Raw genomic sequence first — 43,776 nt, forward strand, 5'->3', positions numbered from 1 at the left:
GTCCATGTTCACCAGGACGCGGCCGTCCTCCCAGAGGTACCAGGTGGCCGCGGTCACCGGCTGGCCGTCGCGCAGTGTGGCGATGACGGCGGGATTCGGCTTGGACAGCATGGCGACGGCGGGCTCGGGCAGCGGCGGCTTCGACATGGCTCCCACTCTACGTACCCGCCGGTCCCGCCGCTGGTCATGCGGCGGGCGGGGCTCCCCGGCGTCGTGGGCCGGGGAGCCCGTCGCGTGCCGGTCAGGCGCGCACGCTCCACCGCTGGTTGGTGCCGCCGTGGCAGTCCCAGAGGTTGATCCTGGTCCCGTTGGCGGTGCCGTAGCCGGCCGCGTCCAGGCAGCGCCCGGACTGGACCCCACTGATCGTGCCGTCGGCGTTGAGGTTCCACTGCTGGTTGGGCTGGCCGTTGCAGTCCCAGATGATCACGCTGGTGCCGTTGGCGGTGCCCCGCCCGTTGGCGTCCAGGCACTTGTTGCCGAGCACCTGCAACTGCTTGGCCGAGGTGTACGTCCAGCGCTGCATGGTGCCGCCCCAGCAGTCGTACAACTGCACGGCGGTGCCGTTCGTGGTGCTGCCGTTCGGCACGTCCAGGCACCGGCCCGAGCCGACGCCGACCAGTTGCACGTTCTGGTAGGTGCCCCCGCCGCTGCCGGGGGTGCCGATGCTGCCGGACACCGACTGCAACGCGCGGTACCAGACGGCGGCCATCTTGTCGTAGCCGGTGGCGGTCGGGTGGATGCCGTCGATCAGGTCGGCGGTGGTCAGCGCCGAGTGCTGGTCGACCAGGTGGACGCGCTTGCCGGCGTTCACCTTCGACTGCACGATGCCCGGGATGGCGGCGTTGAACGTGCGCACCGCCGCCTCCTGGCCGGAGTTCGCCAGCGGGATGATCTGCGCGACGAACACGTCCGCGTTCGGCGCCGTGTTGGTGATGCGGTCGATCAGCGACGACAGCCGGTTCGGCGCGGTCGAGACGTTGTAGTTCTGCAGGATGTCGTTGGTGCCGATGTGCAGCAGCACGGTGCGTGGCTGGTAGGAGTTCAGCCAGCCGGTGATGTTGGCGTCGATCTGGTCGATGCGCCAGCCGGGGTGGCCCTCGTGGTCGTGGTCGCCGAGGTTGCCCGGCCCGTTGAACTGGGAGCCGACCAGGTCGACCCGGTAGCCGCCGGCCGCCATCCGCTGCCACAGGCCGATCCGGTAGCCGCCCGGCACCTGGGTGCCCTCGGTGATGGAGTCACCGAGTGGCATCACCCGGGTGCCGCCGTTGGACTCGGCGCCCGCCGGGCCGGCGGGCGTGAGCACGCCGGCGGCCAGCAGGGCGAGCGCGGCGCCCGCGGTGAGCCATCTTCTCGCTCGGGTACGCATGACTGTTCCTCTCACGGGCTGGTGCAGGTCAGGGACGGGGTGGAGGGCGAGCCGTTCGCCACGAAGCCGAACGTGGTCGAGCCGGACGCCGGCACCGAGCCGTTGTATTCCGCGTTGCGGACGGTCGCAGTGGAGCCGCTGGTGCTCAGCGTGCCGCTCCAGACCTGGCTGATGCTCTGGCCGCCGGCGAGGTTCCACCGCACCGACCAGCCGTTGAGCGCCGCGGCGCCGGCGGTGACCGTCACCTCGGCCTGGAACCCGCCGGACCAGGAGTTTGTGGTGCGGTAGGTCGCGGTGCAGGCGCCACCGGACGGCGGCGGCGTGGTGGGCGGCGGGGTCGTGGGCGGCGTGGTGGTCGGCGGGGGATCGATCGGCGGCGGCGTGGTGGTCGGCGGGTTCGTGGGCGGGGGAGTGCTCCCGGCGGGGGTGAACCGCCAGTGGTCGATGTTGAACAGCGAGCCGCTGCCGCCGGTGAACCGCAGGTACAGGTCGTGGGTGCCGGTGGCGCCGCTGACCGCGCAGGTCGTGTCGGCCCAGGTCTGCCAGCCGCCGGTGCCGGAGACCCGGCAGGTGCCCACCACCGGGCCGCCGGTGCCGTCCAGGCGCAGCTCGATGGTGCCGCCACTGCCGGCCGAGGCCACCCGCGCGGTGAACGAGGCCGCGCCGGTGCCGAAGGCGACGCCCTTGACCTTGATGTAGTCACCGTTGTCGACGAAGCCGACGTTCATCCCCCCGCCGCTGGCCGGCTCGGTCTCGATCCCCTGCCCCCAGGCGATCGTCTCCGCCTCCTGCCGGACGTACGGGTTGAGCGTGCCCACCTGAGGTGCGCCGGTGGTGGTCATGTTGATCGTGGGGATCGAGCCGTCCGCGCCGTAGGAGAACTTCTCCACCGCCACCGACCTGGTGAAACCGCCGCCGCCGGGCAGGGCCCCGTTGTGGTAGAAGAGGTAGGAGCCACCCTTGAAGTCGACGATCCCGGGGTGGTTGGTGAAGCTGCTGCCCTGGGTGGGCATGACCGTGCCGCGGTAGGTCCACGGCCCCAGCGGGCCGGGCGCCGTCGAGTAGGCGAGGAACTCCGAGCAGCACTTGGCGGCGAACACGTTGTAGTAGATGTTGTTGCGCTTGTAGACCCAGGGCCCCTCCTCGTAGAGGGTGGGCCGGTTCGCGTCTCCGGTCCGCGTCCCGAAGCCCGCGGTGGTCAGCGGGATCTGCGTCGGGCTGCCCGAGTACGAGGTCATGTCCGAGTTCAGCTTCACGTACCACAGGCGCGGGTTGCCCCAGTACAGGTATGCCTGGCCGTCGTCGTCGATGAACACGGTGGGGTCGATCTCGCCGTTGCTCACCAGCGGGCGCCCGATGGCGTCCCGGAACGGCCCGGTGGGGCTGTCCGCCACCGCCACCCCGATGCCCATCTGGCCGGTCGCCCGCACGACCATCGGCACGTACCAGTAGAACTTGCCGTTGCGGTAGACCGCCTGACCGGCCCACGCGTCCTGCTTGGCCCAGCTGAACGTGGCGAGGTTGAGCGGTGAGCCGTGGTCGGTCCAGTTGACCATGTCGTCGGACGAGTAGACCCGCCACTCCTTCATGGTGAACCAGGTCGAGTTGTCCTCGTCGTGGCCGGTGTAGAGGTAGACGCGGCCGTTGTAGACCAGCGGTGCCGGGTCGGCCGTGTAGATGTTCTGCACGATCGGGTTGTCCGCCCGGGCGGCGGTCGGGCTCAGCTCTCCGGCGATGACCGGGGCCAGCCCCAGCAGGGCGAGCATGGTCACGGCCAGCGCGAGCCATCGTCTGGTCCGGCGGTCGGTTCTCCATAGCGTTGACGTCACAGGTCATCTCCCCGGTTGGCCGCGCCGCGGCGGATGGGTGTGGTAGGTCGGGCCGTCATGCCCGGCTCCATTTCTGGCTGCTGCCGCCCGTGCAGGCGGACAGGACGATCGCGGTGCCGTTGCCGGTCCCGCCGCCGTTCGGGCTCAGGCACAGTCCGGACTGGACGCCGGTGATCGTGCCGTCGGTGTTGACGTTCCACTGCTGGTTGGTGCCGCCGTTGCAGTCCCAGATGATGACCCGGGTGCCGGACGAGGTGCCCTGGCTCTCGGCGTCGAGGCACTTGCTGCCGTACACCTGGAGCTGGCGGCCGGAGGTCGCCGTCCACTGCTGGTTCGCGCCGCCGTTGCACTCCCACAACGTCACCTGCGTGCCGTTGGTCTGGGACTGGTTCGGCACGTCCAGGCAGCGGCTGGAGTTGGGGTTGAGCAGCGCGCCGCTCGTACCCCCGGGGTTGCCGCCCGGGCCGGCGACCACCGACAGGTTGTCGAACTGGGCGGTCCCGCCCTGGCTGGTGCCGAAGCCGACCTGGCCGGTGCCGAACGTGGAGTCGGTGGCCGTGCCGACGGTCGTGCCGTCGATGGTCGCGGTGATGGTGGTGCCGGAGAAGCCGAGCGCGAGGCTGTGCCAGCGGTTGGTGCCCAGCGCGGCGACGTTCCCGCTGCGCAGAGTGACGAGCTGCCCGGCGGTGTTGTTGCGCAGGATGGACCACGCGCCGGAGTCGGTGACCCGCAGGAAGTAGGCGTTGTACCGGCCGATCGGGTCCAGGTTGGTGCTGCCGACGCGCCCCATGATCTGGGCGTAGCCGGCCTGTTCGAGCAGGACGTCGGCGGAGACCGTGTAGTTGCCCCAGCTCAGGTTCCCGCCGTAGGTCGCCGGGTCGGCGAGCGTCTTCCAGGTGATCGGCGCCTGCGCGGACATCTGGCGCAGGCACATGCCGGCCCGCCCGCCGCCGCAGCCGACGGTCTCGAACGCGCCCTGCATGTCCTGGAGGTACTTCGGGAACCGTCCGCTGGCGTAGCCGTCGAAGTCGTCGCGGTACGGCAGGCCCAGCGAGCCCTGCGCCGGGCTGCTGGCGGTGCCCTTGCCCTGCCCGCTGGTGGTGGTGACGGTGTAGAGGTGACCGGGCTGGACGGTGAGCGAGAACGACCCGCCCGACGGGGTGATGTCCGCGCCGCGGACGAAGAAGTCGTTCGGGTTCGTCGAGTTCAGGTTCGTGGCCCAGATGTGCACCTGGCCGGTCGACAGCCCGCCGGTGATGTTCATGGTGACCTGCTGGGCCGCGGTGGCGTCCATGGTCTCGATGACCGTGCTGTAGTCGCCGCTGCTGGTCGACCGCAACGATACGTAGCTGCCGTTGTTGCGGTTGCCGCCCAGGTAGCCCGAGGACGAGTCCAGGTAGCGCCAGCCGGGCGCGGTGAACTGGGTGGTGTGCGCCAGCGCCCAGGTGTTCTTGCCGACCGAGTACCAGCCGGACCACGGCTGGTTGGCCAGGATCAGCCCGACAGTGGACCAGGGCAGGTTCGGCGTGATCGCCGCGATCAGGTCCCAGTTGAGGTAGGCGACCATCCGGCCGTCGATGTAGCCCCGGTTGATGCCGCGGGCGAGGGGCTTGGCGCCGTCGTTGTAGTCCTGCGATCCGCCCTCGCTGTTCCACAGCGTCTTGCCGGTGCTGGTGGCGGTGGACGAGACGGTGCAGGTGGTCTGCGCGCTGAGGTAGCCGCACGGGTAGTGGCCGCTGAGCACGTCGATGCTGTTGCGTAGCGTGGTGTTGCTGGCGACCGCGTTCGCCGGGCCCCAGCTGCCGGGGTAGTCGTCCCCGTAGATGATCTTCACACCGCTGTAGCCGTTGGCGTTCAGCGCCTGGCGCAGGCTGATGGTCCAGTTGGCGTCGGTGCGCTTCTCGTTCTGGGCGGCGGTGATGTAGTCCATGGTGAGGTTGTGCTGCCGCGCGCAGCCCAGCCAGCTCACGAAGTAGTCGATCATGTCCTGGGACATGAAGTTGCCGTTGCCGATCCAGCCGGGAGCGCCCCACGGCAGCGCCGCCAGCTTGATGGCGGGGTTGCGGGCCTTGGCCTGCTCCATGATCCACCACTGGTAGCCGCGGTTGCAGTTCAGGTCGCCCCGCACGTGTGCGTGGCTCGGCTCCGAGCCGCTTGTGGAGTTGGTGTCGCCGCCCATCTCGACCTTGAGGATCTGCAACGCGGCGCCGTAGCCGGGCTTGAACAGGTAGTCCAGGATCTGTCCGCGCTGCGGCTCCGGATAGTCGATCAGCAGCCGGCTGTTGCCGCCGCCGCCGCTGACCGCGCCCACCCCGTCGAACGTCTGGCCGCCGGAGGTGCCGTTGACGGTGATCGTGGTGGCCGCCTGCGCGGGTCCGGCGGTGAGGGTCAGGCCGCCGGCGGCGGCAAGGACGCTGGCGGCCAGCGCCGCCAGCAGTCGGGGGCGACGGCGCCTCCGACTCGGTTCGGACATGACGAGTCCTTTCACGAATGCGGGGTGTGGTCGCTTGCCTCGCCCGCCGGTCAGCGGTAGCCGGCGGCGACGATGTCGGCTTGGACGGCGTTCTCGGTCGCGTCGGACGGATAGCCCGCCACCATGGCGCCCTCGTAGAAGGTGCCGGCGCTGAGGTTCGCGCCGCCGCCGGGCTTGCAGCAGTCGCCGCCGCTGCCCAGGATGATGGCGCCCTGCTTGCGCATCGGGCTGTAGCCGGCCGGCAGCGACCCGTCGTAGAGCGTGGCGAGGCCACCGGACTGGGCGTTGCTCCCCTTGATGGCGAACCGCGAGGTGCCGTTGTTCTTCAGGGTGGCGGTGACGAACCGGTTGGTGAAGGCCCGCTGGTTCGGGTTCCAGGACTGGCTGCCACCCGGGTAGAGACCCCACTCCAGGTCGGCCTGCACCCAGGGGCCGCTGCCGGAGCAGCCGCCGAACCAGCAGCTGGTGCTGAAGTTGATCGCGTCCATCGCCCCGGCCGCGTCGGCGCTGCGGGTGGTCTCGCTGTTGCCGTAGTCGAAACAGCAGCCGCTGTTGACGTGGGTGCCGCTGGTCACCATGTACATGCCCTCGGGGGCCGCGCCGGTGGGGACGCCGGTCAGGTGGCCGTCGCGCCAGTAGCTGTTCCCGGGATTGATGTAGAGCGAGTACGCCCGGGCGCCCCCGACCGTCAACGACTCGCTCGTCGCGTTCGCGGGCCGGCTGGAGGTGGAGCCGGGGACCTGCGCGGAGCCCTGGTACCACAGGTCGTTCCCGCGTCCCGACTGGTCGAACACGGCGGTGATCACGCAGCTCGTACCGGCGCAGAACGCGTCCTGTGCGGCGGCGTCGGCGTAGCCGCCGTTGCCCAGCAGCCCGATGTTGCGGGTGGCGTTGTCGGAGGCGCGGCGAACCTGGTAGAGGTTGCCGCCGTACGCCGAGAACAGCGCCCGGGTGGTGCTGTGCGCGGCCACGCACGGCGTGCCGCCCGCGGCGTAGATGTCGCACGGCCGCCCGCCGGGCGGGGGCGTCGAGGTGGGCGGCGGTGACGACGGCGTGGCCGAGGTGTTCCACCGCTGGTTGGCCTGGCCGTTGCAGGTCCACAGGATGATCCTGGTGCCGTTGGCGGTGCCCGCGTTCGTGGCGTCCAGGCACAGCCCGGACTGCTGGCCGGTGATGGTGCCGGCCGAGGTGACGTTCCACTGCTGGTTGGCCTGGCCGTTGCAGTCCCAGATGATCACGGCCGTGCCCGGGCTGGTGCCCTGGCCGTTGGCGTCCAGGCACTTGCTGCCGTACACCATGAACTGCTTCGCCGACGTGTACGTCCAGTTCTGCGGCGTGCCGCCCGTGCAGTCGTAGAGCTGCACCTGGGTGCCGTTCGTGGTGCTGCCGTTGGGGACGTCGACGCAGCGGCCGGACTGCGCGCCCACGATGGAGCCGGGCCCGGGGGCGGCCACGGCGTTTCGGCTCGAAGTGGCCAGGGCGGCACCGGCGACGACAAGGACGAGAATCAGCGCGGGGATGGTCAGACGGGATGGTCCGGATCGGACGGACCGGGGACGGGGGATCACCATGACGGCTCCTCGGGTACGCAGGGCTCCGCGGTCGTTCGTGCCGGCGCGGTGCCTCACGAGCTATGGATGGCCGCCGGTGCAAGCGCTAACACCTGTGAAGCAAGGGGTCTGACCAGCCTGGTGGTGGTGGCATGTCAGGTGGCAGTGTTAACGCAAACATCGACCAGTGTTAATTAGAGCACACCTCGGCGGGAAGCGGGATCTCGGTTTGCTCCCCGCCCAGCGCCGGGCCGGGGGCGGTCTGCCACCCCCGGCCCGGCGCCCCGAACGGGGTCGGCGGGCCGTCCTGGTCAGGGACTGGTGCAGGTGACACCGCTGGGCGCGGTGGCGCCGTTCCCGGTGGCCGTGAACCCGAACGTCGTGGAGGCGTTCGCGCCCAGGGTCCCGTTGTAGTCCGCGTTGCGGACCGACACCGAGCCGGTGGTGCCCGTGTTGACGCCGCTCCAGAGGCTGCTGATCGCCTGGCCGGAGGCCAGGGTCAGGCGTACGGTCCAGCCGTTGAGCGTCGCGGCGCCGTTGTTGGCCACGGTGACCTCGGCCTGGAAGCCGCCCGGCCAGGTGTTCACCGTCCGGTAGGTCGCCGTGCAGGCACCCGGCTGACTCGGCGGCGGCGTGGTGACCGGCGGAGTCGTGGGCGGCGCGGTGGTGACCGGCGGAGTGGTCGGCGGCGTGGTCGTCGGCGGCGCCGTGGTCGGCGGCGTGGTGGACGCGAACTGGCTGAAGAACCGCCAGATCTCCGCCGACGTCCAGGTCCGGGAGTCGTTCGGGCTCGACGACCCGTCGACCGGGCTGGGGGTGTGGTCGCCGTCGAACGCGGCCCACTGCACGGGGTAGCCCTCACGGCAGCCGGAGTACGCGGTGGTGATGTGCGTGAGGCTGCCCCGGCTCGGCTCGCGCGGGCTCTGCGCGGTGCAGCCGTTGTTGCGGACGAACGTGTCCCGCAGCGACCGGCCCATGGAGATGTTCAGCACGCTGTCGTAGATGCCGTGGATGCCGAAGTAGGCGACCGGCTGGGTGCCGCCGTTGCAGCCGCTGAGGTTGGCGCCGGAGATGACGGTGACCGCGCGGACGACATTCGGCCGGGCGCAGGCCACCGCGTAGCTCATCGCCCCGCCGTAGCTCCAGCCGAGCGCGAACCGTTGGGACGTGTCCACGCAGAGGTCGTTCTCGATCTGCCGGGAGATGTCGTCGAACAGAGTCAGGTCCCGGCCGTTGGTGTTGGCCCAGCCGTTGTCGATGCCCTGCGGCGCGACGAAGATCGTGCTGTTGTTCGACAACGGCAGCAGGCCGTAGTAGCCGGCCGAGGCGACGTTGTTCGCCGAGCCGTTCAACCAGTGGAAACCGAAGATCAGGCGGTACGGGCGGTTGCGGTCGTACCCGTCCGGGATGCGCAGGATGTAGCTGCGGTTCTGGCCGCCGCTGGAGATGGTGCGCGTACCGCTGGACAGCGTGGGCGCCTTGCCGCAGCCGGCTGTCGCCGCGAGCGTGCCGTTCGTCGACGCCTGCGCCGTCTCGCCGAGGCCGCCGTTGAGCGCGCCGCCGGCCGCCGCCGCGAGAAGCACCGCAGCGGCGGCGATGGATGAGAAGAGCCGTGTTCGTTTCGCCATTGACTGACTCCTTGCCCTTGGTGGCGGTGCAGGCCGGGCCGTCCGTCGATGCCGACGTCGCCTGCGAGAAGGGCGCGGAGCCGCGCGTGGGCCGGGGCCGAAGTCGTCCGTGGCCGCCTGCGTCGCGTGCATCGGCGGAGCGGCCCGGACTGGTCACCGACCGGCCGGGCGGCGAGGAGGGTGCCTCGGGACGCCTTGCCGGTTGTGGGGGTGACGGGGAGCGTGCCCTTCGCTCCCGTCCCGGAACATAGCAGGTTATCGATAACACATTCAACAGCTAACGCCGGGACGGGCCGTGCGGACCCGTCCCGGCGCTGGTCGCCGCGGTCTCGGCGGCCGGGCCGTGGGCCCAGCCTGTTAGCGATAACAGATGTCTCGCCGGCCCCGCCTCAGACCGCGCGGGCCAGGACGTCGTGGGCGGCTCGGGCCACGGCGGCGTCGATCATCCGGCCGTCCGCCGCGACGGCGACGCCGTGCCCGTGCCCGGTGACGGCGGCGAGACGCGCCACCACGTCCCGCGCGTCGGCCACCTCCTCGGCGGACGGGGTGAACACGTCGTTGATCACCGCCGCCTGCGCGGGATGGATCGCGGTGCGGGCCCGGAAGCCCTGCCGCAGCAGCATCCGGGTGCTCCGGTCCAGGCGCTCGGCGTCGCGTACCGCCGTCTCGACCGGACCCACCGGCGGCACCAGGCCGGCCGCGGCCGAGTGGAGCACCACAGCCGTGCGCAGCGGCCACAGCTCCTCCCGGTCCGGCCCCGGCCGCAGGCCCAGCTCGGCGGCGAGGTCCGCCTCGCCGAGGCCCAGCCGCAGGACCCGCGGCGCGGCGGCCACCCGGTCCAGGGTGAGCACGCCGCGCGCGGTCTCCAGCAGCGGCAGCACCCGCAGCGTGCCGGGCGGCAGCCCGCACGCCGACTCGGCCCGAGCCAGCGCCTCGGCCACCTCGTCGAGCAACTCCGGCTCGGCCTTGGGCACCACGACGCCGCGCAGCGCCGGGCCGGCCACCGCCGCCACGTCGGCGGTGGCCGAGTCGGCGTTGATCCGCACCCACCACTCACCGTCGCGCCGCGGCGGGTCGGCCAGGAACGCGGCCACGTTGTCCCGGGCCTGCGACTTGGCGGCCGGTGGGACCGCGTCCTCCAGGTCGCAGATCACGGCGTCGGCGTCGGCCGTCGCGGCCTTGGCGAGCTTCCTCGGCTCGTTCCCGGGCGCGTACAGGTAACTGCGCGGCGTACGGGTCACGCCGGCCGGGCCAGGTAACGCCCGCGGGGCGTGCCGACCACGGCGCCCGCCTCCAGGATCCGCTCGCCGCGCAGGAACGTGTCGGTGACCCGGGCGTTCAGCTCGAAGCCCTCGAACGGGGTGTACTCCTGCACCGACTCCGAGTCGGCGGCCCGCACCGTCCAGGTGTGGTCGTCGTCGACCAGGCAGAAGTCGGCGTCGAAGCCCTCGGCGATGTCGCCCTTGGTGCGCAGCCCGAAGCGCCGGGCCGGGTTCCACGCGGTCATCTCGGCGATCCGGTGGTACGGCAGGCCGCGGCGGCGGCCCTCGGAGACGAGGCCGGGCAGCAGGTACTCGGCGCCGCCGAAGCCCGACTTCGCCACGAACACGTCGTCCCGGGGCTCGCCGAACTTCACCTCGTCGCGGCAGCAGGCGTGGTCACTGACCACCCAGTCGATCTTGCCGTCCAGGACGTACTCCCAGAGCGCCTCGACGTCCTCGCGCGGCCGGATCGGCGGGTTCACCTTGGCGCCCAGGTTCGCGGTGTCGATGTCGGCGAGCAGGTGCCCGACGGTGACCTCGCGGCGGAAGTCGATGTGCGGGAACGCCTGCGACATCCGCAGGGCGGCGTCGACCGCCTTGCGGGAGGTCAGGTGCAGCAGGTTGATCGTCGGCAGGCCGGTCTCGTGGGCCAGGTACGACGCGATGCTCACGGCCAGGCCCTCGGAGTGCGGCGGCCGGGAGGCGTGGTACGCGGCCAGCCCGGACAGCGTCCCCTCCTCCTCCACCATCCGGGTGTACGCGTTCATGATCTCGGCGGTCTCGCAGTGCAGCGACAGCGAGATCTCGTCGGCCAGCTCGGGGAACCGCTCCCGGGCCGCCTGCACGCCGCGCATCACGAACTCGAAGTGCGCGTAGTCGTACCGCTCGTTCTCCGGGATCATCAGGAAACTGCTCTGGTCGGACGACCGGCCGTGCAGGCCGTGGCTGCCGTAGAACATGAACACCTTGAACGAGGTGACCCCGTGCCGCTCGACCAGCTCGGGGATCTCGCCGATGTGCTGCTTCGACATCGGCGCGAGGTGGAACGCGTAGTCCACGTGCGACCGCTCGGCGGTGGCGGCGAGCACCTCGGGGAAGAAGTCGGCGTACGCGCCACCCCGGTTCAGGTAGTACTGCCCGGTGCGCATGTAGGTGATGGCTGAGGTCACCCCGCCCTGGGCGCAGGCCCGGCTCTCCGAGGCGGCGTCCTGGTCCAGCGGGTTGTAGATCCCCCAGTGCTGGTGCGCGTCGACCACGCCGGGGAAGGCGAGCCTGCCGCCGCCGTCGACGACGGTCCGGGCCAGCGCCGGGTCGATGCCGGCGGCGACCCGCACGACGCGGCCGTCGCGGATGGCGATGTCCACCTGCCGCGGCTGCGTCCACTCGTGCCGCACCACGCGGACGTTTGTCACGAGGGTGTCAAAGGACGTCATGGGTTACTCCTTGAGGTGGGTGAGCCGGCCTCCAGGCGAGCCAGGGTCCGGGGGATCTCGTCGATCGAGTCGAGGGTGTCGAGGCGCAGCACCAGGTCCTCGACCCGGCGCGCGGCCTCGTCGGTGAGCCGGCCGGCGACGTTCTCCCGGAACTTCACCGCGAGTTCCTCGTCGCTGAGCGGGCGCTGCGGGCCGCCACGGTTGGCCAGCACCTCCTCGGTCCACTCCCGGCCGTCGTCCGTGCGGACCGTCACGATCGCCGGGAACTGGTTGGGAAAGATCGAGTCGCAGCGGTCGTCGGGGAGCACGTCGACGGTCGCCATCAGCGCGCGGCGGCGGGGATCGCGGGCCAGCTCGTCGGTGTAGTCGGTCAGCCCGACGCCGAGCCCGGAGCCGCCGAGCAGGCCCGCCACGACCGCGTACGGCCCGGAGAACTGCGCCTGGTAGCCGGTCTCCGGCGCCCGCTTGACCTCGATCGGCTGGCCGATCGTGCGGATCACCGCGGCGGGTACCCGCAGTTCGATGCGGCTGATCCGGTCCAGCGGCAGGCCGCGCTCGCGCAGCCGCAGCCCGGCGTCGATCGCGGCGTGGGTGAAGTGGTTGGCCGGGTACGGCTTGAAGAAGATCCCCGACACCGACCACTCCTCGCCCAGCCGGTCGGTGACCTGGTCCAGGTCGACCTCGTCGCGCAGGAAGGCGCGGAAGAAGCCGAACCTGCCCTCCAGGACGGTCGGCGGGCCGGTGAAGCCGCGCTTGACGAGTTGCGCGGCGGTGACCGCCGAGTGCGCCGCCCATCCGCAGTGCAGTCGCTTGACGGTGCCGCCGGTGCGGTTGGCCTCGATGATGCCGGCGGAGAAGGAGGCGGTGACGCCGAGGGCGTTGGCGACCCCCTCGGAGCCCAGGCCGAACAGCAGCGCCGCCGAGGCGGCTCCGCCCATCGCCCCGCAGATCGACGTGGCGTGCTGCCCGTGCTCGAAGAAGACCGAGTTGCCCAGCTCGCGGTCGTACCCGGCCATGCCGAGACGGACGGCGACCTCCAGGCCGACCGCGACGGCGGCCGTCAACTGACCGCCGCTGGCCCCCGCCGCCTGGGCGGCGGCCAGCGCGGCCGGCACCACGCCGGCGCTGGGGTGCAGCACCGAGGGCAGGTGCGTGTCGTCGTAGTCGAGCGAGTGGGCGAGCACCCCGTTGGCGAAGGCGGCCTGCGCGGCCGGCACCGCCTCGGGCAGGCCGACGGCGTGCGCCTCGGGCCGGCCGCCCTGGTCGGCCACGAACCCGGCCGCCGCGGTGCTCGTCGGCAGCCGGTACGCGGCGACGCAGAGGCCCAGCACGTCGAGCACGCGCTGGCGGACGCTGTGCCGTACGTCGTCGGGCAGGCCGGTGTGCGTGGTGGCCGCGGCGAACGCGGCGAGCCGCTCGGCCAGCGTGGGCTCAGCCATGCCCGACCACCGCCAGCGGACGCACCGGCGAACCGGTCGCGCCGAACAGCGGCAGCGGCGCCAGGACCAGGGTGAACTCGTGTACTCCGGCGGCGGCCAGCTCCTCCAGCGCCATCGCCTCGATGATGTAGATGCCGCGTTCCACCAGAAGCACCCGGTGCGCCGGCAGAACGCTGTGCGCCGCACCCGGGCGCAGCCGCTCGAAGGCGATGGTGTCGGCCCCGACGGCGTGCACCGCGCGGTCGGCGAGCCACACCGCTCCGGCCTCGCCGACGCCCGGCACCCCGGACTCCAGGCCCATGTAGACGGTGCGGTCCTCGTGCTCGAAGAACCGGCCCCAGCCGCTGCGCACCAGGACGACGTCGCCAGCGCCGACGGGCGTGCCCTGGGCCGCCTCCGTGGCCGCGAGGTCGTCCGGCGTGATCTCGTAGCCGGCCGGGCAGCCGTCGCCGGCGCCGATCGCGCGGGGCACGTCCAGCAGCACGCCACGGCGCACCATCGGGGCGATCGTGTGCGCGCCGAGTTCCACGTACCGGCCGCCCCGGCCCGCCTCGACCGCGTCCGCCCCGCCGTGGAGCAGGCCGCGGTGCGAGACGTGGGCGAGCGCGTCGATGTGCGTGCCGACGTGCGTACCCATGGTGATCATGTCGTTCGCCGCGGAGCCGCCGTCGGACCGGACCATGTCCCCGTGCCGGCGGGGCAGGGAGTGCCAGTAGGCGGGGTGGTTGGGGGACTGCGGCATGCCGACGGAGAGCCGGCGGCCGAGGTCGTAGACGGTCACTCCGCCACGGACGGCCGCGAGCAGCGGATCGGCGACTGTGGCCTGGGTTGGGGGTGTCACGGGTTGTTCCTCACTCTTTTCGGAATCGGTCGACCGACCACGGGGGCGGTCAGGCGACGACCTTGCGCGCGCGCAGCTCGGCCAGGAACTCGGGCGTGCAGCCCAGCTCGGTGCCGAGCAGCTCGTCGGTGTCGGCGCCCAGGGCCCGTCCGGTGAACCGGATCGCGCCGGGCGTGTCCGACATCCGCCACATCACGTTGTGCATGCGCATCGGTCCGAGGTCGTCGTCCTGCACCGTGGTGATCATCTCGGTGGCACGGACGTGCTCGTCCTCCACCAGGTCCCGCGCGTCGTAGACGGGGGCGACGGCCGCGCCCGCCGCGCTGAACTCCCGCAACACCTCGTCGCGGGTACGCTCGGCGATCCATCCGCCCACGTACGCGTCGAGGAGGTCGGCGTGCGCGGCCCGCTCCCGGCCGGAGCGGAACCACGGCTCGTCGATGACCTCGGGGTGACCGACCAGGCGCAGGACCCGCTCGGCGATCGCCTGTGCGCTGGTGGACACGGCGACCCAGCTCCCGTCCCGGGTGCGGTAGGTGTTGCGCGGGGCGTTGTTCGTGGACCTGTTGCCGTGCCGCTGCCCGACGACGCCGAGCTGGTCGTACGCGATCGGCCCGGGGCCGACGGCGGTCATGATGGGTTCCAGCAGGCTCATGTCGACGACCTGGCCCCGGCCACTCCGGGCGTCGCGGGCGTAGAGGGCCATCACCGCGGCCGACGACGCGGCGATGCCGCAGATGCTGTCGGCCAGGCCGAACGCGGGCAGCGTCGGCGGGCCGTCCGCCTCGCCGGTCAGGTGGGCGAAGCCGCTCATCGCCTCGGCCAGCGTGCCGAAGCCGGGGCGGGCGGCGTAGGGGCCGGTCTGGCCGAAGCCGGTGATCCGGACGATCACCAGCCCGGGGTTGACCTCGTGCAACCGGTCCGGGCCGACGCCCCATCGCTCCAGCGTGCCGGGGCGGAAGTTCTCCACCACGACGTCGGCGGTGGCGGCGAGCCGGAGGAAGAGGTCGGCGCCGTCGGGGTCGGAGAGGCTGAGCCCGACGGTCCGCTTGTTGCGCGAGATCTCCTTCCACCACAGCGGCACGCCGTCCTTGGCCTCGCCGTGGCCGCGCATGCTGTCCCCGGCGACGGGGTGCTCGATCTTGACGACGTCGGCGCCGTAGTCGCCGAGCAGTTGGCAGCAGAGCGGCCCGGCCAGAATGGTCGAGACGTCAAGCACCCGGATGCCGTGCAGCGGGCCGTGCCCGTCCGCCCGGTTCTCCCGTTCAGTCACCGCTGGTACCTCCTTACTCGTACGGTCCCGGTCATCCCGTCCACATCCCGCCGTTGACGTCGACCGTGGCGCCGTTGACGTAGCTCGCGCGTTCGCCGAGCAGGAACGCGATCGTCTCGGCGACCTCCGCCGGCTCGGCGGGCCGGCGCAGCGGCACCTGCCCGACCAGGTCCGACAGCTCCCGGGCGGACAGGCGCTCGGTCATCACCGACCGGACCGGTCCGGGCGCCACCGCGTTGGCCCGTACGCCCCGGCCGCCGAACTCCTTGGCGACGTTGCGGGTCAGCGCCAGCACACCGGCCTTCGCCGCCGCGTAGGCCGGCCCGGACATCGCGTTCCCGCCGTGCCGGCCGTTCACCGAGCTCATCAGCACGATCGCGCCGCCACCGGCCGCGAGCATGGCCGGCAGCACCGCCCGGACCACGACGTAGGCGCTGGTCAGGCTGTCGTCCAGCACCTGCCGCCACTGCTCGGGCGAGACGTCCAGCAGCCCGCCGTGCCCGACCGACCCGGCCAGGTGCGCCACCCGGGTCGGCGCCTCGGGGAGCGCGTCCAGGAACCGGCTGACCTGGCGCGGGTCGGCGGCGTCCACGCCGTCGGCCCGGTCCAGCACGTGGACCGTCTCCCCGTCGCGGCGCAGGGCGTCGACCACGGCGGCGCCGATCGCCCCGCGTCCGCCGACCACCAGCGAGGTCATGACCGGCGGGTCCGGGTGTTGACGCCGGCCAGCTCACCGGTGGGGGTGACGCGGCCGGACTCCACCGCGGCCAGCCACTGGTCGGTGGCCCAGAGCAGCGCGTTGGCGCCGCGCGGCAGCAGCAGGTAGCTGATCGCCTCGGCGATGTCCCGCTCCCGCACCCCGGCGGCGTACAGCCGGTCGAGGTGGTGCAGGAACGCCTCCTCCTGCTGGTGCACCGCGTGCACCACCACGGCGATCAGGTCGGCCTCACGGCCGGACAGGTCCGGCGCGGCGGCGGCGAGCAGGGCGTGGTACCGGGCGAAGCCGTCCATCGGCAGCGTGGCCGCCCAGGCCCGCGCGGCGAAGAAGATCGGCCGCCACGCGGCCGCGGCCCCGGCCACCGCCGTCGCCTGCGCCATCTCGTCGGTGGTGAGCCCCGCGGCGTAGCCGCGCTCGACGTGCAGCGTGCCCACCGCCTCCTCGTCGGCGACGAGCAGACCGACCCAGATCAGCTCCCGCTCGCGGGCCGACAGGTGCCGCTCGTCGAGGGTGAACCGGCGGTAGAGCCGGGTGTACGCCTCCAGGAAGCCGGGCTCCGTGCGGGCGTACACCTCGTGGTACGACAGCAGGTAGCCGCGCTCGGCCCGGATCGCGGCGAGCTGATCGGGCTCGCTCATCGCTGCGACGGCCCGAGGCTCGGGGTCAACGAGGCGTCGCGGTCGTAGAAGGCGGGGATGAGACTGCCCAGGTCGTGGCCCGGCAGCGGGTCGCGGTAGTCAGTGCTGCCGAAGTCGTTCTTGCGGATCAGGGAGAGGTTGCCGGTGCGGCTGTAGAGCGGGCCGTGCCAGGTCTGCGGGCTGCGGAAGAAGTAGCCACCGGGCTTGACCACGCCACGGCGTCCCAGCATCAGGTCCCCGGCGATCTTGAAGGACTCCTCGTAGACCGGGTGCTTCTCCTCGTTGATCGCCGTGTATCCGGGCAGCATCCCGACCAGGAAGACGATGCCGGCCTCGTCGCGGCGCAGCCACCGGATCCGCACGTCGGCCGGCTGCGGCTCGTCGCCGCGCCAGCCCATCGACACCCACTCGTCGCGGGTCTCGTGCATCACGGTGAGCGTCCCCGACCCCGGTCCGGCGGCGAATTCCGGCGTGCTGTGCGGGCCGAAGTACAGCACCGTCTCACCGACGCCGGGCACCCAGTCGAGCTCGGTCATCGCCTGGGCGTGCAGGTAGGTGCCCGGGGCGTACGGCTCGTCGTTGACGGTGCCCCGGCCGGCGATCACGAAGATGTCGGCCTGGGCGCTCAGCACGCCCTGCTGCCGGTTGGTGAAGGCGAGCAGCTCGGTGCGGGCGCCGTCCTCCTCGTCGACCGAGAAGGTCTTGCGCAGGCCGCCGCCGTGGCCCGAGCCGAACTGACCGCCCGGGACCGGGGCCCAGGGCAGGTCTTGGGTCGAGATGAAGTCGACGTCAGGGCGATTCCACATGTCAGTCTGCACACCTTTGCCTCGGGGTTCCTGGGTGCCCATCCGAGATAAGGATTGTTCCTGTCAAACGAACGGTGGTTTCCCAGGCGGAACAAGGTGGATACTGTCGTGCCACTGCCCGGCCTGTCAACGGTTCGGGCCAAGTCTCGAAAACGATCAGCGAACTGGAAGGCGGTGGCTGTCATGGGCGACGAGCCGAATCGGATCGACGTGTCGGCGGGCGGTAACGGCGGTGGCGGGGTCGCGGCGCTGGTGCCGCCGGAGAACCCCACGGTGGCGACCGAGCTGCGCGCTCTGCTGCCCGCTGCGGTGGATGTCCGGATCGCGCCGCTGCCGCAGGTCCCGGGCACGTTGAAGGAGCGGCTGCTCGGCTACAACGACGCGCTCACCTCGACCACGAGCACGCTGCTCCCGGCCCGGCCCGACGTCTCCTACTTCGCCTGTACCGGCTCGTCCTACCTGGTGGGAACGGATGGCGACGCGCGGCTGCACGAGGCGATCGACGCGGCGGGCGCCGGACAGGGGCTGACCGCGGCCCGGGCGATCCTGGAGACGCTTGCCGAACTCGGCCGCACGCGGGTGCTGGTCGTCTCGCCGTACCCCGACTGGCTCACCGACCTGGCGGTCGCGTACTGGACCTCCGCCGGGCTCACCGTGGCCGGCGTGGAGAAGGCGCCGGCGCCGAACGGGATCTACGCGATCACTCCCGCCGAGGTCACCGCCCTGCTGCGTGAGCTGCGGCCCGACCCCGAGACGGTGGTGCTGCTCAGCGGCACCGGCATGCCCACCGTCGAGGCCATCGCGGCGGTCGGCGGCGAGCTGGGCGTACCGGTGCTCTCCTCGTCGGTGGCGGCGGCGTATCGCGCCCTGCGTCGCCTCGGTCAGCCGGCGGCCTCGTCGTCGTGCCTGGTCAACGACCTGGTCGGCCGCTGGAGCTGAGCGGGCCGGGCGTTTTGTTTCGGCTGCTTTTCCACCCTTGACGGGGCTCGGGACCAGCCATTAGCGTCCCGGCATACACAGCGGACCGGCGTTCCACTGAGGCGAACGAATCCGCTTTCCCACTAAACCTACGCCCCGGCACCGGGCCGCCAGGAGGTGACGAACGATGCACGGCTGGCGAGCCCGAATCGGCTTGATCGTCCCGCACGTCAACATGACGATGGAGCCGGAGATCTACTCGGTACTGCCCCGCGGCGCGTCCGCACACGCGGCCCGGATGGTGATCCCCCGGCTCGACCCGGCCGGTCTGGTCACCATGGCCGACGACGCCCTGCGCGCCGCGGAGCAGTTGTCCGAACTCGACGCCGACGTCGTGGTCTTCGGCTGCACATCCGGCAGCTTCGTCGGCGGCCACGAGTACGAGACCGACCTGGTCGGGCGGATCGCCGAGCGCGCGGGCTGCCCGGCGCTGTCCACGTCGGGGGCCGGCGTGCAGGCGCTCCGCGCGCTGGGCGTCACCCGGATCGCCGTCGCCACCCCCTACGACGACACCATCAACCAGCGACTGCGCGAGTTCTTCACCGCACACGGGCTCGACGTGGTCAACCTGGTCGGTCTGGGCCTGCGTGAGCGCGTCGCGCACTTCCCGCTCGCCCGCACACCGGTCTCGGCCATCGCGCAGCAGTCCGAGGAGGTCGTCTACCGACTCGCTCGTGCCGCTGCCCACCCGGACGCCGAGGCGCTGTTCATCAGTTGCACGAACCTCTCCACCCTCGGCGTGGTCGCCGAGCTGGAGAGCGACCTTTCCATCCCCGTGGTCACGGCCAACCAGGCCAGTATCTGGGCCGCCTTCCGGGCGGCCGGACTCGGCGACTCGCCGGCGGCGTTCGGCGCCCTCGGCCGGCACTGAGCGCGCCACCTCCTCTCACTTACTCGTTTCCCCCGGGAGTAACCATGTCTTCTCTGTCCCGTCGCAACCTGCTCCGGCTCGGCGCCCTGGCCGGCGCCGGTGGCCTGCTGGCCGCCTGTTCCCGTCCCGACGGCGCCCCGGCCGCCTCCGGCGGCGGCAACTCCGGCGGCCCGTACACCACCATCCGATCGACAGCGACCTCCTACATCTGGGCGCCGTTCCTCGTCGCCGAGAAGAAGGGCTACTTCGCCGAGGAGGGGCTGCAGCAGAGCGGCAAGGTCGCCGGCCAGGGCGTGGTGGCGAACATCGTGCTCGCCGGTGACGCCGAGTTCGTCGTCGGCTCGCCGATGGACACCATGAAGTCCACGGCGGTGGGCCAGCCGCTGATCAGCTTCTGCGGCATGGTGACCACCCTGGCCACGAACATCGTGGTCAGCGCCGAGTCGTTCGAGAAGGCCGGACTGTCCGACTCGAGCACGCCCGAGCAGCGGGGCGCGGCCATGCGCGGCATGAAGCTGGCCTCCACCGGCGTCGCCGGCACCCCGGACCTGCTGATCCGCTACGTCTCCAGCAACCTGGGCAAGCTCGACCCGAACAAGGACCTGCAGATCGTGCCGATCCAGGGCGGCGGCTCGGCGATGCTCGCGGCGGTGAAGAACAAGCAGATCGACGGCATGGCGATCTCGTCGCCGATCTCCGACCAGGCGATCTCCGACCTCGGCATGAAGTACCTCTACGACATGTCCAAGGACCCGGTCCAGCCGCTTGTGGGCTTCCCCTACATCATGGCCTCCTGCAAGAAGGACTTCCTGGAGAAGAACCCCGAGGCCATCGCGTCGTACTGCCGGGCGATCCAGCGGTCGCTCAACTTCATCCAGGCGGAGAAGGACGAGTTCCGCGACCTGCTCGGCGGCATCTTCACCGACATCAAGCCCGAGGTCTTCAAGACGGCGTTCGAGTCGAACTACCCGATCTACGGCAAGAGCATCGTCCCGACCCCGGAGCAGTACGAGCAGGCCAAGGAGTTCGTGGTCACCGCCTTCGAGATCAACGGCAGCGTCAGCGAGGCGGCCGCGGCCAAGAAGATCGGCTTCGACGACACCTGGAACGCCACCATCGCCCAGCAGGCGTTCGACAAGGTCGGCACGTCCTACTGAGCTGCCCCGCCCATCGCCGGCCGGGCCGGCTCCTCGACGTTGGGAAGACGATCGTGACCACGACTTCGGTACCAGGGGTGAGCTCCACCCACATCAAGAACTTCGGAGATCTCAAGGCCGCGGCCCGCAACGGGGCACGGCAGGCCGTGTGGGACTTCCTGGAGGGCGGCGCGGGCGCCGAGCGCAGCGTCGCCGCCAACCTCGACGAGTTCGACCGGTGGACGTTCCGGCCGCGGATCCTCACCGGCAGCAAGCCGCCGTCGCTGGAGACGACGTACCTGGGCTGGCCGCTGAAGATGCCGGTGGCCACCGCGCCCTTCGGCGCGGACGGGCTGTTCCACCCGGACGGCCAGCTCGCGGTGGCCGGCGCGGCGCAGGACGTCGGCGCGCTGGCCCTGGCGCCGCACGTCTCCACCCACCCGCTGGAGAGGATCCGCGAGGTGGCACCCGAGTCGGCGCTGATGTTCCAGCTCCACCCGGTCGGCAGCCTGGTCAACTTCCGGCGGCTGGTCCGCCGTGCCGAGTCGGCCGGATACCGCGGTCTGGTGATCACCGCCGACTGCCCGACCGCCGGTTACCGCGACCGCAACCTCGCCAACCAGTTCGTCTACGAGGACGTCATGCGCGGCAACTACCAGGGCGAGACGGGCCACGCCGAGGAGATGTTCGGCGAGTTCCGCGCCATGAGCCAGCCGGTGTGGACGTTCGACTACCTGGCCGAGGCGCTCAGCGAGACCTCGCTGCCGGTGGTGATCAAGGGCGTGATGACCGGCGAGGACGCGGTGCTCTCCGCCGACATGGGCGCGGCCGGGGTGATCGTCAGCAACCACGGCGGACGGCAGCTCGACTGCACCCCGGCCACGCTTCGGCAGCTGCCCGAGGTGGTGGACGCGGTGGGCGGCCGGATCAGCGTCGCCGTCGACGGCGGCATCCGGCGCGGCACCGACGTGCTGAAGGCGATCGCCCTCGGCGCCGACCTGGTGGTGGTGGGCCGGCTCGCGGCGATGGGGCTGTGTGCCGGCGGTCGCGACGGCGTACGGCGGGCCCTGGAGATGGTCGCGGCGGAGATGGTCAAGTCGCTGGCCCTGCTCGGGCGATCGAGTCTGGCCGAGGTCGACCGTTCCATGCTTCAGCCGGCCTGACAGCAGATACGGGAGAAGTCGGATGTCTACTGACAAAACGGGGACCGCCCGCAACGCCGTCGTGTCGGCTGAGGGCGTGTCCATGACCTACCACGGGCGTCGTGGCCCGGTGAACGCCCTTTCCCGCGTGGACTTCAACCTCTGGGAGGGCGAGTTCGTCGCGCTGCTGGGGCCCTCCGGCTGCGGCAAGTCGACGCTGCTCAACATGGTCTCCGGGCTGATCACGCCGACCAGTGGGTCGCTGACCTACCGCGGGACGCCGATCGACGGCCCGAACACCAGCATCGGCTACATGACCCAGCGGGACTCGATCCTGCCCTGGCGTACGGTCGCCGAGAACATCGAGCTGCCGCTGCAGATCCGCCGGGTGCCGGCACGGCAGCGCCGGGAGAAGGTCGCCACCTACATCGAGATGGTGGGCCTCAAGGGGTTCGAGAACACGTACCCGGCGGGTCTGTCCGGCGGCATGCGCAAGCGGGTGGGCCTGGCGCAGGCGCTGGTGTACGAGCCGGAGACGCTCCTGCTCGACGAGCCGTTCGGCGCGCTCGACGCGATCCTGCGCCTGCGCATGCAGGCCGAGCTGCTCTCGCTGATGGAGAAGCTCGGTGCGGCGGTGCTGTTCGTGACCCACGACATGGACGAGGCGATCACGCTGGCCGACCGGGTCGTGGTGATGAGCGCCCGCCCGGCCCGCATCGTCGACGTGATCGAGGTCGACCTGCCCCGCCCACGGGACCTGGAGCAGCTTCAGTTCACCGCGGAGTACCAGGAGGTACGCCGCCGGGTCTGGCACAACCTCGGGCGGGAGATCCACGCCGGCGAGAAGGAGATGGCGAACCCATGAGTGACACCGAGACGGTCAGCCGTGGCGCGGTCACCGCGCCGGCCGCCGGGCCGGCCGCCGCCAAGCCGCCCCGCAAGCTCAATCCGAAGATCAAGATCGCGCTCGGCCAGATCGCCGTGGTGATCGTCTGGCTCGGCTCCTGGCAGTGGATGTCCGGCCGGCTGATCGACCCGTTCTTCACCAGCTCGCCCGGCGCGATCGGGCAGCAGCTTCTGGAATGGTTCCGTACCGGGTCGATCTGGCCGCACCTGCTGATCACGTTGCAGGAGTTCGGCGCCGGTCTGGCGATCGGCAGCGTGGCCGGCGTGCTCGTCGGCTTCACCCTGGGCCGGCTGCCGACGACCGCGGCGGTGCTCAACCCGTTCGTCACAGTCGTCTACAGCATGCCGAAGCTCGCCCTGGCCCCGCTGTTCGTGCTCTGGTTCGGCATCGGGTTCGGCTCGAAGATCGTCCTGGTCGGACTGATCTCGTTCTTCCTGGTCTTCTACAACACGTTCACCGGCGCGCGCGACGTCGACCCGCTGTTCATCAACTCACTGCGGATCATGGGGGCGAACCGGCTGACCATCTACCGCCGGGTCGTCATGCCGTCGGCCGCGGTGTGGGTGATGACCGGCCTGCGCATCGCCGTGCCGCAGGCCGTGATCGGCGCTGTCGTCGGTGAGCTGATCTCGTCCAACCAGGGCGTGGGTTACGTCATCGCCAACGCCGCCGCGTTCTTCAACACCACCGGCGTGCTGGCCGGCGTCGCGCTCGTGGCGTGCGTGTCGGTCATCCTCTCCCAACTGATCATCGTGCTGGAACGCTGGGCGACCCGCTGGAAGCAGGGCTGAGATGAACCCGACCGCCGCGCTCGCGCGCTGGGCCGCCGACCTGCGGTACGACGATCTCTCCGCCGACGTGGTCGGGCGGGTACGCGGGCTGCTGCTCGACCACCTCGGCGTGGCGGTGCTCGGCAGCACCCGCGACCACCACCGGCGCTGGGTCTCCAACGAACTGCGCATGGGTGGCGGGGAGCCGGGCCTGAGCACCGTCGTCGGCACCGCCCTGCGCGTGGCGCCGGACCGGGCGGCGTTCCTCAACGGCGTCGCGGGCTCGTCCGGCCCCAACCTCGACGACGTCTGGCACGGCTCGCTCGGGCACCCGGGCGTGGGCACGTTCCCGGCGCTGCTGGCGCGCGGCGAGGAGGTGCGGGCCTCCGGCCCGGCGCTGATCGAGGCGGCGGTGGTCGGATACGAGGTCACCATGCGGATCGGCACCGCTCTCGGCCGCTCGGCGTTCGACCGGGGCTGGCATCCGCGGGGCGGGTGCAACACGGCGGCCGCCGCCGTGGCGAGCCTGAAGGTGGGCGGCGAGCAGCGGGCCGAGGTCTACCAGGCGGCGATCGGCCTGGCCGTCAACGCGGCGGCGGGCGTGGTCGGCGCGTCGTACTTCTCCGACGCCTGGTACGCCCTGTCCGGCCAGGCGTCCCGGGAGGGCCTGCTCGCCGGTCTCGCCGCGCGCGCCGGACTGTGCGCCACCGACGAGCCGCTGGCCGCCGACCGGGGCTACCTGGCCGCCGCCTCCGATCAGGTCGACCTCGACAGCCTCACCGAGGGGCTGGGCGGCGAGCCGATGCTGATGCGGGCGGGCCAGAAGCTCTACCCCTCGTCCGGCGCGACGCACGCCGCGCTGGAGGCGGCGGTGGCGGCCCGCGCCGAACTCGGCTGCGACGCCGCCGAGATCGTGGAGATCAACGGCTGGGGTTTCCGGGAGATGGTCGACGTGCTCGGCCGGGCCCATCCGTCGACGGCGCTGGCCGCGAGCATGAGCACCCCGTACGTGGTCGCCTGCGGAGTCCGCGACGGCGGATTCGACCTGTCCCATCTGGACCCGGGCCGGATCGCGGACCCGGAACTCGCGCGCCTGCAGTCGGTGACCCGGCTGGTCGTCGACGACCGGCTCGACCGGATGCCGCCCCGGCACCTCGGCGCCCGGATCCAGTTGGTGGCCCGGGACGGGCGGCAGGCGACCGCCGAGGTGCTCGCCGCGAGCGGGCACGCGGGCAATCCGCTCGGGTTCGACCGGGTCGCGGACAAGGTACGGCGGCTGCTGGCCGGCTGCTGGCCGGAGGCCTCTGTGGAACGGCTGGTCGAGCGGGCGGCCGCGCTGCCCGCGACGGATGTCGAGGCGCTGATGCGGGCGGTCCGGCTCGGCGATTAACGTGTCCGCGGCATTCTCCGGCAACATAGACGCCAACTGTTCTGTAAGGAGCCTTCGACATGGCCCCAGTGGATACCGGTCCGGCTGGCGCGGAGATCATCGTTCAGTCCCGGCCCGGCCGGCGACCGGAGCCGGGCGCGGAGCCGGAGGGGGAGGACGGCCGGGCCCGCTCCGGGCTGGCCCGGACCTTCGCGATCATCAATCTGCTGGCCTCCCGGGCGCCCGAGGCGCTGGGCGTGTCGGCGATCGCACGTGACCTCCGGATTCCCAAGGCGGTCGCGCACCGGATCCTCAAGGAGCTGGTGACGGACGCGTTCCTCGCGTTCGACGAGGGGACAAAGCAGTACCAGCTCGGCCCGGGCGCGCTGACCGTCGGCCTGGCCGCGCTGCGGACCCTGGACGTGCCGAAGACCGCCCGTCCCTATCTCGAACGGCTCGTCGAGCTCAGCGGAGAGACGGCAACGCTCTCCATCCGGCAGGGCTGGCAGCGGGTGTACGTGGACCAGGTGCTCTCCCCGCACGAGGTGCGGATGTCGGTGGCCCTGGGCCGGATGTACCCGCTGCACGCCGGGTCGTCCTCCAAGGCGATCCTCGCCGCGCTGCCCGACGAGACGATCGAGGAGTTCCTCACCCAGCACCGCCACGCCAGCCTCACCCCGCGGACGCTCACCTCGGCCGACGCGTTGCGTGACGACATCGCCGGCATCCGGGAGCGGGGATACGCGGTGAGCTTCGGCGAGCGGCAGGCCGGCTCGGCGAGCGTCGCGGCGGCCATCCGCAACGCCTCGGGCGACGTGGTGGGCGCGGTCTCGCTGTGCGGCCCGCGGGAGCGGCTCGCCGAGCAGACGCTGCGGCACGGCGCCGCGGTGGTCGAGGCGGCCCGCGCCGTGTCCCGCGACATCGGCTACCGCGGACCACTCTGACCGACGGCCGGCTCCGACCCGCGCGGCGGGTTCGCGGAGTCCGGCCCGCCCCTGACCGCGCGGACCGCCGCGCGAACGATGACCCCGGGTGTCCCTCCCGGGGTCATCGGCGTTTCAGCCCTCCGCGCGGTCCGTGTTCATAACGTTTCAGTGAAACCATGTGAACGCTGCCATCCTGGCCATCCCGCAGTTCGGGAGCCTTCATGGTTCATCCTGCGAGCGCCATCGTGAACATCTGTTCACCCTATTGTTCACTGCTGCCTAATCCGGTAGAACACCAGGTAGGTCCGCAGCTCGGGCCATTCGCCTCGTGCTTCTAGGAGGGCTTCTCATGGCTCGTTCACACCGTCCGGGCGCCTCCTCGCCCGCGCTCTCCCGCCGCGGCGTCCTGCAGTTGGGTGGCAGCGTCGCGCTCCTGTTCGCCACCGGTGCCTGCGCCGCGGACAGCGGCAGCAAGTCAGGCGACGGCAAGTCCGGCGGCGCCTCCGCCAAGACGCTGCGCATCGCCGTCTCCAGCTACCTGTCGAGCTGGGACCAGGACTTCGTCGGTTTCGACCTGACCGCGCTGATGCTCTACAAGAACGTCTTCCCGTACCTGGTCGACTACGGGGTCACGAACGCCGGCGGCAGCCAGATCCTCGACACCCAGAACATCACCCCGACGTTCGCCGAGTCGTTCGAGCCGGACGCCGAGCAGAAGGTGTGGACCCTCAAGCTGCGCCGGGGCGTGAAGTTCGCCAGCGGCAACGAGATGAAGGCCGCCGACGTGAAGTGGTCGAAGGACCGCGCGTTCGCCGCCCAGGCCAACGTGGCCGGCGTCTACCGCACCATCGGCCTGACCAGCGCGGACCAGGTCAAGGTCGTCGACGACTACACGGTCGAGTTCCACCAGGCGTTCCCGAGCGCCCTGACCCGGCAGATCCAGGCGATCTCGCTGTACGTCTTCGACTCCGTCGAGGCCAAGAAGCACGCCAGCGGCAGCGACCCCTGGGCCAAGGAGTGGTTCGCGAAGAACCCGCCGACCGGCGGCTACTTCAACGTCGCCAAGGCCACCCAGGGCCAGGAGATCGAACTCAGCGCGAACACCGGATACCCGGGTCCGGACCCGGCCAAGACGCCGACCATCCGGATCTCGGTGGTGCCGGCCGCCTCCAACCAGCGGCTCCAGCTCCAGGCCGGTGACATCGACATCGCCCTGGGCATCAGCCAGCGCGACATCCAGGACCTGAAGAAGGCCCCGGGCATCAAGGTCATCTCGGCGGCCAGCAACCGCCAGGTCGCCATCCAGATGTCGGTCACCGCCGCGCCGTTCAACGACGTGAACGTGCGCAAGGCGCTCGCCTACGCGGTGCCCTACGAGCAGATCATCAACAACGTGTACGGCGGCGACGCCCGCCCGGCCAAGAGCCCGGTCCCGCTGGACATGCCCGGATACGACGAGAGCGGCTACCCGTTCACGCACGACCTGGACAAGGCGAAGGCCGCGATGGCCGCCTCCGGCCGGGCGTCGCTCGACTCCGAGCTGGTCTTCGAGGCCGACAACGAGGAGCAGCAGAAGATCGCCGTCCAGGTGCAGAGCGAGGCGGCCAAGGCCGGCATCCGGCTCAAGCTGACCCCGCTGGACCCGGCGACCCTCGGTGAGCGGCGGACCAAGAAGAACATCCCGCTCCAGATCACCTCCGGGCAGCTCTGGGTCGACGACGTCGAGTACATGCTGGCGACGAGCTTCGTCAAGGGCGCCAACCTCAACTACTCGAACTACAGCAACCCGGAGATCGAGCAGATCTACGAGAAGTCGCACACCACCGTCGACACGGGCGCCCGCAACGCGCTGTGGAAGCGGGTCCAGGAGATCCTCGCCGCCGACGTGCCGTGGGTGGTCATCTGCCAGCCCAACTTCAACCTGCCCGTCCGGGAATCCGTCGCCGGCTGGGTGCAGCCGATGGACGGCCTCGCCCGCCTGCGCTACCTGAGCGCATCGGCCTAGGAAACGTCACCCCTCCATGCGAATTCTCCGGTTTGTCGTCAGGCGACTACTCCAGCTGATCCCCGTTCTGCTCGGAGTGGTCGTCCTGGCCTTCCTCCTGGTCCGAGTGCTGCCGGGCGACCCGGTCCGCAGCATCCTCGGGCAGAACGCCACCGAGGAGGACGCCGCCGCGGCCCGGGCCCGCTTCGGGCTGGACCAGTCCCTCTGGCAGCAGTTCCTCGACTACCTCGGAGGGCTTCTCACCGGTGACTTCGGGACCTCGATCCAGAGCGGCAGCTCCGTGGGTTCGGAGATGGCGCTACGGGTCGGTCCGACGCTGGAGCTCGTCGTCATCTCGGTGAGCATCGCGCTCGTGGTGGCCACCGTGCTGGGCATCTGGTCGGCCAAGCGGGCCAACCGGGCCGGCGACCACAGCGTCCGGATCTTCGCGCTGGTCGGCAACTCCGTCCCGGAGTTCTGGCTCGGCCTGGTCCTGGTGCTCGTCGGCTACAGCATCCTCGGCTGGTTCCCGGCACCGAACGGCCGGGTGGACCCGGACACCGGCCTGACCCCGCTCACCGGCGCCGACCTCGTCGACGCCGTCCTCACCGCCAACGGGCCGGCGATCGCCTCGGCCGCGGCGTACCTGGTGCTGCCGGTGCTGACCCTCGTGGTCGGCGTGGTCGCCCCGCTGCTGCGCAGCGTCCGGGCCTCCGCGCTGGAGGTGCTGCACTCGGAGTCGTACGCCGCGGCCAAGGCCCACGGGCTGCGCGACCGCACGCTGCACTACGGCTACCTGCTGCGCGCGACGCTGGTCCGGCTGCCGTCGCTGGCCGCGCTGGTCTTCGGTACGGCGATCGGCTCCACCGTGCTCGTTGAGTACGTGTACTCGTGGCAGGGCTTCGGCCAGTGGGCCCTGCGCGGCCTGCTCTACCGGGACTACCCGGTGGTGCAGGCGTCGGTGCTGGTCATCGCGTTGTGCTACGTGCTGGTGTTCCTCATCGCCGACGTGGTCCACGCGATCCTCGACCCGAGAGTGAGGCTCTGATGGCCGAGCTGCGAACCGTCCCCGACGGTCCCGCCGCCGCGCCGGTGGTCGTGCCCGGCGGCGACCGGGACAGCCGTTTCGCCCGCCGCATGATCATCGCCGGGGCGAGCATCCTGTCGGTGGTCGCGCTGGCGGCGGTGTTCGCGCCGCTGCTGAGCCAGTGGGGCGAGACCGAGATCGACGCGGCGAACACGCTCGTCGCGCCGGGCGGCAGCCACCTGCTCGGCACCGACGGCAACGGCATGGACATCTGGAGCCGGGTGCTCTACGCCGCCCGGCTCGACCTGGGCATCGCCCTGGCCGCGGTGGCGCTCGCGGTGGTCGTCGGCACGCTGCTCGGCCTGGTCGCCGGCTACTTCGGCGGCTGGCTCGACGACGTGCTGATGCGGGTGGTCGACATCTTCCAGTCGTTCCCCACCTTCATCCTGGCGCTGGCGGTGGCCGCCCTGCTCGGCAACGGCACGATCAACCTGATCATCACGATCGCGGCGGTGAACGCGCCGGCGTACGCCCGGCTGGTCCGCGCCGAGGTGCGGTCGCTGCGGGAACTGCCGTTCGTGGACGCCGCGATCACCTCCGGGGCGTCGCCGGTCGGCGTGCTCTGGCGGCACCTGCTCCCCAACAGCCTCACCCCCGTCCGGGTCATCGCGCCGCTGAACTGCGGCTGGGCCATGCTCACCCTGGCCGGGCTCTCCTTCCTCGGCCTGGGCGTGAGCATCCCCGACGCGGAGTGGGGCGCCATGATCAGCCTCGGCGCCGCGGACGTGGTCGGCGGCCGGTGGTGGACCTCGGTCCCGCCCGGCCTGGCCCTGTTCGTCTGCGTTCTGGGCTTCAGCCTGCTCGGCGAAGGCCTGCAGGACCGCGCCAACGCGAAGCGGCGGTGACCATGCTGTCGATCGAGAACCTCTCCGTGACGATCCGCCGGCCCGGCCGGCAGGTGGCCGCGCTCAGCGGCGTGAGCTTCGCCGTCCGGCCGGGCGAGGTCGTCGGCCTGGTCGGCGAGAGCGGCGGCGGCAAGAGCATGGTGGCCCGCGCCATCGTCGGGCTGCTGCCCGGCGGATCGCACGCCACCGGGCGGGTGCTGTTCGGCGACTCGGACGTGCTGCGCATGGACGACGCCGCGCTCGCCGCCCACCGCGGGCGGGGGGTGGCGATCTGCTTCCAGAACCCGCGCGGCGCGCTCAGCCCCACCCGCACCATCGGCAAGCAACTCGTCGACCGGCTCGCCACCCACCAGGAGATGTCCGGCGAGCGGGCCCGGGAGGCGGCGCGCGAGCTGTTCGAGGCGGTCGGCATCCGCAGCCCGCAGCGGCGGCTCGACGCGTACGCCCACGAGCTGTCCGGCGGCATGGCCCAGCGGGTGATGATCTCGCTGGCCACCGGCTGCGCGCCGGAGCTGCTGATCGCCGACGAGCCGACCACCGGCCTGGACGTGACGCTGACCCGGGAGATCCTGCGCCAGTTCCGGCACGCCGCCGACACCGACGGCCGGGGCGTACTCCTGATCTCGCACGACCTGGCGTCCATCGCGGAGGTCTGCGACCGGGTGGTGGTGCTCTACGCCGGCACCGTGGTGGAGAGCGGCCCGGCCGCGCAGGTGCTGCGGGAGCCCGCGCACCCGTACACCCGGGCGCTGCTGCGTTCGGTGCCGGACGTCGGCGGCCGGCCTGTCGTCGCCACCCCCGGCGCCATGCCGCTGCTGACCGAGGCGCCGCACAACTGCCCGTTCGTCGCCCGGTGCGCGCACGCCGACCGCACCTGCTCGTCGCGCCGCCCGGCCACCACGCCGGTGACCGGCGGCGACGAGTGGTCGCTCGCCTGCTTCCACCCGCAGACCCGGCCGCTCGACGCCGACGTGCCGCACACGTCGCACACGCCCGTGGCGTCCGGCGCACAGCCGTCCGGCGCGGACCCGAAGCCGGCCGTGCTGGAGATCGAGGACGCGCACGTCGTCTATCGCAGCCGCTTCGGCTCCGGCGGGCACCACGCGCTGCGCGGCGTCACGCTGCGGCTCGGGCCGGGCGAGACGCTGGGCGTGGTGGGTGAGAGCGGCTGCGGCAAGAGCACCCTCGCCAAGCTCGTGATGGGCCTGGTCGCGCCCACGTCCGGCACCGTCACCGTCGCCGGGCAGGCGCTGGTCAAGCAGCCGGGCCGCGCCCGGCCGCGCGGACGGGCGCTGCGCCGGGCCCGGACCCGGGCCCAGCTCGTGTTCCAGGACCCGATCGGCTCGCTGAGCCCGCGCCGGCCCGTCGGCGACTCCATCGCCGAGCCGTTGCGCGCCGCGGGCCTGTCCCCGGCGCAGCGGGAGGAGCGCGTCACCGCCGTGCTGGACCGGATGGAGCTGGACCGGTCGATCCTGCGGCGCTACCCGCACGAGCTCTCCGGCGGCCAGGCGCAACGCATCGGCATCGCCCGCGCGCTGGTCGGCGAGCCGGACCTGATCGTCTTCGACGAGCCGACCTCGGCGCTGGACGTCACCGTCCAGGCGCAGATCCTCGATGTGATCGCCGACGTGGCGGCCGACGCGGACCGCGCCTCGGTGTTCATCTCCCACGACCTGGCGACAGTGCGCGGGTTCGCCGACCGGGTCGTGGTGCTCTACCTCGGCCGGGTCGTCGAGGAGGGGCCGGTGGACGTCGTCTTCGACACGCCCCGGCACCCGTACACCCGGGCGCTGCTGGGCAGCGCCCCCCGCCTCGGCGGGACGACCGGGTCCGACGGCGAGGCCGTCGAGCTGGTCAAGGACCTGGAGGAAGCCGACGCCGCGACCGGGTGCCCACTGGCCGCCCGGTGCCCGTTCGTCACCGACCGGTGCCGATCGGAGCAGCAGGAGCTTCAGTCGTACGGCGAGAGCCGGGCCGCCTGCTGGCGCGTTCCCGAGCTTCCCGCCCTCATCGGAAGGCAGGCTGTCACGCCATGACCCGTCGCCCCATCCGGCTCGCCGTCGACATCGGCGGGACCTTCGTGGACGCCATGGAGCTCGACACGCGCACCAACCGGGTCCGCTTCCGCAAGGCGGCGACGACCCCGGCCCGGCCCGCGGACGGTGTCCTCAACGCGATCACCGCGCTCGGCACCGACCTGTCCGAGGTGGAGCTCTTCATCCACGGCACCACCCTCGGCCTCAACGCGGTGCTGGAGCGTCGTGGTGGCCGCACCGGCATCATCACAAACGAGGGCTTCCGGGACATCTTCCTGATCGGCCGCGGCAACGTGCCGTCCGACCACATGTACGACTTCCAGTACCAGCGGCCGGAGAGCCTGGTGCAGCGCCGCTTCACCGCCGGCGTGCGGGGCCGGCTGGACTACCGGGGACGCGTGGTGGAGCCGCTGGACCCGGACAGCGTCCGGGAGGCCGCCCGCACGCTCGTGGTGGACCAGCAGGTCACCTCGATCGCCATCTGCTTCCTGCACTCGTTCCTCGACCCGAGCCACGAGCGCGAGGCCGCGCGCCTGATCCACGAGGAGTTCCCCGAGGTCAGCCTGTCGCTGTCGACCGACATCGTGCGCGAGTACCGGGAGTACGAGCGCACCAGCACCACAGTGCTGGAGGCGTACATCCGGCCGATCTTCGAGCGGTACGTGGACGAGTTGGAGGCCGGCCTGGCCGAGCGCGGCTTCTCCGGACGCTTCCTGATCATGCGGTCCGGTGGCGGCTCGATGACGAGCGCGGTCGCCAAGACCGCACCCACGCACACGGTGCTCTCCGGTCCGGCCGGCGGCATCGTCGGCGCCGCGTACGTCGCCTCCGAGCTGGGCCGGGACAACGTGCTCACGTTCGACATCGGCGGCACCTCGCTGGACGCCTGCGTGATCGAGCGCGGCAACCCGGTCGCCGCGTACGAGGCCCAGCTGGAGCACTTCCCGCTGCTCATCCCCACGTACGACATCCGTACCATCGGCGCCGGCGGCGGCTCGATCGCCTGGCTGGACCACGGCCTGCTCAAGGTCGGCCCGCAGAGCGCGGGCGCCGACCCGGGCCCGGTCTGCTACGGCCGGGGCGGCACCAGGCCGACGGTCACCGACGCCGCTGTGGTGCTCGGCTACATGGATCCGGACCGGTTCCTCGCCGGCACCATGGGTCTGCGCGACGCCGAGGCGCGGGCCGCGATCCAGGAGCAGCTGGCCGATCCGCTCGGCCTGAGCGTGGAGAACGCGGCGGCTGGTGTCTTCGACGTGCTGCTGGCCCGCACCGTCGGCGCGGTCCGGCAGATCACCGTCGAGCGGGGGCACGACCCCCGGCAGTTCGCGCTTCTCGCGTTCGGCGGGGCAGGCCCGCTGCTGGCGCCGCTGCTGGCCCGGGAGATGGGCATCGGCGAGGTGGTCGTGCCGTTCGCGCCGTCCGGCTTCTCCGCCTGGGGCATGCTCTCGGCCGACATCGTCAACGACTTCAGCCGTACCGTGATGGCCACCCTCGACGACGCCGACCTGTCGGACCTGGAGCAGCTGTTCAAGGCGGTCGAGGCCGAGGCGGTCGCGTCGCTGGTGGCGCAGGGCGTGCCCGCCGGCGAGGCGGTGCTGGAGCGGCAGTTCGAGCTGCGCTACCTCGGCCAGGAGCACAGCCTGATGGTCACCGTTGGGCGTGAGCTGGACCGCGACGCCGTCCGCGCCGCGTTCGACGAGACGCACCGCACCCGGTACGGCCACACCATGGGCAACCCGCTCCAGATCCTCAACCTGCGGGTGCGCGGCATCGGGCGCACCGACCGGCCGGAGCTGGAGACCCTGCCGCGCGGCGACGGCGACCCGTCGCAGGCGCTGCTGGCGCACCGCGACGCCTACGACTTCGGGCAGCACGCTGTGGTGCCGTTCGCGGTCTACGACCGGGCCCGCCTGGAGCCGGGCGACACCTTCGACGGACCGGCGCTGGTCGACGAGGGCACCTCCACCACAGTGGTGCCCAGCGGCCAGCGGGTCACCGTCGACGACCACGGATACCTGCTCGTCACCCTGGAGGAAGCCGCATGACCACGCTGGACGGAGCCCAGGTCGAGGTCGTCCGCAGCTATCTGCTGTCGGCGGCGGAGGAGATGCGGGCCACCCTCATCCGTACCTCCTTCAACCCGGTCATCTACGAGGTGCACGACTTCGGCCTGTCGATGTACGACGCCGACCTGCGGCTGGTCGCCGAGGCCACCGGCCTGACGTTCTTCCTCGGCGCGAACGACTTCTCGCTGCGCAAGGGCGTGGAGTACGTGGGCCGGGAGAACCTGCACCGCGGCGACGTGGTGCTGCTGAACTACCCGTACTGGAACGCGGCGCACGCCTACGACGCGACGCTGTTCGCCCCGGTGTTCCGGCCGGACGAGGCCGACCCGGACGCGGACGGCGAACTGGTCGGCTTCCTCTGCGTCCGCGCGCACTGGATGGACCTGGGCGCCAAGGACCCGGGCTACGTGCTCGACTCGACCGACATGCACCAGGAGGGGCTGATCTTCCCGGGCACCAAGGTCGTCTCCCGGGGCGAGCCGGTGCGCGAGATCCACGAGCTGATCCGCTTCAACTCGCGGATGCCGGACGCGGTGCTGGGTGACCTGCACGCGCAGATCGCCGCACTGCGCACCGGCGAGCGCCGGATGCTGGAGATCATCGAGAAGTTCGGCCGGACCACGGTGGACCAGGCGATCGAACGCATCATCGCCGACGGCGAGGCCCGTGCCCGCGCGGCGCTGGCGACGCTGCCGCAGGGCACCTGGACCGCCGAGGACTGGGTGGACGACGACGGCATCACCGACGAGCCGGTGAAGATGCGCGCCACGGTGACCATCGCCGACGGGCGCTTCATCGTCGACTTCGCCGGTTCCGCGCCGGCCACCCGCGGCCCGATCAACATGCCGTTCGGCGCGACCGAGGCGATCTGCAAGGTCGTGCTGAAGTCGCTCACCTCGCGCGACGAGCCGTCGAACGCCGGCACCGTGGCGCCGCTGGAGGTGCGGGCGGAGCCGGGCACCCTGTTCCACGCCGTCTACCCGCAGCCCACGTTCACGCTCTGGACCGGCATCGTCGCTGTGGAACTGATCCTCAAGGCGCTGGCCCAGGGCATGCCGGACCTGCTGCCCGCCTCCTCCGGCGGCGACGTGCCCGGCTTCATGATGGTCGGCCTGCACCCGGACACCGGCAAGATGTTCGCGGTCAGCAACAACGACCTGGTGGGCTGGGGCGGCACCGCGCAGCACGACGGCATGGACGCCGCCACCCACGTCTCCGGCAGCACCGGCCGGGGCACCCCGATCGAGGTCATGGAGGCCAAGACCGGGATGTTCTTCGAGCGCTGGGAGATCCGCGCGGACTCCGGTGGCGCGGGCCGGTTCCGGGGCGGCTGCGGCCTGCGGCGGGACATCCGGTTCCTGACTTCCGGCGAGTTCCTCACCGTCATCAAGAAGACGAAGAGCGCGCCGTGGGCGCTCGACGGCGGCGAGCAGCCGGAGCCGAACCAGATCGTGGTGTTCCCGGGTACCGACCGCGAGCACCGGGTGAGCACCAAGCGCACCGTGGTGGCGGCGGGTGACCGGGTCACGCTGCTGACCGCCGGCGGCGGCGGGCACGGCGACCCGGGCGACCGCGACCCCGAGGCGGTGCGGCGGGACGTGGCCGAGGGCTACGTCTCCCGGGAGGCGGCCCGGGACGTCTACGGAGTGGACGTCGATGGGTGAGCCGACGGTCGACGGGGCAACCGTCGAGGTCGTCCGCAGCCACCTCGTCTCGGCCGCCGAGGAGATGCGGGCCGCGCTGGTGCGCACCGCGTTCAACCCGGTGATCTACGAGGTGTACGACTTCGGCATCTCCATCTACGACCGGCGGTTGCGGCTGGTCGCGGAGTCCACGGGGCTGTCCCGCTTCCTCGGCGCCAACGACTACTCGCTGCGCAAGGGCGTCGAGTACGTCGGCCGGGAGAACCTGCACCGCGGCGACGTGGTGCTGCTGAACTACCCGTACTGGAACGCGGCGCACACCTACGACGCGACGATGTTCGCGCCGGTCGTCCTGCCGGACAGCGAGGAGCTGATCGGCTTCCTGTGCATCCGGGCGCACTGGATGGACCTGGGCGCCAAGGATCCCGGCTACGTGCTCGACTCCACGGACATGCACCAGGAGGGGATCATCTTCCCCGGCACGAAGGTGTACTCCCGGGGCGAGCCGGTGCCGGAGATCCACGAGCTGATCCGGTTCAACTCCCGGATGCCGGAGCTGGTCATCGGCGACCTCAACGCGCAGATCGCCGCGCTGCGTACCGGCGAGCGGCGGGTGACCGAGCTGTACCGCGACTACGGTCCGCCCGTCGTCGACGCGGTGGTCGACCGGGTGATCGACGCCGCCGCGCAGCGTGCCGGGGAGGCGGTGGCCGCGCTGCCGCAGGGCAGCTGGACCGCCGAGGACTGGCTGGACGACGACGGCGTCAGCGACGAGCCGATCCGGATGCGGGTCACCGTCACGGTCGCCGACGGCGAGTTCACTGTGGACTTCGCCGGGTCGTCCCCGGCGGTGCCCGGGCCGGTGAACCTGCCGCTGGGCGCGACCATCGCCACCTGCCGGGTCGCGTTCAAGGGGGTCACCACGCCGCACGAGCAGACGAACGCCGGGCACTTCGCGCCCCTGCGGGTACGCGCCGAGCCCGGCACGTTGTTCCACGCGCGGTATCCGGCCGCCACGTTCACCCAGTGGACCGGCACCGTCGCGCTGGAGCTGATCCTCAAGGCGCTGGCGCAGGGCATGCCGGACGGGCTGGCCGCCTCCTCCGGCGGTGACGTGCCCGGGTTCATGATGGTGGGCCGGCACCCGGACACCGGCGACATGTTCGCGGTCAGCAACAACGACCCGGTCGGCTGGGGCGGCACGCCCCGGCACGACGGCATCGGACCGGCGAACCACCTGTGCCAGACCCAGGCGCGCAACACGCCCGTCGAGGTGCTGGAGTCGAAGACCGGGATGTTCTTCGAGCGCCTGGAGATCCGGACGGACTCCGGTGGTGCCGGCCGGTTCCGGGGCGGCTGCGGCCTGCGGCGGGACATCCGGTTCGTGACGTCGGGCGAGTTCCTGACGGTGATCAAGAAGACGAAGAGCGCGCCGTGGGCGCTGGCCGGCGGCGCACAGCCGGAGCCGAACCAGGTGGTGGTGTTCCCGGGCACGGACCGGGAGCACCGGGTGAGCACACGGCGTACCGCGGTGGCGGTGGGGGATCGGGTGACGTTGCTGACCGCCGGTGGCGGTGGGCACGGCGACCCGAGATCGAGGGATCCGGAGGCGGTACGGCGGGACGTGGCCGAGGGCTACGTCTCCCCGGGGGCCGCCCGAGACGTTTATGGAGTGATCGCGTGAGTGCCGCCTATTCGCCCGAGCAGCCGAGCGTGCTGCTCGGCAACTGCACAGTGCTGGACGCCCGCGTGGTGGACGGCATGACGCCAGTGACCGGCGCCGGGGTGTGGGTCCGGGGTGACCGGATCGCCGCCGTCGGGCCGTACGCCGAGGTGGCCGAGCAGGCGCGGGCCGCCGGCCGGCTGACCGAGGTGGACCTCGACGGCGCGTACCTGACGCCCGGCCTGGTCAACATGCACACCCACTTCTCGCTGTCGCTGCCCGGCTCCGGGGGCGACGGCGTCAAGGGGATGGGCTCGTACGACCTCGCCCACTACATGGCCGACGGCGCGCGGCGCACGCTGCACTCCGGCGTGACCACAGTGCGCTGCGTGGCCGAGAAGGACCACGCCGACTTCGCGCTGCGGCGGGCGATCAACGCCGGGCGCGTGCCGGGTCCGCGCATCTACACCGCCGGCCGGGCGCTGGTGTGCACCGGCGGGCACGGCCACGAGAGCAACGACACGCTCGAGTGCGACGGCCCGGTGGGCTTCCGCCACGGCGTGCGCAGCCAGATCAAGGCCGGCGCCGACCTGATCAAGGTGATGATCTCCGGCGGCATCGCCGGTGAGCACGAGAGCATCCACACGCCCCAGCTGTTCGCCGACGAGATGAGCGCGGTGATCGAGACGGCGCACGCGTGGGGCCGCAAGGTCACCGCGCACGCCGGGCCGGCCGAGGTGATCGGCGCGGCGGTCGAGCTGGGACTGGACTGTGTGGAGCACGGCTACCAGCTCACCCCGCAGGTCGCGGCGCGGATGGCCGAGCGCGGCACCGCTCTCGTGCCGACGCTGCTGGTGACCCGCTGCAAGGAGTTCTTCGACGAGCTGGGCGTGCCGGAGTGGATGCAGTGCCGGTCGCTCGGCGCCGGCCCCCGGCACCTGGAGAGCTTCGACATGGCGATCGCCGCCGGGGTGGAGGTGCTGCTGGGCAGCGACATGCCCCCGTTCTGGGAGTTCGAGGGCACCACCGCCTCGATCCGGGAGCTGGAGTACATGTCCGAGCGGATCGGCACCGCACGGGCCATCCACGCCGGCACGCTCGGCCCGATCCGGTGGCTCGGCGCGGAGTCCGACCTCGGCACCGTCGAGGCCGGCAAGCTGGCCGACCTGATCGCGACCGACGCCGACCCGCTGGCCGACACCTCGGCGTTCCGGGACGTGCGGTGGGTGATGAAGGGCGGGCAGATCGCCCGCGACGACCGCAACCAGGAGGAGACGCGATGACGTTCGCGGATTCAGGCGCGGCGGCGATCGCCGCCGGCATCGACGACATGTACGACGCGTTCCTCGCCGGGGACCAGCAGCGGTTCGACACGCACCTGCACCCCGACGTGACCACCTGGGAGACGCACCTGCCGGGGCCGCTGCGGACCCGGGCCGAGCTGGACGAGTACCGCGCCCGGCGGGACGCCGCGGGTCAGCGTCCCCGGCTGGCGGTGCTCGCCGCGCGGGACAAGCGCATCGACGTGTGGGACGACTTCGGCGTGGCCCGGTACGAGCTGATCGCGCAGCTCGGCCCGGACGACGCGCCGGAGGTCACCCGGGTCACCGACGTGGTGCGCCGGATCGACGGCCGCTGGGTGATCGTGCACCATCACGCCGAGCTGGTCCGGGAACCGGTGGGCGCGGCATGATCCGGCGGCTGGTCGCCGGGCGGACCGGTGAGCCGGCGGACGTGCTGTCGGTCGCCGAGCTGCCCGACGACCCGCCGCCCGCCCCCGGTGAGGTACGGCTCGCCGTCCGCACGGTGGGGCTGAACTTCCTGGACGTCATGCTCTGCCGGGGCGAGTACCCGGTGCGGCCGGACCCGCCGATGACGCCCGGCGTGGAGACGGCCGGCCGGGTCGTCGCCGCCGGTGCCGGAGCGGAGCACCTGCTGGGTCGGGAGGTGCTCGCCTGCCCGGCGCTGCCGCGCGGCGCGCTCGGCACGACGGTGACAGTGGACGCCGCGGTGGTGGTGCCGCGGCCGTCCGCTATCGACCCGGTGACCGCGGCGGCACTGCCTGTCACCTACCAGACGGCGTGGTTCGCGCTGGAACGCGCGGGGGCCACCGCCGGGCAGACCGTCCTGGTGCACGCCGGTGCGGGCGGGGTGGGCATCGCCGCGATCCAGCTCGCCGTCGCCCGGGGCGCCCGGGTCCTCGCCACCGCGGGTGGCCCGGCCAAGACCGCTATCTGCCGCGACCACGGCGCCCAGGTGGCGATCGACTACACGGCGGAGGACTTCGTGCCCGCGGTGCTCGCGGCCACCGGCGGGCGCGGCGTGGACGTCGTGGTGGACCCGGTGGGCGGCGACGTGTTCGCCCGTACCTGGGACTGCCTGGCGTTCGAGGGCCGCCTCGTCGCGGTGGGCGCGGCCGGTGGCGCACCACCGCCTGTCGACCCGCTGCGGCTGATGGCGGCGAACGCGACGCTCGTCGGCCTCTCCTGGGGCTCGCAGTACCCGTGGCAGCGGGCCAGCGCCGTCGAGTCCGCCTACCAGGAGCTGTTCGACATGTGCGCCTCCGGCGCGGTCCGGCCGCCGGTCAGCCGCGTCGTCTCGCTGGACGAGGCGCCCGCGGCGCTCACCGAGCTGGCCGAACGCAGGACCACCGGCAAGATCATCGTACGGATCGACGAGGGGGAGGGACCGTGAGCGACAGCGACGGCGACATGGAGATCTACGACCTGAAGGTCACTGTCGACCGGATCGAGGGCCGGTCGGTGTGCGGCATGGCCGTGGGCGACCACTTCGAACTGACGAACAGCGCGCACCTGCGGCTGCCCGAGGGAAAGCACTTCTGCGTGTACGCGCTCGCCTCGGTGCTGCCCTTCCTCGCCGCCAAGCAGCGTGACCTCGCGCCGGGTGACTGGCTGGCCCAGGACTCCCACTTCATCTGCCCGGACCCGGAGGAACGGCTCGTCATGAAGGTGGAACGGACCTGCCGGCGCACGATGAACTCGGCGGACCTGACATGACAGTCGAGATCGGACTCGGCCTGCAGAGCGACAAGCCGGCCGGCGCCTACGCCCGGCTGGCCCGCGCCGCCGAGGCGCACGGCTTCGACGTGCTCACCGTCTTCGGCGACCTGATGTACCAGCCGCCGATCTTCCCGCTGCTGGAGATGGCGCAGGCGACCGAACGGGTACGCCTCGGCGCGGCCTGCCTGAACCCGTACTCGATGGCGCCGTACGAGATCGCCGGTCAGCTCGCCGCCCTGGACCTGGCCTCGCACGGGCGGGCCTACCTCGGTTTGGCCCGGGGGACCTGGCTGGGCGCCGTCGGCCTGCCGCAGCCGCGGCCGCTGACCACCATCGAGGAGGCCGTCCAGGTCGTCTACCGCCTGCTGCGCGGCGACCGGACCGGCTTCACCGGAAAGGTCTTCTCGCTCGCCCCCGGCACCGCGCTGCGCTACGACGTGCGGCGGCCCGACCCGCCGCTGCTGCTCGGCGCCTGGGGCCCGCAGGGCGCGGCGCTGGCCGGGCGGATCGCCGACGAGATCAAGGTGGGCGGCAGCGCCAACCCGGACATGGTCCCGGTGATCCGCGAGCGGCTGCGGACCGGCGCGGAGAAGGCCGGGCGCGACGTCGCCGACGTCGGCATCGTGCTCGGCGCGGTCACAGTCGTCGACACCGACGGCGAGGCGGCCCGCGCCAAGGCCCGTACCGAGGTGGCCATGTACCTCGCCGTGGTGGCGGAGCTGGACCCGACCGTCGAGATGCCCGACGACCTGGTCAAGCGCGTCGGCGACCTGGTCGACGCGGGCGAGGACGAGGCGGCGGGCCGGCTGATCCCGGACGACGTGCTCGACCGGTTCGCCTTCTCCGGCACCCCGGAGCAGGTCGCCGCGCAGGCCCAGGCGCTCATCGACGCGGGCGTACGCCGGGTCGAGTTCGGCACACCGCACGGCCTGACCGACGAGCGCGGCGTGGACCTGCTCGGTTCCGCCGTTCTGCCCCTGCTGCGCAGGTGAGTCCGGTGCGGCTCACCGTCGTTGCCGGTCCCGGCCTGGTGGCCGACACCGCGCTGCTGGCGTCGCTCGTCACCACCACCTGCGCGGAGCTGGACGTCGTCGGCGAGGTCGTCGCCGCCGCCTCGGCCGGCGAGATGCGCTCGTTGCTCGCCGCGCCGGACCAGCCGGTGGTGGTGCTTCCCGGCCCCACACCAGCGGCCCGCGCGCTGATCGGCGCGCAGCCGCCGCACGCGGTCTGGTACGACCTCACCGTCGAGACGGCGGTCCCCGGCGCGGTCCACCTGGCGGGCCGGGGACTGTGGGGCGTGGCGTGGGCGATCCGGCACGCCGTGCACCGCTTCCGCGCGCCGGCCGACCGGATCGCCTACGGTCCCGGCCCGGAACAGTGGGGCGACCTGCGACTGCCGTCGGCTCCGGGTACCGGGCCGGCGCCGGTCGCGGTGCTGCTGCACGGCGGCTTCTGGCGATCGATCTGGGGCGCGGACCTGATGGACGCCCTCGCCGTCGACCTGGCCGACCGTGGCTACGCGTCCTGGAACCTGGAGTACCGGCGCCCGGACCGGCACGGCTGGGACGCGACCGCACAGGACGTCGAGGCCGGCATCACCGTGCTGCGGGACCTCGCCGCCGACCGGCCGCTGGACCTGGACCGGATCGTCGTGCTCGGCCACTCGGCCGGCGGGCAGCTCGCGCTGCGCGCCGCGGCCGACCTCGCCGGGCGTGCGAGCGGGCCACGTGTCGCGCTGGCGGTGTCGCTGGCCGGGGTCCTCGACCTCACCGAGGGCGAGCGGCGCTTCCTCGGCGACGGCGCGATCTCCGCGGCCCTGGGCGGCTCACCGGCGACAGCGCCCCGGCGGTACGCCGAGAGCGACCCGATGCTCCGGTTGCCGGTCGGTGTCCCGACCCTCCTCGTGCAGGGGACGGCGGACAGTCTCGACCTGGTCGACGCCAACCGGCGCTACGCCGTGGCGGCAGCCGACGCGGGCGACGACATCCGGTACCTCGAACAGCCGGGGGACCACTTCGCCGTGATCGACAGCGGCGCGGACATCTGGCACGCCACCATGACCGCGATCGACGGCTGACCATCCGGCGCCTGCTCCGGGCTTGTTCACCGGTGTGAACAAGCCCGGAGTTCGGCGTGCCTCAGAACAGGCGGGGCGTGACCACCGAGACCACTGTCGTCACCGAGTCGGTGTCGTTGTACATCTGGTGCGGCACCGACGAGCGCAGGTGCACGCTGTCGCCCGGGCACAGCCGGTGCTCCACGCCCTCGACCTCGTAGAGCAGCTCACCGGAGATGACGTAGGCGAACTCCTCGCCCCGGTGGCCGTACGCGTTCTCCCGGCGCCCGCCGGGCGCGATGTGCACGAGCATCGGCTCCAGCACCAGGTCCGGCCCCCGGTCGGAGAGCATCCGGTAGGTCTGCTGCCCGGACACGTACTGGGTGGCCGACGTTTCCGCCCTGGTCAGCGTGAAGTGCCGGGGAAGCGGGGAGACGTTGCTGTCCGGCGCGCCGTTGCCGGCGTCGAAGAAGTCGGCCACCGAGCGGTCCAGCGCCTTGGCGACGCTGCCCAGCGCGGTCAGGCCGATCGAGGAGATGCCGCGCTCGACCTGGGACAGGAAGCCGATCGACAGGCCGGAGCGGGAGGCGAGGCCGCGCAGGGTGAGCCCGCGCTCCTTGCGGTACCGCCGGATCCGGGCGCCGACCAGGCCCGCCGGGGTGCTCTCGTCCGCGGCGCCACCGGGGGCGGCCTGCTCCGACGGCGGCTGACTGTCCATGGACCGCACGAGGACCTCCTGTTGCGGTGGCGGGGGATCCGCCCGGGATGTTCGATCCTATCGAACATGCCGCCCCTGTGCGAGGGGGAGGCACGGCATTTCCCGTCCGCTTCCGCCATGTCTTCCCTGGTGGACGGGGGGCGGCGCCAGCCGGCAGGCTGGCGCCGCGACACCCGGTGGGTCAGCCGGCGCGGCGCAGCCGGCCCATCATGCCGTTGAGGTCGTCGACGAACTGCTCGTGGCGGAAGTAGTGCCCGCCGGGGACCTCCCGGCCCTCGTGCGGGATGCCCGCCCGGGCGAGCAGGCTCCGGAACTCACGCTGGCCCGCCAGCACCTGGCTCTCGTTCGCCGTGTCGAACCAGTTGATCGGGTCGGGGGACGTGCCGGCGACCAGGAAGATCCGCTTGTTGCGGTAGCTCTCGATGCGCTGCACCGGGTTGTCCATGTTCACCCGGGCCTCGTCCCACAGGGGCGCACCGTAGACGGTCCCGCCGCCGAGGTCGAGCGCTGCCGAGGTGGCGTTCGCCCAGTGCACCACGAGACCGAAGTCCCGCCGCAGACTCGCCGGGCCGGAGTGGGCGCTGACCGAGCAGAAGTGGCCGTAGTACTTCGCGGCGTACTTCAGCGCGCCGAAGCCACCCATCGAGAAGCCGGCGACGGCGCGGCCGTTGTACTCGGCGAAGGTCCGGAAGTTCGCGTCGATCCAGGGCAGCAACTGGGCGATGTGGAAGGTCTCCCAGTTGCGCGGCCCGGTGTTGCTGCTGACCGGGTTGCTGTACCAGCCGGTGGAGGCGTCCGGCATGACCACGATGACCTCGCGGCCGGCGGTCAGGTTGATGATGTTGTCCTGGAGGTGGAACGTGCGGAAGTCCTGTTGGCCGCCGTGCAGCAGGTACAGCACCGGGTAACGCTTGCGGCTGGTGTGGTAGCCGTCGGGCAGCAGCACGTTCACCGCCGGATCCCACTCGATCGCGTCGGTGGCGAAGCGGTAGTACTGCAACCGGCCGCCGTTCTCGTTGCGGCCGACGATGCGCAGGCCGAACCCGTCGACGGCGGCCGCGCTCGCCGCGGACGGCGCGGTGAAGGCCCCGGCCAGGGCGCCGGTCGCCGCGACCGCGGCGGCGCCGGTGAGCAGGCGGCGGCGGCTTACGGTGGGGGGAGTGGTCCGGTCGTGCGACATGAATCCTCCTGGGAGTCGATGGGGGTCAGAGTGTGGTTTCGCCGGTGAGGCCGAAGTAGTCGTGCCATTTGGTGGAGGGGCTGAATGTGGTGCCGGTGGACAGGGCGACGTAGATGTCGT

The 43,776-nt window shown here is 71.9% G+C and carries 37 protein-coding genes (1 of these 37 cut by a window edge); 21 read left to right on the forward strand and 16 right to left on the reverse strand.

All coding sequences use genetic code 11. The features are described 5' to 3' along the window. The 14 genes from AB0C17_RS22355 to AB0C17_RS22420 form a co-directional block, all read right to left on the reverse strand. Positions 1–147: the start of a PPOX class F420-dependent oxidoreductase gene (locus AB0C17_RS22355; protein ID WP_357385799.1), read on the reverse strand. 270 nt of this gene lie to the left of the window's left edge; 147 of the gene's 417 nt are visible here — the first part of the coding sequence; its start codon is at positions 145–147; the stop codon falls past the left edge of the window. A gap of 94 nt (positions 148–241) precedes the next feature. Beyond that, positions 242–1,366, reverse strand: coding sequence for a ricin-type beta-trefoil lectin domain protein (locus tag AB0C17_RS22360; protein ID WP_357471698.1), 1,125 nt, complete (start codon positions 1,364–1,366; stop codon positions 242–244). Positions 1,367–1,377: 11 nt separating this feature from the next. Next, positions 1,378–3,132, reverse strand: a complete 1,755-nt coding sequence (locus AB0C17_RS22365) for a family 43 glycosylhydrolase (protein WP_357480319.1) — start codon at positions 3,130–3,132, stop codon at positions 1,378–1,380. A 118-nt stretch (positions 3,133–3,250) separates the two neighbouring features. Continuing rightward, on the reverse strand, positions 3,251–5,668 hold the full coding sequence (locus AB0C17_RS22370) for a ricin-type beta-trefoil lectin domain protein (protein ID WP_357480296.1): 2,418 nt from the start codon (positions 5,666–5,668) through the stop codon (positions 3,251–3,253). Between the two features lie 50 nt (positions 5,669–5,718). Beyond that, on the reverse strand, positions 5,719–7,239 hold the full coding sequence (locus AB0C17_RS22375; protein WP_357385805.1) for an arabinofuranosidase catalytic domain-containing protein: 1,521 nt from the start codon (positions 7,237–7,239) through the stop codon (positions 5,719–5,721). A 290-nt stretch (positions 7,240–7,529) separates the two neighbouring features. Continuing rightward, positions 7,530–8,846, reverse strand: a complete 1,317-nt coding sequence (locus AB0C17_RS22380) for a cellulose binding domain-containing protein (RefSeq protein WP_357385807.1) — start codon at positions 8,844–8,846, stop codon at positions 7,530–7,532. A 389-nt stretch (positions 8,847–9,235) separates the two neighbouring features. After that, positions 9,236–10,087 (reverse strand): CoA ester lyase, encoded by an 852-nt coding sequence (locus AB0C17_RS22385; protein ID WP_357480299.1) that lies wholly within the window; start codon positions 10,085–10,087, stop codon positions 9,236–9,238. After that, positions 10,084–11,541, reverse strand: a complete 1,458-nt coding sequence (locus AB0C17_RS22390; protein ID WP_357385811.1) for a dihydroorotase family protein — start codon at positions 11,539–11,541, stop codon at positions 10,084–10,086. The genes AB0C17_RS22385 and AB0C17_RS22390 overlap by 4 nt, the downstream gene beginning before the upstream one ends. Then, the gene (locus AB0C17_RS22395; RefSeq protein WP_357480303.1) at positions 11,538–12,980 is read right to left on the reverse strand and encodes an MmgE/PrpD family protein; all 1,443 of its coding nucleotides are present in this window, start codon (positions 12,978–12,980) and stop codon (positions 11,538–11,540) included. The genes AB0C17_RS22390 and AB0C17_RS22395 overlap by 4 nt, the downstream gene beginning before the upstream one ends. Then, entirely contained in the window at positions 12,973–13,821 is an 849-nt protein-coding gene (locus AB0C17_RS22400; protein ID WP_357385815.1) for a cyclase family protein, read from the reverse strand. Before AB0C17_RS22400 ends, AB0C17_RS22395 begins: the two co-directional genes overlap by 8 nt. Positions 13,822–13,870: 49 nt before the next feature. After that, the gene (locus tag AB0C17_RS22405) at positions 13,871–15,094 is read right to left on the reverse strand and encodes a CoA transferase (RefSeq protein WP_357480307.1); all 1,224 of its coding nucleotides are present in this window, start codon (positions 15,092–15,094) and stop codon (positions 13,871–13,873) included. Between the two features lie 31 nt (positions 15,095–15,125). Then, positions 15,126–15,791: an SDR family NAD(P)-dependent oxidoreductase gene (locus AB0C17_RS22410; protein WP_357385819.1), complete on the reverse strand. Its 666-nt coding sequence runs from the start codon at positions 15,789–15,791 to the stop codon at positions 15,126–15,128. Further along, positions 15,788–16,450, reverse strand: a complete 663-nt coding sequence (locus AB0C17_RS22415) for a carboxymuconolactone decarboxylase family protein (RefSeq protein WP_357385821.1) — start codon at positions 16,448–16,450, stop codon at positions 15,788–15,790. Before AB0C17_RS22415 ends, AB0C17_RS22410 begins: the two co-directional genes overlap by 4 nt. Then, positions 16,447–17,256: a hypothetical protein gene (locus AB0C17_RS22420; RefSeq protein ID WP_357385823.1), complete on the reverse strand. Its 810-nt coding sequence runs from the start codon at positions 17,254–17,256 to the stop codon at positions 16,447–16,449. The genes AB0C17_RS22415 and AB0C17_RS22420 overlap by 4 nt, the downstream gene beginning before the upstream one ends. 183 nt (positions 17,257–17,439) lie before the next feature. Between AB0C17_RS22420 and AB0C17_RS22425 the strand changes: the two genes are divergently transcribed. The 21 genes from AB0C17_RS22425 (at position 17,440) to AB0C17_RS22525 (ending at position 41,779) form a co-directional block, all read left to right on the forward strand. Continuing rightward, the gene (locus AB0C17_RS22425; RefSeq protein ID WP_357385825.1) at positions 17,440–18,195 is read left to right on the forward strand and encodes a hypothetical protein; all 756 of its coding nucleotides are present in this window, start codon (positions 17,440–17,442) and stop codon (positions 18,193–18,195) included. Between the two features lie 166 nt (positions 18,196–18,361). Beyond that, the gene (locus tag AB0C17_RS22430; protein WP_354874058.1) at positions 18,362–19,105 is read left to right on the forward strand and encodes an aspartate/glutamate racemase family protein; all 744 of its coding nucleotides are present in this window, start codon (positions 18,362–18,364) and stop codon (positions 19,103–19,105) included. Positions 19,106–19,149: 44 nt separating this feature from the next. Further along, positions 19,150–20,262, forward strand: coding sequence for an ABC transporter substrate-binding protein (locus tag AB0C17_RS22435; protein WP_357385828.1), 1,113 nt, complete (start codon positions 19,150–19,152; stop codon positions 20,260–20,262). Positions 20,263–20,339: 77 nt separating this feature from the next. Further along, positions 20,340–21,404, forward strand: a complete 1,065-nt coding sequence (locus AB0C17_RS22440; protein ID WP_357480310.1) for an alpha-hydroxy acid oxidase — start codon at positions 20,340–20,342, stop codon at positions 21,402–21,404. A gap of 82 nt (positions 21,405–21,486) precedes the next feature. Beyond that, positions 21,487–22,248 (forward strand): ABC transporter ATP-binding protein, encoded by a 762-nt coding sequence (locus tag AB0C17_RS22445; RefSeq protein WP_357480313.1) that lies wholly within the window; start codon positions 21,487–21,489, stop codon positions 22,246–22,248. After that, positions 22,245–23,081, forward strand: coding sequence for an ABC transporter permease (locus AB0C17_RS22450; protein ID WP_357385834.1), 837 nt, complete (start codon positions 22,245–22,247; stop codon positions 23,079–23,081). The genes AB0C17_RS22445 and AB0C17_RS22450 overlap by 4 nt, the downstream gene beginning before the upstream one ends. A 1-nt stretch (position 23,082) precedes the next feature. Continuing rightward, a complete protein-coding gene (locus tag AB0C17_RS22455; protein WP_357385836.1) occupies positions 23,083–24,450 on the forward strand; it encodes an MmgE/PrpD family protein in 1,368 nt (455 codons plus the stop codon). Positions 24,451–24,509: 59 nt separating this feature from the next. Further along, complete coding sequence (locus AB0C17_RS22460) at positions 24,510–25,373, forward strand: IclR family transcriptional regulator (protein ID WP_357385838.1); 864 nt, start codon at positions 24,510–24,512, stop codon at positions 25,371–25,373. 331 nt (positions 25,374–25,704) lie between these two features. Continuing rightward, positions 25,705–27,360, forward strand: a complete 1,656-nt coding sequence (locus tag AB0C17_RS22465; RefSeq protein ID WP_357385840.1) for an ABC transporter substrate-binding protein — start codon at positions 25,705–25,707, stop codon at positions 27,358–27,360. Between the two features lie 16 nt (positions 27,361–27,376). Continuing rightward, the gene (locus AB0C17_RS22470) at positions 27,377–28,387 is read left to right on the forward strand and encodes an ABC transporter permease (protein WP_013474645.1); all 1,011 of its coding nucleotides are present in this window, start codon (positions 27,377–27,379) and stop codon (positions 28,385–28,387) included. After that, complete coding sequence (locus tag AB0C17_RS22475; protein WP_357385842.1) at positions 28,387–29,271, forward strand: ABC transporter permease; 885 nt, start codon at positions 28,387–28,389, stop codon at positions 29,269–29,271. Before AB0C17_RS22470 ends, AB0C17_RS22475 begins: the two co-directional genes overlap by 1 nt. A 2-nt stretch (positions 29,272–29,273) precedes the next feature. After that, positions 29,274–31,307 (forward strand): dipeptide ABC transporter ATP-binding protein, encoded by a 2,034-nt coding sequence (locus tag AB0C17_RS22480; protein ID WP_357480322.1) that lies wholly within the window; start codon positions 29,274–29,276, stop codon positions 31,305–31,307. Next, positions 31,304–33,355 (forward strand): hydantoinase/oxoprolinase family protein, encoded by a 2,052-nt coding sequence (locus AB0C17_RS22485; RefSeq protein WP_357385844.1) that lies wholly within the window; start codon positions 31,304–31,306, stop codon positions 33,353–33,355. Before AB0C17_RS22480 ends, AB0C17_RS22485 begins: the two co-directional genes overlap by 4 nt. After that, positions 33,352–35,040 carry a hydantoinase B/oxoprolinase family protein gene (locus tag AB0C17_RS22490; protein WP_357385846.1) on the forward strand — a complete coding sequence of 563 codons (1,689 nt, stop codon included), beginning with the start codon at positions 33,352–33,354 and terminating at the stop codon, positions 35,038–35,040. The genes AB0C17_RS22485 and AB0C17_RS22490 overlap by 4 nt, the downstream gene beginning before the upstream one ends. Continuing rightward, entirely contained in the window at positions 35,033–36,703 is a 1,671-nt protein-coding gene (locus AB0C17_RS22495) for a hydantoinase B/oxoprolinase family protein (protein ID WP_357480316.1), read from the forward strand. Before AB0C17_RS22490 ends, AB0C17_RS22495 begins: the two co-directional genes overlap by 8 nt. Next, positions 36,700–37,965, forward strand: coding sequence for an amidohydrolase family protein (locus tag AB0C17_RS22500; protein ID WP_357385850.1), 1,266 nt, complete (start codon positions 36,700–36,702; stop codon positions 37,963–37,965). Before AB0C17_RS22495 ends, AB0C17_RS22500 begins: the two co-directional genes overlap by 4 nt. After that, positions 37,962–38,375, forward strand: a complete 414-nt coding sequence (locus AB0C17_RS22505) for a nuclear transport factor 2 family protein (protein ID WP_357385852.1) — start codon at positions 37,962–37,964, stop codon at positions 38,373–38,375. The genes AB0C17_RS22500 and AB0C17_RS22505 overlap by 4 nt, the downstream gene beginning before the upstream one ends. Next, positions 38,372–39,376, forward strand: coding sequence for a zinc-binding dehydrogenase (locus AB0C17_RS22510; RefSeq protein ID WP_357385854.1), 1,005 nt, complete (start codon positions 38,372–38,374; stop codon positions 39,374–39,376). The genes AB0C17_RS22505 and AB0C17_RS22510 overlap by 4 nt, the downstream gene beginning before the upstream one ends. Next, positions 39,373–39,699, forward strand: a complete 327-nt coding sequence (locus tag AB0C17_RS22515; protein WP_151500654.1) for a TIGR04076 family protein — start codon at positions 39,373–39,375, stop codon at positions 39,697–39,699. The genes AB0C17_RS22510 and AB0C17_RS22515 overlap by 4 nt, the downstream gene beginning before the upstream one ends. Further along, a complete protein-coding gene (locus AB0C17_RS22520; protein WP_357385856.1) occupies positions 39,696–40,694 on the forward strand; it encodes an LLM class flavin-dependent oxidoreductase in 999 nt (332 codons plus the stop codon). The genes AB0C17_RS22515 and AB0C17_RS22520 overlap by 4 nt, the downstream gene beginning before the upstream one ends. A 5-nt stretch (positions 40,695–40,699) precedes the next feature. Next, the gene (locus AB0C17_RS22525) at positions 40,700–41,779 is read left to right on the forward strand and encodes an alpha/beta hydrolase (RefSeq protein WP_357385858.1); all 1,080 of its coding nucleotides are present in this window, start codon (positions 40,700–40,702) and stop codon (positions 41,777–41,779) included. Between the two features lie 61 nt (positions 41,780–41,840). Here the strand turns inward: AB0C17_RS22525 and AB0C17_RS22530 are convergent, their stop codons facing one another. Beyond that, positions 41,841–42,476, reverse strand: coding sequence for an XRE family transcriptional regulator (locus tag AB0C17_RS22530; protein WP_357385874.1), 636 nt, complete (start codon positions 42,474–42,476; stop codon positions 41,841–41,843). A 181-nt stretch (positions 42,477–42,657) separates the two neighbouring features. Further along, on the reverse strand, positions 42,658–43,656 hold the full coding sequence (locus AB0C17_RS22535) for an alpha/beta hydrolase-fold protein (protein ID WP_357385860.1): 999 nt from the start codon (positions 43,654–43,656) through the stop codon (positions 42,658–42,660). Between the last annotated feature and the right edge of the window lie 120 nt (positions 43,657–43,776).

This window comes from Micromonospora sp. NPDC048887 (assembly GCF_040649715.1).
Taxonomy (GTDB): Bacteria; Actinomycetota; Actinomycetes; order Mycobacteriales; family Micromonosporaceae; genus Micromonospora.

What these genes read in the sequence shown, in the direction of transcription:
- AB0C17_RS22490 (WP_357385846.1), top strand. Translation starts at nt 33,352, where the DNA reads ATGACCACGCTGGACGGAGCCCAGGTCGAGGTCGTCCGCAGCTATCTG.
- AB0C17_RS22460 (WP_357385838.1), top strand. Translation starts at nt 24,510, where the DNA reads ATGGCCCCAGTGGATACCGGTCCGGCTGGCGCGGAGATCATCGTTCAG.
- AB0C17_RS22390 (WP_357385811.1), bottom strand. Translation starts at nt 11,541, where the DNA reads ATGACGTCCTTTGACACCCTCGTGACAAACGTCCGCGTGGTGCGGCAC.
- AB0C17_RS22370 (WP_357480296.1), bottom strand. Translation starts at nt 5,668, where the DNA reads ATGTCCGAACCGAGTCGGAGGCGCCGTCGCCCCCGACTGCTGGCGGCG.
- AB0C17_RS22495 (WP_357480316.1), top strand. Translation starts at nt 35,033, where the DNA reads ATGGGTGAGCCGACGGTCGACGGGGCAACCGTCGAGGTCGTCCGCAGC.
- AB0C17_RS22430 (WP_354874058.1), top strand. Translation starts at nt 18,362, where the DNA reads ATGCACGGCTGGCGAGCCCGAATCGGCTTGATCGTCCCGCACGTCAAC.
- AB0C17_RS22435 (WP_357385828.1), top strand. Translation starts at nt 19,150, where the DNA reads ATGTCTTCTCTGTCCCGTCGCAACCTGCTCCGGCTCGGCGCCCTGGCC.
- AB0C17_RS22395 (WP_357480303.1), bottom strand. Translation starts at nt 12,980, where the DNA reads ATGGCTGAGCCCACGCTGGCCGAGCGGCTCGCCGCGTTCGCCGCGGCC.
- AB0C17_RS22415 (WP_357385821.1), bottom strand. Translation starts at nt 16,450, where the DNA reads ATGAGCGAGCCCGATCAGCTCGCCGCGATCCGGGCCGAGCGCGGCTAC.
- AB0C17_RS22485 (WP_357385844.1), top strand. Translation starts at nt 31,304, where the DNA reads ATGACCCGTCGCCCCATCCGGCTCGCCGTCGACATCGGCGGGACCTTC.
- AB0C17_RS22375 (WP_357385805.1), bottom strand. Translation starts at nt 7,239, where the DNA reads ATGGTGATCCCCCGTCCCCGGTCCGTCCGATCCGGACCATCCCGTCTG.
- AB0C17_RS22505 (WP_357385852.1), top strand. Translation starts at nt 37,962, where the DNA reads ATGACGTTCGCGGATTCAGGCGCGGCGGCGATCGCCGCCGGCATCGAC.
- AB0C17_RS22360 (WP_357471698.1), bottom strand. Translation starts at nt 1,366, where the DNA reads ATGCGTACCCGAGCGAGAAGATGGCTCACCGCGGGCGCCGCGCTCGCC.
- AB0C17_RS22510 (WP_357385854.1), top strand. Translation starts at nt 38,372, where the DNA reads ATGATCCGGCGGCTGGTCGCCGGGCGGACCGGTGAGCCGGCGGACGTG.
- AB0C17_RS22455 (WP_357385836.1), top strand. Translation starts at nt 23,083, where the DNA reads ATGAACCCGACCGCCGCGCTCGCGCGCTGGGCCGCCGACCTGCGGTAC.
- AB0C17_RS22410 (WP_357385819.1), bottom strand. Translation starts at nt 15,791, where the DNA reads ATGACCTCGCTGGTGGTCGGCGGACGCGGGGCGATCGGCGCCGCCGTG.
- AB0C17_RS22480 (WP_357480322.1), top strand. Translation starts at nt 29,274, where the DNA reads ATGCTGTCGATCGAGAACCTCTCCGTGACGATCCGCCGGCCCGGCCGG.
- AB0C17_RS22420 (WP_357385823.1), bottom strand. Translation starts at nt 17,256, where the DNA reads ATGTGGAATCGCCCTGACGTCGACTTCATCTCGACCCAAGACCTGCCC.
- AB0C17_RS22530 (WP_357385874.1), bottom strand. Translation starts at nt 42,476, where the DNA reads ATGGACAGTCAGCCGCCGTCGGAGCAGGCCGCCCCCGGTGGCGCCGCG.
- AB0C17_RS22470 (WP_013474645.1), top strand. Translation starts at nt 27,377, where the DNA reads ATGCGAATTCTCCGGTTTGTCGTCAGGCGACTACTCCAGCTGATCCCC.
- AB0C17_RS22475 (WP_357385842.1), top strand. Translation starts at nt 28,387, where the DNA reads ATGGCCGAGCTGCGAACCGTCCCCGACGGTCCCGCCGCCGCGCCGGTG.
- AB0C17_RS22365 (WP_357480319.1), bottom strand. Translation starts at nt 3,132, where the DNA reads ATGCTCGCCCTGCTGGGGCTGGCCCCGGTCATCGCCGGAGAGCTGAGC.
- AB0C17_RS22465 (WP_357385840.1), top strand. Translation starts at nt 25,705, where the DNA reads ATGGCTCGTTCACACCGTCCGGGCGCCTCCTCGCCCGCGCTCTCCCGC.
- AB0C17_RS22450 (WP_357385834.1), top strand. Translation starts at nt 22,245, where the DNA reads ATGAGTGACACCGAGACGGTCAGCCGTGGCGCGGTCACCGCGCCGGCC.
- AB0C17_RS22380 (WP_357385807.1), bottom strand. Translation starts at nt 8,846, where the DNA reads ATGGCGAAACGAACACGGCTCTTCTCATCCATCGCCGCCGCTGCGGTG.
- AB0C17_RS22445 (WP_357480313.1), top strand. Translation starts at nt 21,487, where the DNA reads ATGACCTACCACGGGCGTCGTGGCCCGGTGAACGCCCTTTCCCGCGTG.
- AB0C17_RS22425 (WP_357385825.1), top strand. Translation starts at nt 17,440, where the DNA reads ATGGGCGACGAGCCGAATCGGATCGACGTGTCGGCGGGCGGTAACGGC.
- AB0C17_RS22535 (WP_357385860.1), bottom strand. Translation starts at nt 43,656, where the DNA reads ATGTCGCACGACCGGACCACTCCCCCCACCGTAAGCCGCCGCCGCCTG.
- AB0C17_RS22520 (WP_357385856.1), top strand. Translation starts at nt 39,696, where the DNA reads ATGACAGTCGAGATCGGACTCGGCCTGCAGAGCGACAAGCCGGCCGGC.